Here is a 45435-nt window from a genome sequence, read left to right as displayed (position 1 = left end):
ATCACGAAAATCTAAGACCAAAACACCACCTGACCGCGCACCTCAAAACAAGAAAACCCGCCAAGCAAAAATCGGCGGGTTTGTCAGCGGTCTGAGGGCGGAACCACGGGGTTCCGCCCTTCTTCTTCGGGAAAGTCTGCCGGAACTTTACTTCAGCGATGCGCAGAAGCGCTGGATACGGCTGCAGGCCTCTTCGAGCTTTTCGTTCGAGGTCGCATAGGATACGCGGAAGTTCGGGCCGAGCCCGAAGGACGAGCCATGGACGGTCGCCACCCCTTCGGTCGCCAGCAATTCCATGACGAAATCCTCGTCGTTCTCAATCACCTTGCCCGACGGTGCCGTCTTGCCGATCAGGCCAGCGCAGGACGGGTAGACGTAGAACGCACCTTCTGGCTTCGGGCACACGATGCCGGTCGCCTGGTTGAGCATCGAGACGACGAGATCGCGACGCTCCTCGAAGGCCTTCTTCGACACCTTGACGAAGTCCTGCGGACCGTTCAGGGCCTCGACGGCGGCCCACTGAGCGATCGAGCACGCGCCCGAGGTCTGCTGGCCCTGGATCATGTCCATGGCCTTGATCAGCGGCAGCGGACCAGCTGCATAACCGATACGCCAACCGGTCATGGCGTAGGCCTTGGAGACGCCGTTCATGGTGAGCGTGCGGTCGTAAAGAGCAGGTTCGACCTGGGCTGGCGTGTAATAGACGAAGTCGCCGAAGACGAGATGCTCGTACATGTCGTCCGTCAGCACCCAAACATGCGGATGCTTCAAAAGCACGTCGGTCAGCGCCTTCAGCTCTTCCTTGCTGTAGGCAGCGCCTGACGGGTTGGACGGAGAGTTGAACATGAACCACTTGGTCTTCGGCGTGATCGCCTTGTCCAACTGCTCGGCCGTGAGCTTGAAATTGTTTTCGATCGTCGTCTCGACGAAGACGGGCGTACCGCCGCACAGCGCGATCATCTCCGGATAGGACACCCAGTAAGGCGCAGGTATGACAACTTCATCCCCTGGATTGATCGTTGCCATGAAGGCGTTGAAAAGAATCTGCTTTCCGCCGGTGCCGACGATCACCTGCTCGGGCTTGTAGTCGAGACCGTTCTCCCGCTTGAACTTCTCGGCAATCGCCTTGCGAAGTTCCGGAATGCCGGCAACCGGCGTGTACTTCGTCTCGCCACGGGCGATCGCGGCCACAGCCGCGTCCTTGATGTTCTGCGGCGTGTCGAAGTCGGGCTCGCCGACGGAGAGCGAAATGACGTCTTTCCCCTGCGCTTTGAGCTCCCGGGCCATCTGCGTGACGGCGATGGTCGCGGAAGGCTTGATGCGGGAAAGGGCGTCGGCAAGAAAGGCCATGATCTTCGGTCCTGAAGCTGTTGCGGTTGAGAACTCCGTGCACCGGGGCTCCAGGTCCAAGCTCTATGGCGAATTCGCCCATGTGTTTCAAGCGGAAACGCGTCTCGGGGACAATCTCCACCCTCTTGGCCAGCAAGCCTCCTTTCGTGAAGCGATTATGGTCGCGCTCATTAACGGCGTTGGCGCACTGTCCCGGCGTCTTCTGCCAACCGTTAACGGATCACAATAAGGCCACAATAATTGCGCCGGCGAGCCGTATTTCGGTCGCCAAGCCGTCCACTTGAACGGCTTTTCTCCTCTGGCGAACGACAGCGAGGGACCAACCATGTTTTTCGACGAAGACTCCCGCAATCTCCGGGCCGGGCGAAATGACCGGCATCCGCTAATGATGACCCTCCTGGCCTTGCTGTCTTGTGCGCTCATGCTGACCATCCTGGTGTCGCCGGCACGGGCGGAGACGGTAGTTCCGTCCAACCTGCTCGACTCCAATAGTCTTGCCGACCAGCGCATCCTTATGGGCTTCCTCATGATCGCATTTGCAGCGATGGCGGCTGGCAGCGTAAGCTTCTGGCGCCGTAGTTTCAGCGACATGATCCACGCCGAGGAACTGCGCCGTGGTCGATGATGGAAGCGGCATGGGTCAGCGTTGCCGTCGCGCGGGACGTGGAGAAAAGATCATACTTCTCGCCCTTGCTCTGATAGCCATTGTCGGTTTGGTGCTGGTGGCTGATGGCCTCTATCTTAAAACCAAGGTACTTGCTTCAGAGATGATGCACGAACGTGCCACGGTCCTGCGCCCCCTCGCCGACGAGCGCTGACGCACCCGATGGCGACTGCCGCGGACATCGACCGGCGGGCCCCGACGCCCAGTAAACAGGCAGTGTAGAAAAAATTCGCACAGCCGTTTTATTCCGCATCCAACGACTTCAGCGAGGAAATAGTCTCAGAACGAGATAAAAGCCCCCATATTTTTGGGATTTTTGACCGGGATTGGGCCTTAGACTTGATATTTTAAAGAAACCGAAAATGTCGCGGTACTCTGGTGCAGCAAAACTTTCGCTTGCCAAGATCGGATAAAGCAAGCAATCTTGCGCCGTTCGGGCAGTTAGCGAGCACGGGAAGACCTAATAAATGATGCGGGCCGGAGACGCAAAAAAGTTCCGGGCAGATGGTTGGCGCGCTGCCCTCGTGGTCGCGCGGCATAAAGCCTCTGCGGTAACCGGGACCCTTTCCTCACATTTCGAGAAATGCCTGCCAAATACCCGTAACGGGGTTGTAGCAATGCTGTCCCTTGACCCGGACAGAGAGAAAAGGACCTGACGCATGGCCGAGACTGGCACTGTAAAATTCTTCAATACCGACAAGGGCTTCGGCTTTATCAAGCCGGACAATGGCGGCGCTGATATCTTCGTACACATTTCCGCTGTCCAGGCTTCTGGCCTCTCGGGCCTCACCGAGAACCAGAAAGTATCCTTCGACACGGAACCGGACCGGCGCGGCAAGGGACCGAAGGCCGTCAACCTGCAGATCGCGGGCTGATCCTTTCTTCCCACGCATTTTTGTTTCGCGTATCGGCCCGGCAGAATTGCCGGGTTCTTTTATTCAGCTTCCGTTCAGGCACACCCAGCTACTCATTCGTCCAGGCTTTCCAGAGAGGAAAGCGTCGTCAGTGAGGATGACAGAGGCCATGAACAGGTTTGCACGCTACGCCCTTCTTTCGATTGCAGTCACAACGACGGCGATCTCTGCCGCCTCGCCGGCTTTTGCCGGTGGTGGTTATCGTCACCATCGCCACAATGACGATGCAGCTGTGCTGGGCTTGTTTGGCCTGGCGGCTGGCGTGGTAGCAGGTGCGGCGATCGCCAGTCAGCCCCGCTACGTAGAGCCCGACTATCTTCCGCCCGCGCCTCCCCCGGCCTACTACCCGCCCCGCGGCAACGTCTACGTGACACAGTATCCGCCGGCACCGGTTTCCTATGCGATCGAGCCTTGGACGCCGGAATGGTACGATTACTGCTCGGCTCGCTACCGTAGTTTCTCGCCCGATGACGGCACCTATATCGGCTACGACGGTCGCGCCCACTTCTGCGTGGCAGGCTGACCGTCGAAACGATCTGCTAGAGCCCCTGGAGGAACGGATTGGTCCGCCGTTCCTCTCCTATCCGCCCACCGGGACCGTGTCCGCAGATAAAGCCGACCTCGTCGCCGAGCGGAAACAGTTTCTCCTTGATCGACTGAAGCAGCTGCTGGTGGTTCCCGCCGGGAAGATCCGTGCGGCCGATCGACCCGTTGAACAGAACGTCGCCGACATGGGCGAACTTCTGATCACGATTGAAGTATATGACATGACCCGGCGCATGGCCGGGTGTATGGAAAACCTCGAAGCTATGCGTCCCGAATGAGACCTTGTCTCCTTCGTCGAGAAATCGGTCCGGCCTGCAGTTCCTGACCGCCATCTCCACGCCGAAACGTTTCCCCTGCTCTTCGAGACGATCGAGCAGCGGCACGTCGTCCTTATGCGGACCGATGATTTTCACACCAAGCTTTTCCTTGAGCTCCTCCGCTCCACCGGCGTGATCGATGTGCCCATGAGTGAGCCATATCTCCTTGATCCGGATGCCGTTCTGCTCAAGCGTCGCAACAATGGCATCGACATCGCCGCCCGGATCAACAACCACGCCCTCTTTCGTTTCAGTGTCGAAGAGAATGGTGCAATTCTGCTGAAACGGTGTGACCGGTATGATTCCCGCCTGCAACTGGCCCATGACTACCTCGTATCGGTTCGTGTCGGGCGCCAAGGACGCCGCAGCCCACACATAGGCTAATTTGTTGGCGAAGAAACCCCATCGGCGATCGGGCCGCCAATTCGGGCCTCAGCAGGCGATCCATGCGGCAGGATTGCCAATTGTACGACGAGAAAGAGCGCGACAAGAAGCTTCGTCAGCATCACCGCAAAGAAAACAGGACGAAGTCGCTGGCGCGCGTGTTGTTCTGCCGTCTGTTCCGCCATCGGTCTGCAAATCCTTCTGAAGGTGCTGCGTCGGTAGATAACCGCGCCGGCTTGCGCAAGGCGGACCTCTCCCCAAAAGTGCGTTGCCACACCGATTTTTTGTAGCGTTTTTGACGATCTGCCCTTAGTTCTTGCCCGAAAGACGCAACCGGCCCGGCCGAGCCGCCGCAAAAGTCCCCGCTTATAGGGGATGCGTCCCAGGGAAAGGAAAACGCGCCGTGGCGCCACAGAAGACCGTTCGCAAGGAATTGCCGGAGATCCCGGTCGTCGACGACAAGACGATCGACTTCGACACGATCGAGTCCCTTTTCTTCGCCTATCGCGACTTCATCTCCGACCCCGACGCCATTCTGTCAAAGATCGGTTTTGGGCGAGCTCATCACCGCGTCGTATACTTTGTCAGCCGTCGGCCCGGAATGACGGTCGCCGACCTGCTGGCGATTCTGCAGATCACCAAGCAGAGTCTCGCGCGCGTCCTCAAGGAACTGATCGATTCCGGCTACATCAGGCAGATGGCGGGTCCGGCCGATCGCCGCCAGCGCCGCCTCTATCCCACGCTTGCAGGCCGAGAATTGGCGCTGGCGCTATCCGAGCCGCAGTCGCGACGGATTGCGCAGGCGCTTGAAGGTCTGTCAGGCGACCAGCGTGACGGCGTCCGTCGATTTCTGGAAGGCATGCGCGGCACCCGGACGACAGCTCCGGCGGAGCTCGGGGAGGACTGAGACATGGCAAGCAAGGGGCCGGTGGCCGACGATGCAGCACATCTACTGGTCGTCGACGACGACACCCGCATCCGTGATCTGCTTCAGCGCTACCTGACGGAACAGGGCTTCCGCGTGACCGTCGCCGCCGATGCCGCGGAAGCACGTCGCAAACTGGAAGGTCTGGATTTCGACCTTCTCGTTCTCGACGTGATGATGCCCGGCGAAACGGGCCTGTCCTTGACCAAGAGCCTCGTCGGCGAGCGCACGATCCCGGTGATCCTGCTCACCGCGCGATCCGAGGCGGAGTCGCGCATCGCCGGGCTGGAAGCCGGCGCGGATGACTACCTCGCCAAGCCCTTCGACCCGCGCGAACTCGTTCTGCGCATCAACAACATCCTGAAGCGGAACACGGCAGGCAGCGCGCTGAAGATCGAGCAGGTCATGTTCGGGCCCTATTCCTTCTCCATCGTTCGCAAAGAGTTGAAGAAGGCATCGGAAACGATCAAGTTGACCGAGCGCGAGCAGGAAATCATGCTGCTGTTCGCCACGCGCGCAGGCGAAACCATTCCGCGCCACGAACTGATTGGCGACGAGGCCGAGGTCGGCGAACGGACTATCGACGTGCAGATCAACCGGCTGAGGCGGAAGATCGAGGACGATCCGGCCAACCCCGTATGGCTGCAGACGGTCCGCGGCATCGGCTACCGCCTCAGCATGGACTGACGCCGGCAACCGCGGGAAGCCCGCGAGCAAGGAGCCAAATGGCGATCTTCGATGCCATCAGACGGGACCAGGACAAACCACCAGCCAACGCCTACAAACGGGTGACGCGCTGGATTCGCAGACGGCTGCCGACGGGTTTGTTCGCGCGCTCCCTCCTGATCATCATCGTGCCGATCCTCATCCTGCAGACGGTGGTCGCCTTTGTCTTCATGGAGCGCCATTGGCAGACCGTGACCCAGCGGCTCTCTTCCAGCGTCACGCAGGAGATCGCCGCCATCATCGACATCATCGAGACCTATCCCCACGAAGCCGACTATGGCGAGCTCGTCAGGATCGTCGAGGACAATCTCGGCATGCGGATATCGGTCGAACCTGGCGAGAAACTACCCGCCCCTCGCCCCAAGCCGTTTTTCTCTCTTCTCGATCAGACGCTGACAAGCGAGATCACAAGGCAGATCGGACGTCCATTCTGGATCGATACTGTCGGCAACTCGCGCCTGCTGGAAATCCGTATCCAGCTGGAAGGCGAAATTCTGCGTGTTTTCGTCAACCGCAATCGCGCCTATGCCGCGAACTCCCACATCTTCATCGTCTGGATGGTGGGCACCTCGCTTGTGCTGATCATCATGTCGACGCTTTTCCTGCGCGGTCAGATCCGGCCTATCCTGGCGTTGGCACAGGCTGCGGAAAGCTTCGGCAAGGGTCAGAAGTCGCCGGAGGATTTCAGCCCCCGCGGGGCCGACGAGGTGCGCCGCGCCGGCCTCGCCTTCATCCTGATGCGGGAGCGCATCGAGCGTCAGATGGAACAGCGCACCGCCATGTTGACAGGTGTCAGCCATGACCTGCGGACCATCCTCACCCGTTTCAAGCTGCAGCTGGCGCTGGCAGGCGACAACCCCGAGCTCGACAATCTCAACAATGATGTCGAGGACATGCAGACCATGCTGGAGGGCTACATGGCGTTTGCCCGCGGCGAGGCGGAGGAGGATGTCGGCGAAGTGCTGCTGAGCGACGTTCTCGAAAAGGTCGCCGCCGACTTCACTCTGCACGGCAAGGAGATGACCTGGAAGATCGAGGGTGACGACCGCGTCAAGGTTCGTCCAAATGCGTTCGCGCGCCTGATCGGCAACCTGGCGTCCAACAGCCGCCGATATGCAAAGAGGCTGGAGGTCGATGCACGGCATAGCGCCAAGTGGCTGACGGTCACCTTCGACGACGATGGTCCCGGTATTCCGGAAGAGGTTCGCGACGACGTCTTCAAACCGTTTTACCGCCTCGACGAGGCTCGCAATCTCGATTCCTCGGGGACGGGTCTCGGCCTCGCCATCGCCCGCGACATCGCCCGCAGCCATGGCGGCAACGTCACCCTTGGCGACAGCCCTCTCGGCGGATTGCGAGCAACCGTACGGATACCGGCCTGATCGTCAAATCAGCTTTCGGCCATTGGGCACGGGACGCTCGGTTGCCGCGAGCACGATTGCGCCGCTCTCGTCCTCAAAGCCGAGCGTGAGCACCTCCGATCGGAACGGGCCGATCTGCCGCGGCGGAAAATTGACGACCGCCAAGACCTGCCGTCCGAGCAGCATTTCCGGGGTATAGTGCACGGTGATCTGCGCAGAGGATTTCTTGACGCCGATCTCGGCGCCAAAGTCGATCTTGAGCTTGAAGGCTGGCTTGCGCGCCTCCGGAAAAGGCAGCACCTCGACGATCGTCCCGGTCCGGATATCGACCTTCTCGAAATCGGCGAAGGTGATGGTGTCGCCAGACGCGTCCGAACTCACTTCGCCAGCTCCTCGGCTCGCTTGCGCGCAGCCTCGATCGCACGGTCGAACAGAGGTTGCATCCCATCGTCCGCCATAAGAACAGACAGTGCCGCAGCCGTGGTGCCACCGGGCGACGTCACGTTCTGGCGCAGCCTCGAAGCGTCGTCGGGGGACTGGTGAAGCAATTCACCAGCCCCCGCGACTGTCTCCCGCGCGAGACGCATGGCAAGGTCCGCCTGCAGGCCGGCCTTGCGACCGGCCTCTGCCATGCACTCTACGAGATAGAAGACGTAGGCCGGGCCGCTGCCCGACAACGCGGTCACACCGTCGATATCGGCCTCTGAAGAGAGCCACTCCACCGGACCGGATACCTTCAGGAGCCGGTGCACGTGATCACGCTGACTATCGCTCACCTTCGCGTTGGCATAGGCGCCGGTGATCCCGCGCCCGATCATGGCCGGCGTGTTCGGCATGGCGCGAACCATGCCCGCGCCCCCCAGGTGCCGCTCGAGGGTTGCGATCGTGGTGCCCGCAGCAACGGAGACGACGACGGTGTCCGGACCGACGCATTTGCGAAGTCCCGGCAGAACCGTCTCCATCATCTGCGGCTTTATCGCGAGAAACAGGATAGCTGGCTGCAGACCCCCGGGCACCTCGGTCGTCCAGCTCGATCCTGCATCGGCGATAAGCGACTGCATCTTCTCCGATGGGCCGGGATCGATGACGGTCACGCTGCCGCCGGCAATCCCGCTCTTCAGCCAGCCCGCGAGCATTGCCCCGCCCATATTGCCGGCACCGACGAGAAGGACGTGTTCCGATTTTGAAGACGGCATGCTCAGGCTTCTCCGACCGTCTCGAAGAGGACGGCATCGATCGCGGCCTGCGCTTCGAGTCCCGACCAGACGACGAATTGGAAAGCCTGGTAATAGGCCTCACAGGCATCAATGGCACTGGATAGCAGAACCTCGACCTGACGGTTCGTCGGCTCCGCTCCGCCGGCGAGCAGCAGAGACTGGCGGAAGATCACCACGTCTTCCTGCCGCCAGAGATCGAAATGTCCCATCAACACCTGGCCGTTGACCAGCGAAAGCAGTCGGATGACCTCGTTGACGCGCGTCTCGGGAATGCGAATGTCGAAGGCACATGCAAGGTGCAGGGCCTCGAACTCCTCCATCCACGAAAAAGAAACGTGGTAATCCGCCCAACGCCCCGCGACCGTCATCGCGATCTCGTCTTCCCCGGAGCGTTCGAAGGTCCAGTCGTTGTTCGAGGCCACGAATTCGATCATGTCGACCGGATTGGATTGGCGCTCAAATTCCATCTCGATAAGGCTCATACGGGCACCTTCTTCAGGGAAGCAAAAGAGCTCCGCGGCAAGCTTGCCGACGCTGCTCCACACTCCCAAACCAGACCAGGAATGATTACCTATGGACGTCAGGGTTAAAGCACGCACCCTGCCTGAAACTTGCGACGTCCGTTTCGAATCATCATTTAAAATCAGTGTATCGACGGACTCGTCCAAAGCCAGTCCTCCAAACCGGCCCATCGCTCCGAGAGCTGTGGAAACACCTTCCGATGGCACGCGACCAAGTCGCTCTAAGCGACTCTTCGGATTGGTTTTTTCGTGCTCGTGCGGGATGTGGAAAACGAGGTGTGAAGAGGTCGATTAAAGCTGTGGGCGACTCAAAATGGCACACAAACGAAGAGGGGCGCGAACCTGTCGCGCCCCTCTCTGATTCAATCTCGCCACAATACAGGCTGGTGGCCAATATCTGGCCAGCACGACCTCAGGACTTCGCGGCCAGCTTCGCTTCCAGTTCGGCGATTCGTGCGGCCAGCGCTTCGTTCTCGTCGCGCGCCTTGATCGCCATCTCGCGGACGGCCTCGAATTCCTCGCGCTTGACCACGTCCATGCTGTTGAGCCACCGCTCGGCCTGGGCGTTGAATGCCGTTTCCATCTCCTTGCGCACGCCCTGGGCCGCTCCGGCGGCATCGGTCATGAGCTTGGCGAATTCATCCAAGATGCGGTTCGGTCCGGTGGTCATCCCTAGGCTCCCTTCTCGCGTCGATCCCTCATCGCCGCGACCGTTTCGCGGTTGTCTGTCAGGTAGGGCTTCGACACGGCCGTTGCAAGCACAAAGGCGGGTGAGGCCTTGCCTTAGATTGGACGCGGCAAGATTCCATCTTGACCCGCAACAGCCACGACGCCATTTTCGCCCGAGTAAACGAAAGTACCGCCTTGCAGACAGCCGCCGCCTTCCTTGCCGCCCTGCCCTTTCCGGCAATTGATCCGGTTGCCTTTTCCATTGGTCCGCTTGCTGTACACTGGTACGGCCTAGCCTATGTCGTCGGCATTCTCCTCGGTTGGTGGATCGCGCGGCGTCTGATTGCCCGCCCCGATCTGTGGCCGAATGCCTCACCCCCGCTTACCGCGCAGCAACTCGATGATTTCATCCTGTGGGCTGCGGTCGGCATCGTCCTTGGCGGCCGGCTCGGCTACGTCCTGTTCTACGATCTGACGCCCGTCGCCGCGAACCCGGTGCGGCTGATCGAGGTCTGGAATGGCGGAATGTCGTTCCACGGAGGCTTCATCGGCGCGACGCTCGCGATGATCGTCTTCGCCCGAAAACACGGAATCGCTCTCTGGAGCCTTTTCGATCTTGTGGCGAGTGTCGTCGCGGCCGGTTTGTTCTTTGGCCGCATCGCCAATTTCATCAACAGCGAACTCTGGGGTCGGGTGACCGATGTGCCGTGGGCCTTCGTCTTCCCGACCGGCGGCCCAATGCCTCGACATCCAAGCCAGCTCTACGAAGCGGCGCTTGAAGGTATCGTTATCCTCGTCGTCCTTCAGTTGATGGCACGGTCGGGCACATTCCGCCGCCCCGGACTGGTCACCGGCGTGTTCGCCATCCTTTACCCTTGCGCCCGGATCTTCGTCGAGTTCTTCCGCGAGCCGGATGTACAGCTTGGCTATCTCTTTGGCGGCTGGCTGACCATGGGCATGCTCCTGTCGCTGCCTATGCTCGCCGCCGGCATCTGGGCCCTGCAACGCGCCCTTCGCCAGCAACCCCAACTCTCGGGAGGGCGGCCGTGACGACAGCCCTTGCGGAGAAAATCAAGGCTCTGATCCAGACGAGCGGACCGATCAGCGTGACCGACTACTTTGCGCTGTGCCTCGCCGACCCGCAGCATGGCTACTATCAGACGCGAAATCCCTTTGGCTCCCTCGGCGATTTCGTCACAGCCCCGGAAGTCAGCCAATTGTTCGGCGAGATGATCGGGGTTTTCGTCGTTCATGCCTGGCAGAACCATGGCAAACCGTTGCCCGTCTGCCTCGTCGAGGTTGGCCCCGGCCGGGGGACGATGATGTCGGACATGCTGCGGGTGATAGCGCGTGTAGCACCCGATCTCTTCGAAGGCGCCTCCGTTCACCTGGTGGAGACCAGCGACCGGCTTCAGGATGTCCAGAAGAAGACGCTGGAGAGTTACGGGGACAAGGTCCGCTGGCACAAGGGGTTCGACGAACTCCCGGAGGGTTTCACCCTTCTGGTCGCCAACGAACTCTTCGACGCGATCCCGATCCGCCAGTTTGTGAAGACACCCACCGGGTTCCGGGAACGCATGGTCGGGCTGGATGCGAACGACAATCTCGCCTTCACCGTCGGGGTTGCCACGCTCGACCCCGATTTTCTGAAGGATTTCGAAACGCTTCCCGCCGACGGCGCGATCTTCGAGATCTCGCCGGCCCGGCTGTCCGTCATGCAGGTTATCTGCGAGCGGATTGCGGCGTTCGGCGGAACCTCCCTCGTCATCGATTACGGCCACCTCACCACCGGGTTTGGCGACACGCTGCAGGCCGTTCTCGCACACGAATACGACCCGCCACTCGCCCATCCCGGCATGGCGGATCTCACCAGTCATGTTGATTTCGAGCAACTGGCGCGAGCCGCAACGGCGCTCGGCATGCAGATCAACGGCCTCCTGCCACAGGGCGATTTCCTGAAGGGCCTTGGCCTGCTGGAACGAGCAGCTGCGCTGGCCAAGGAGAAACCGGAGGACACGCAGCACGAGATCGCGCTTGCGGTCGACCGTCTGTCCGGATCGGGCCAGGGCAAGATGGGCGAACTCTTCAAGGTTCTCGCCTTTTCAAGCCCGCCCGTCAAACTGATGCCCTTCAGAAGCGGCAATTGACAGATACCGCCATCCTGCGCACCATCCCGCCGTGTCTGCCGGGGTGGTGCCGCGTCTCCCGGAGTCCGATCCGGAAATCAAGCCCCTCGGGCCACCTCGAACGGAGCGACATTTTGAACGACACACTTCCTCAGCCGATTCAAAGCCCGCTGCTCGCCTCCGATGCGAACGGCATACGTCATGGCTTTTTCACACGCGAGGGCGGCGTTTCCGAGGGCCTCTACGCCGGATTGAACGTAGGGCTTGGATCAAGCGATGATCCTGAGCGGATAAAGGAAAACCGCGCTCGCGTCGCCCGGTGGTTTGCGCTCTCCCCCGACAGGCTGGCGACGGTTCATCAGATCCATTCGCCAGATGTGTACGTTGTGGACCGCGACCTGGACGGTGAGCGACCGAAGGTGGACGCCCTCGTCACCGCCAATCCCGGCATCGTGCTCGGCGTGCTCGCGGCCGACTGCGGGCCAATCCTGTTCATCGATCCCGAAAATCGCGTTATCGGCGCGGCACACGCTGGCTGGAAGGGAGCGCTCGAAGGGGTCCTGGAGAACACCATCGACGCCATGATAGGCCTCGGCGCCGAGCGGCGCGCGATCCGCGCCTGCCTTGGTCCATCGATCACCGTAGACAATTACGAGGTCGGGCCTGAATTCGTCGATCGCTTCGTGACAAGAGACAGAGATTACGAACGGTTCTTCCGTCCGTCCTCGAAGCCGGGCCACGCCATGTTCGACCTTCCCGGCCTGATACTTGCACGCCTGTCCGCAGCTGGCGTCACCGCTGAATCGCTCGGGTTATGCACATATGCCGATCCCGCGCGCTTCTTTTCCTACCGGCGCACGACACATGCCGGAGAACCTGATTACGGACGCCAGATCTCCGCGATCGCAATACTGGAGGACTGAGATGGCACTTCACTTTGAAAGGCGGGAATACGCTGACCGCATGGCAAGGCTGACGGAGACGATGCGCGAGCAGAAACTCGACGTCATGCTCCTCTTCGCCCAGGAAAGCATGTACTGGCTGACGGGATACGACACATTCGGCTACTGCTTCTTCCAGACACTGGTGGTGAAGGCCGACGGCACCATGGCGCTTCTCACGCGCTCGCCGGACCTGCGGCAGGCCCGCCATACTTCGATCATCGACGAAATCGTCGTGTGGATGGACCGCGCCAACGCCGACCCGACGGTCGACCTGAAAAACATGCTGAGCGACATGGATCTGCTTGGCTGCCGGATCGGCGTCGAATACGACACCCACGGCATGACCGGCCGCGTCGCCCGGCTGATCGACAATCAGTTGATGAGCTTCGGTGAACTGATCGATGCCTCCTACCTCGTCAGCGGACTGCGCCTCTTGAAAAGCCCTGCCGAGGTGGCACACGTTCGGCGGGCCGCAGAACTGGCGGATGACGCCTTCGACGCGGCGCTTCATCTCATCCGCGAGGGCGCCGACGAGGCTGATATCCTCGCGGCCATGCAAGGCGCCGTCTTCGCCGGCGGCGGCGACTATCCGGCCAACGAGTTCATCATAGGATCCGCCGAGGACGCCCTTCTCTGCCGCTACAAAGCGGGTCGCAGGAAACTGGAGGCGAAGGACCAGTTGACGCTCGAATGGGCGGGTGCAAGCGCGCACTATCACGCGGTGATGATGCGAACCGTGGCCGTTGGCGATCCCTCGACCCGTCACCGCGAACTCTTCGCCGCCTGCCAGGAAGGCATCGTCGAGATCGAGAAGATCCTGACCCCGGGCAACACCTTTGGCGACGTGTTCGATGTGCACGCCCGCGTGATGGACGCGCGCGGCCTGACGCGGCATCGGTTGAACGCCTGCGGCTACTCGCTCGGGGCGCGCTTCTCGCCGTCCTGGATGGAGCACCAGATGTTCCACGCCGGCAACCCTCAGCCGATCCTTCCCGATATGACGCTGTTCGTCCACATGATCGTGATGGATTCGGAGCGCGGCGTCGCCATGACGCTGGGCCACACCTACCTGACGACGGAGGCGGCGCCGCAGGCCCTTTCGCGCCACCCGCTCGAGCTCGTGACGCGCTGAACTATGATCCACCGACAGGGGGCGTTGACACGCCCCCGCCGGCGCACCCATAACTTGAGGGGCGGAATTCACGACGGGGACGCAAGGAATGAGGCTCAACGGCTATCTGTCCGTTCTTCTCCTCGCGGGCGCGCTCAGCGGCTGCAACACGGCGGAGGGACTGACGCCGCCGGCGGATGTCGGCGACCCTGGCGGCTACGCGCCCCAGAGCAGCGCAACGACCATGACGTCCGCCGATGCTGCGACGTACCAGGCGGCCAATGCCGAACAAGGCTATGTCTCGCCGCCTCAGAACACTCTGGAAGCACAAGCGCAGGCGCTTCAGGCAGGGGCGGCCCAATCGCCCGCACAGTCCCAGCCCCTCGGCGCCGCACAGCCGTCGGTCGCCGCATCCCAGCCTCTGTTGCCTGCCACGTCGCAACCAATGCCGCCGCAACCTGCGGCACAGCAGGCACCATCCGGGCAGGTCGCCGCCCTGCCCGCCACCTCCGCCAATACGATCCGCTTCCTGCCGATCATCGGCGCCCCGGTTCAGGCCGTCACCCCCCTGTCGCGGCAGCTGGGGGCGGAAGCGCGCGCGAAGGGCCTGACGATCAAGGGGGCCAGCGATCCCGCCAGCCGGCACATCCTGAAAGGGTATTTCTCCGCCTTTTCCGACGGTGGCAAGGTCAACGTCGTCTATGTCTGGGATATCCTCGACGGCAACGGAACGCGGCTGCATCGCCTGCAGGGACAGGAGAGCGTTCCCGGCAGCGGCGCCGAACCATGGGCCGCGGTGCCGGCCTCGCTGATGCAGCAGATCGGCTCTCGGACCATCAACGACTATGTCGCGTGGAAGGCCGCCCAGCCCGGCTGAACGGGCTTTGGTCACATTCTTTTCATGAAAAAGTTCGACGACCCCGCCTAACCTCTTGCAATCGGGGGGCTAGGCGGTAAAAGCGCCCCAACAGCACGACAACAGGCGGACCAACATGAAGGTTTTCGCAGGTAATTCCAATCGGCAGCTCGCCGAAGCAATCTGCAATTATCTCAACGTACCACTCGGAAAAGCCAGCGTCAGGCGGTTCGCCGACCAGGAAATCTTCGTTGAAATTCAGGAAAATGTGCGTGGCGAGGACGTTTTCGTCGTCCAGTCCACCGCCTTCCCGGCCAACGATCACCTGATGGAGCTCCTGATCATGATCGATGCCATGCGCCGCTCCTCGGCGCGGCGCATCACGGCGGTCCTTCCGTACTTCGGGTATGCCCGCCAGGACCGCAAGCCGGGTCCGCGCACACCGATCTCCGCCAAGCTTGTCGCCAACCTGATTACCGAGGCCGGTGCACATCGTGTCCTGACGCTCGACCTGCACGCCGGCCAGATCCAGGGTTTCTTCGATATCCCGACGGACAACCTCTACGCCGTTCCGCTCCTTGCTCGCGACGTGAAGGAACGCTACGACACCCGCAATGTCATGGTCGTCTCGCCTGACGTCGGCGGCGTGGTTCGCGCCCGCTCGCTGGCCAAGCGCCTCGACTGTCTTCTGGCCATCGTCGACAAGCGTCGCGATCGTCCGGGCGAGTCCGAGGTGATGAACGTTATCGGCGATGTCACCGGCAAGGATTGCATACTTATCGACGACATCGTCGATTCTGGCGGCACGCTTTGCAACGCGGCGGAAGCGCTTCTCAAGCACGGCGCCACCAGCGTAACGGCCTATATCACCCACGGTGTGCTGTCTGGTGGGGCCGTTTCGCGCGTCACCTCTTCCAAGCTGCGCGAACTCGTCATTACCGATTCGATCCAGCCGACGACAGCGGTCCAGTCGGCCCACAACATCCGCGTCCTGACGACTGCGAACCTGCTGGGCGAGGCGATCAACCGCACGAGTGCCGAAGAGTCCGTATCGAGCCTGTTCGACTGAGAAAATGGCGCGCGCGCCGGCATCGGTTCCGGCGCGACTAAACCTTTAGCCTTACAGCCTTAACACTCCCGAAATCAATTTTCCCGAAACTCCCCGGCATATTGCGCCTGGAGGAGTTTATTGATGTTCAAAGGCAATTCGGCACCGAGCCAGATCAAAGGCATATTATCGGTCAAGGCAAAATTCGCGGCGCTCGTGATCGGCGCCACTCTCGTCTCCTGCTCGGCCGTCGGCATCCTAAGCTACCAGATCGGCAAGAATGGATTGATCGAAGCGAGCAAACTTCGTCTCGACACGATCTCTGCAAACCAGTCGAAATCGCTCCTCGCCTACAATCAGCGCATCGAGCAGACGCTGTCGGAACTGTCGCAGAACACCGCGATCGGTGAGACCACCGACTCGGCCGGCAACCTCATCAAGATCGAGGAAGCCAGCGTCCGCGAAGCCTTCCAGGACCCGGCAAAGAGCGTGGAGGATCGCGCCGCCTTCGACGGATCGGGCTTGAAGCTGCTCTACGGCGTTCGCCACAGCGCGATCCACGGCACGCTCTCCAGCGCCCGCAAGAACGCCAATGTGAGCGACATCTACGTTCTCGATGTCAACGGACAGATCGTCTACACCGTGACCAAGGGCGATGAGTTCATTACGAACGTTGCCGATCCGCAGAACGCTTCCCTGAAGGTCCTTTACGATCAGGTCGAGGCAGGTGCACTCGATCAGCTTCACAGTTCGGGTTTCGTCGACTTCAAGGCGCAGGATGGCGATGTCTCCGCCTTCGTTGCCAAGCCGCTCGCCGTCTCAGTCTGGGGCGACGTCGTGAAGCGCGGCACTGTCGTGGTGCGCGTCTCCGCCAACAAGCTCGCGTCCATCCTCGCACCCGAAGGACTGGGCCAGACCATCAGCGACGCCTTCCTTCTCGCCGCTGACGGCTCGGTTCGCGGCGGCACGGTGTCGAGCGGCAGCGTCATCGCCCCCGAACTCGTGGAAGCGGCAAAGACGCAGCAGAAGGGATCGGTCTTCGCGACAGCCGGCGATCACTCCAACTTCTATTCCTACCTGCCGATCACCCTGTTCGGTCAGCCCCACCTGCTGGTGATCGGCCAGGACGAAGCCCAGGTACTGGCCTCCGCCAACGATCTCGCCCGCTGGGCATTCCTGGCGACGCTGGCCGTCCTCGCTGCCATGGGCGCGGTCGGCTTGCTCGTGTCCGCCAGCCTCACCCGTCCGCTCACGGAACTTGCCGCCCTGATGAACCGCCTCAACGAGGGTGACAAGTCGATTGAGATCAAGGCCGTTTCGCGCGGCGACGAGATCGGCGTGATGGCGCGCGCGCTGGAATCCTTCCGTCAGAGCGCTCTCGACAAGGAGCGTATGGAAGAGGAATCGGAACGCCGCACATACGAAATCGACGAGGAGCGCCAGCAGCGCGAGGCCGAGAAGGCCCGCAGCGCTGCCGAACTGGAAGAAGCGGTATCCGCTCTTGCCACCGGCCTCAAGAATTTGGCGGCAGGCCGCCTCAACCTGCGCATCGACACGCCTTTCGTGCCGTCGCTGGATCACCTGCGCGTCGACTTCAACCAGTCTGTCGATCAGCTTGAGACAACGATCCGCTCAATCACCGCGAGCGCCGACACGATCCGTGGCGGTTCCGGTGACCTGAAATCGGCTTCGGAAAATCTTGCTCACCGCACGGAACGCCAGGCAGCCTCGCTCGAGGAAGCGGCCGCTGCCCTTGGCGAGATGACCGGCTCGGTCAACGACACCCTGAAGCGCTGCCAGACCGCGGTCCGCGTCGCCGCCGATGCGCTTGACGGCGCCAAGACCTCGTCAACGGTCGTCAGCGAGGCGATCGTCGCGATGGAGCGCATCGAAAGCTCGTCCTCGAAAATCCGCCAGATCATCGACGTCATCGACCAGATCGCCTTCCAGACCAACCTGCTGGCTTTGAACGCCGGCGTCGAGGCCGCCCGTGCCGGAGAGGCAGGCAAGGGCTTCGCCGTCGTCGCTCAGGAAGTCCGCGAGCTGGCCCAGAAGTCGTCGGGTGCCGCCCGCGACATCTCGCAGCTCATCAATACCTCGACCGCAGACGTTGAGGGCGGCGTGGCGCTCGTTCTGAAGACCGGCGAGAGCCTCAGCCAGATCGAGACCAACATCGTCGCGATCAACGACCACATCGGCGCGATCGCCGACGCCTCGCGCGACCAGTCGACACGTCTGTCGGAGATCAACTCCTCCGTCAACGACCTCGACCAGGTCACCCAGCAGAACGCCGCGATGGTCGAGGAAACGACGGCTGCCGCCTTTGCGCTCGCAAGCGAGGCCGACGGTCTCACCCAGCAGGTCAGCCACTTCGCGATCCAGCGCGCTCCGACAAGCACAGGTAGGCAGCGTCAGGCGGCCTGATCCACATCAGACCAGAAACCTAAAAGCCCGACAGGTAAGACTGCCGGGCTTTTTTATGCGTCGGATCAGGCACATCTCATCGATCCGGCAACGGGCAAGCTTCCCCTCCCCCGAATAGTCTCGACCGAGTGAGAAAGCGCCTCTCCCGGCCGTTGTCGAGCGAGAACATGCCTCCCCGTCCCGGTACCACGTCGATGATCAGTTGCGTGTGCTGCCAGACCTCGAACTGTGACCGGTTGATGTAGAAGGGAACGTCACCGATGTCGCCGAGCTTGATGTCGGTCTCGCCCACCCGGTAGTCCGCCAAAGGATAACACATCGGCGACGACCCATCGCAGCAACCTCCCGACTGATGAAAGAGAATATCCGGATGGTCTCGTCGGATTTCGGCGATGAATTCCAGCGCAGCGTCGGTTGCGATCACGCGCGCGATCGAACTGCTCGTCATTCCTGCCCTCCCTCGAAAAGGTGTCCGGCGGCGATCGGGGCCGCCGCCGGACGTCCGGGTGTTAGCTTGGCGGCTACCCGGACATTTCGTGAAGACGTTGGCTCAGAAGAAACCGAGCGCCTTGGGGCTGTAGGAGACCAGCATGTTCTTGGTCTGCTGGTAGTGGTCGAGCATCATCTTGTGCGTTTCGCGGCCGATACCCGACTGCTTGTAGCCGCCGAACGCCGCATGGGCGGGATAGGCGTGGTAGCAATTGGTCCAGACACGTCCGGCATGGATGTTACGACCGAACTGGTAACAGGTGTTCGCATCACGGCTCCACACGCCGGCGCCGAGGCCGTAGAGCGTGTCGTTGGCGATCGCGAGCGCCTCTTCCTCGTCTCGGAACGTCGTGACGGAGACAACAGGGCCGAAAATCTCCTCCTGGAAGATCCGCATCTTGTTGTGACCCTTGAAGACGGTCGGCTTGACGTAATAGCCGCCCGCCAGATCGCCGGAGAGTTCGTTGCGGTAGCCGCCGGTCAGCACTTCCGCGCCTTCCTGCTTGCCGATGTCGATATAGGAGAGAATCTTCTCCAACTGCTCGTTGGACGCCTGGGCGCCGATCATGGTGGACATGTCGAGCGGATTGCCTTGGCGCACCGCCTCGACCCGCTTCACCGCCTTTGCCATGAAACGGTCGTAGATCTTCTCGTGCACCAACGCGCGGCTCGGGCATGTGCAGACCTCACCTTGATTGAGCGCGAACATCGCAAAGCCCTCGAGCGCCTTGTCGAGATAGTCATCGTCCTCGCGCATAACATCTTCGAAGAAAATGTTCGGCGACTTGCCGCCAAGTTCGAGCGTCACCGGGATCAGGTTCTGCGAGGCATATTGCATGATCAGCCGGCCGGTCGAGGTCTCGCCTGTGAAGGCGATCTTGGCGATCCGCGGGCTGCAGGCGAGAGGTTTGCCGGCCTCGAGACCAAAGCCGTTGACGATGTTAAGAACGCCCGGTGGCAGGAGATCGGCAATCAGTTCGGCCAGCACGAGGATTGAGGCCGGCGTCTGTTCTGCCGGCTTCAGGACGACGCAGTTGCCTGCGGCAAGTGCCGGCGCCACTTTCCAGGCCGCCATCAGGATCGGAAAGTTCCATGGAATGATCTGCCCGACAACGCCGAGCGGCTCGTGGAAGTGATAGGCGATCGTATCGTGGTCCACTTCGCCGATCGTGCCTTCCTGTGCCCGCACGCAGGCGGCGAAGTAACGGAAATGGTCGATCGCAAGCGGAATATCGGCTGCCATGGTTTCGCGCCACGGCTTGCCGTTGTCCCACGTCTCGGCCCGCGCCAGAAGCTCGAGATTGGCCTCCATCCGGTCGGCGATCTTCAAGAGGATGTTCGAGCGCTCGGTGGTCGAGGTGCGGCCCCACTTGTCCTTCGCCGCGTGGGCGGCATCCAGCGCCAGATTGATGTCGGCCTCGTCCGAACGTGCAACCTCGCAAAGCTTGCCGCCAGTGACCGGCGTCGTATTGTCGAAGTAGCGACCATTGATCGGGTCGCGCCATTCACCGCCAATGAAATTGCCGTAACGGAGCTTGAACGGCGTGTTCGCAACCGGTTGAACCTGGATATTCATCTGTCATCCTCCCTGTGAAAGGCCCTCCTCGGGCCGATGGGACGATGATTGTCGGAGCGACGCCGAGAGGATAGACCGCCCGGGGGCTATTGCAGCGCACACTGTTTCAGTTCTGCGACATATGTCGCAGCGCTACTGCAAGGAAAGCCGTTTCAGCTTCCGGTGCATCGTCGCGCGGCTGATACCAAGCGTCTGGGCTGCCAGAGAGACATTGCCGTTGCTGCGGGAAAGCGCCCGCCGCAGCGCTGCCCGTTCCGCCTCCTCGAGATCGGCGCAAACCTCACGTCGGTCTTCATTGAGCGCATCGGCTGCCGGCATGCCGCTCCGTATCTGTGCATCGTCGAGCCGAAGCGCCACCCGCGCCGCCTTGGTCGCGCCGAGGATCATGTCGTCCTGGTCGACGGCGAGCAGTGCCACCGATGAGATCGGACCCGATGGAACCATGACGATGCGGGCGCCGGGAAAGGCACTGCGAAACAGCGTCGTCTCCAGCTTGCCTGCGACGTCGCGCACGGCGTGCGAAAGCATCGCGAGCGTCATGTCGGTCACGTCGTCGCGGCAGGTGGAGATGTCGATTGCGCCGGCGACCTGGCCCAGATGATCGCGGATCGGCGCCGTGACGCAACTCAGCGAGATGTTTGAAGACAGGAAATGCTGATCGCGGTGGATCATAACGCTGCGTTCGTCGGCAAGCGCCGTCCCGATACCGTTCGTGCCGACGCTCGCCTCGCTCCAGAGGTTGCGTTGCCACAGACCGAGTTTCTTGAATTCGACGTCATTGCCGGCCGCCCCTCGCCGATCGACGATCACGCCGTGCCGGTCGGACAACACGATGCAGCAACCGGAGCGGCCGACCGTCTGGTAAAGGCGGTCGAACTCGTCAGCACAGGCATGAATGAGCGGCTCCATGCTTTCGCGTGACGAAGTATATGCATCTGCGTCCACCTGCACCGGATCCCGAGGCGCGTCCGGCATTAGGCGATGAACATCGAGGCACCGGATCCACGACGCCGCGATCGGCGAACTGATCGCCGCGGATGGCCGCGAGGCGGTCGCATAGACAAGATCGGAATGTCGCACGGACTGGCGCATCGGCTCCTCCCAAAGCTTGGGCCCATCATGCTCTTCACCGATCCATGTTTCAATGGCGTGTGGCAACCTCAAGTCCGCATGATACTTGGGCGGCCGGTCTGTCGCAAAACTGCGACAGTCGGGACGACAATCAGGCAGCGGCCGGCTTCTTTGCGTCTTCGCGATCGGTGACCTGCTGATCCATCGGCAGTTCGATCTCCGGGCCGTTCACCTCGATCTCGATGTCGGCGCGCGGCGATGGTCGTCCATAATAGAACCCCTGCACCTGCTGACATCCCTCATCGAGCAAAAAAGTCATGTGTTCCGCGTTCTCCACCCCTTCGGCGAGAACGGGAATATCAAGGCTGGCGGCGAGAATGAGCGTCGACCTGACGATGGCCGCCGAATGACGATTGGTGGCAACGCCGTCGATGAAGCTGCGATCGATCTTGATCTTGTCGAACGGAAAGAGCTGCAATGTCGAGAGCGAGGAATACCCCGTGCCGTAGTCGTCCATCGCAATTCTCACTCCCGCGTCCTTCAACTGACGGATCGTCTGCAGAGCGCGTTGCTGATCCTGGATGATCCCGGACTCCGTGATTTCGAGTTCCAGGCGCAGGGGATCCAGACCGGTCGTCTGCAGAATCTCCTGGACGCGCTGCGGAAACTTCGCGTCCGCAAGCTGCGCCGGTGCCACGTTCACCGCGACCGACAAGGGATTGCCCCATGCCGCCGCCTCGCGGCAGGCCTCCTCGAGAACCCAGTCGCCGATCTGGTTGATGAGCCCGGTTTTCTCGGCGATCGGAATGAAATCCGCTGGCGAGATGCGACCGCGCTGCGGGTGGTTCCAACGCAGCAGGACCTCGAAGCCGATCACCTTGCCGCTCGCCGTCTCGTTCTGCCTTTGATAATAGAGCTCGAACTGTCGCTGCTGCAGCGCCGTTCGCAGATCCATGGCCAGCGCGTTGCGCTCGCGCGCGGCACTGTCCATCGAGATATCGTAGAAGCAGATGTTGTTGGAACCAGTCGACTTCGCGCGATACATGGCAACGTCCGACTGAGCGAGCAGATCGTCAATGGTCGTCGCCGAATCCGGATAGATCGATATGCCGACGCTCGATCCGACGAGGAATATCTGCTCCTTCCACTCGATGGGGCGGCTGATCTGGTCGATCAGCCGCTTGGAAAAATGCATCGCGTCGGACCGGGTGAAGTAGCGCGTCTTGATGGCCACGAACTCGTCACCGCCCACCCGGGCAAGGAACTCGTCATCATTGAGAACGCCGGACATGCGCTCGGAAATTGCCCGAAGGACGTGGTCGCCGGCCGCATGACCGTGCACGTCGTTAATCTCCTTGAAACGATCGAGATCGAAAGACAGGATTGCGATCTTGGGCGACCGGCCTGCCGGCATCTCCAGCGCCTCCCCCAGATGCTCCATCAGCGACACCCTGTTCGGGAGACCGGTCAGGGCGTCATGCATTGAGAGATGACGATACCGCTCGGCGCTCGCCCGGGTCGACTGCATGTCGATGAAATAGGAAGCTGCCCCAAGGGCGAGGATCATCATCATGATTGCGACCACGACCACGATAAGGACGCCCTCCGGAACGACATTCGCCGGAACGACCGCGTCTGCCATCGGCACGATCGTCAGGCCTGCCATGCCGATGAAATGCGTCGATGCGATCGCCAGGATCATGGCGGCGGCGCCGCCGTATTTGCAGAAACGCGTCACCGGCCGGCCGATGCGGTTGGTCGCCACAGCGCCGAGAAACGCACCGGCAATCAGGGACGCGAGGACGAAGTTGGCATCCCATTGCTTGAGACCCTGCACTTCATAGGCGTCCATGCCTGTATAATGCATCGCGGCGATGCCGAGCCCCATGATGACGCCACCGGCCTCGATCAGCGCACCGCGCTGCTGGACCGTGCTGATAAGGAAACCGGCCGACGTCACGGCGATTGCGATGGCAAGCGACGAAAGGGTTCCGACGGGTTCGTAACCTACAACGACGCCGGCCTTGTAGCCCATCATAGCGACGAAATGCGTGGTCCAGATCGTCGCGCCTCCAATGATCCCGCCGAGTGCCAGCCAACTGAACCGTGTCGCCTTTCGGGTATGTCGTGCCCGCGCGAACAGACGCATGGTCAGAAGCGATCCGGTCAGGCAAACCAGGACTGCGGCGACGGTGAACACAGGGTTATGGTCGACAACAATGCAGGAAAGGACAGTCAGCATGAAATGAACTCGGCAAATTCGGACGCACCCTTCCTAACAAAAAGCAATTTCCAAACGATTGGGATATGTAGTTACCGATCCTTGAATATACGGAGGTCGGTGCACCGACCGAAACACCCCGCAGCGCCTTGCATTTTCATGCTTCGTGGTCTATAGCGCCCCGGTCCGCGCAGACACCCTTGGAGGCAACGCGGATGAGGTCTGCCGGAAACGGCACCTCCAGCTTCGAAAAATTGCCTTTTGCAGGCACTTTCAAGCTCTCCAAATAACCTCGAAAGGAAATGCCATGAGCCACTCTTCATACGAGCTCAAGGCCGAGGCGCGCGAACGGGTCGGTAAGGGGTCCTCCCGTGAACTTCGCCGCAAAGGTCTCATTCCTGCTGTCATCTATGGTGACAAGCAGCCCCCCGTCTCCATTGTGCTGAACACGAATGAGCTGACAAAGCGCATTCATGCCGGCGGTTTCAAGACCACCGTCGCAACGATCGAAGTCGACGGCAAGAAGGTTTCGGTCCTGCCCAAGGACTACCAGCTTGATCCGGTTCGTGACTTCCTCCTGCACGTGGACTTCCTGCGCGTTTCAGCCGACAGCAAGGTCGTCGTTGCCGTTCCGGTTCACTTCATCAACGAAGAAAAGTCCGGCATCAAGATCGGCGGCGTTCTGAACATCGTTCGTCACGATGTCGAACTGCACTGCCCGGCCAACGACATCCCGGAATTCATCACGGTCGACCTCGCTGGTCACAAGATCGGCGACAGCCTCCACATCTCGCATGTGAAGCTGCCGAAGGGCGTGACCCCGGTCATCACCGACCGCGACTTCACGATCGCAACGATCGTGGCGCCGGCCGGTGGCGTTTCGGAAGAAACCGAAACCGAAGCCTGATAGGCCGCTCGAAATACGAGATCGACCCGCAAACAGGAAATCCCGCCTCCACCGAGGCGGGGTTTTTTATAGTGCGAAATCTTGCACTCCGGCATCACCCCTTTGTTAATCCTGTCGCTTCAGCCGCGTTTAAGCTTTCTCTGACACCCTCGCCTCTTGATCAAAATCATAAGGGGAAAAGGGTTTGAATTCCGCATGGGGACATCCGGAGCAGCGGGAGGCCGCCGCACCATGACACATTCAGTCGAGAACCGGTTCCTCGCGATCGTCGCGACGGCGGTTTTCGTGCTCGTCGTTCCCCTATTCGTCCTTTTCCTGACGCTGTCCACCGAACGGGCCGGACGCGAGCTCGAGGATCACGTCGACGTACTCCTGGCGGCCAATGCCCAGGCGCTTGGAAAGCCGATGTGGGACTTCGACGAGGAAAGCGTCCGGCGCATCGCCACGACCGTTATCTCCGGCGGAGCCATCAGCAAGGTTCAGATCAGGGATACAGCCGGAGCCCTCAGCGTCGCGCTGCCCGCCATGCCCGAATGGCCCAAGGGTGGGCTGCGGTCCAAATCGCAGCCGATCGTGTACGAAACGGTCGAAGGCCCCAAGGTCGTCGGCTCGATCACGGTCTATTTCAGCCGCCGGAGTTTCCTGTCGAGCCTGCGCGAAGCCGAGGCGGCCATCGTCGCGATCTTCCTGATCACCGTTCTTGCCGTCATCGGTGCCGCCGTCGTCGGCAACCGAATGATGATCGTGAAGCCGCTTCTGAAGCTGACGGCCGCCATCGAGGCGACCCGTCGCCTTGGCTCGCGTCACCACGTCGACTGGCATTCGAACGATGAAATGGGCCGCCTGGCGCAGAGCTTCAATGCCATGCAGATCAAGCTCGAGCAGGAAGAGCGTGAGTTGAAGCTCGCGCATCGGCGCTCGAACGAAATCTACAACATGACGCCGGCCATGCTGTTCTCGATCGACGACGACGATCGCATCACCGGCGTTTCCGACCACTGGCTGCTTGCCACCGGCTATAGCCGCGAGGATGTACTTGGAACGCGGTTCTCGGACCGCATTGCCGCCGATGCCCGTGAAAAATACCTCAGCCGCAAGCGGGAACGCCAGATCGGCGAGTGCATCTGGGAGTGCACCACCAAATTCATCTGCGCCGATGGGCGCGTGATGGATGTCCTGATCATCGAAAGCTCGAAGAGCGTCGAAGATGAGGCCGAGGCCCTTTCCCTCAGCGTCATGACGGACATCACCGCTCTCAAGCAGTCCGAGGCAAGAAACCACCGTCAGGCGATCACCGATCACCTGACAGGGCTCATGAACCGCCAGGGCTTCGAAAGCGCGCTGGACGAGAAGATCGCCGAGGCGGACGCGGCGCACACGCAACTCGCCTGCCTGTTCATCGACCTCGACCGCTTCAAGTGGATCAACGACAATCTGGGACATCAGGCCGGCGACTCGGTGCTAAAAATGTTCGTCGCCATGCTTGAACCGCTTCTACCGCAGGGATCCGTTGCGGCGAGACTCGGTGGCGACGAGTTCGCGATCTTGCTGCTCTCCGGCGACGCAGAGCGCACCGCGCTGGACGTTAGCCGGCGCATCTGCGCAATCTTCGACGCACCCTTCCTATTGCAGGGCACGGCCGCGCGCCTCAGCGCCAGCATCGGCATCGCGCTCTATCCCGCCCATGCCGGCAATGCGGCCGAACTGCTGCAGAAGTCTGACCTTGCGATGTACAGCAAGAAGCGGGGCGGCAAGAATGGTGCGCGCGTCTACGACCCGCAGCTTCAGGACAGCACCCGCCAGCGCGCCGAGATCGAGAGCTTCATCGAGGCAGGCCTCGAAAACGACTGGTTCGAGGCCTTCCTCCAGCCGATCGTCGATCTGACGGACGGAACCGTCATGGGCTACGAGTCGCTGATGCGGCTAAACCATCCGCAAAAGGGCCTTCTCCCGCCCGGCGACATCATCAATGTCGCCGAGGAAACCGGTTCGATCGTCGACATTGGCAATCGCATCCTCGAAAAAGCGCTCGACAACCTCGTGATGCTGACCGAAGCCACCGGTGACGACCGCACCTATCTTGCCGTCAACTATTCGCCCCTGCAGTTCGAGCCCGGCCTGCCGATGCGGCTGGCCGCCCTGACGGCGCGACGCAACATTCGGCCCGAGCGCATCGTCATCGAAATCACGGAAGCCATGCTGTTGCGCGACAATCCGCTCGTGCACACGATCCTCGAGGAGTTCAAGCAGTTCGGCTGCCGCATCGCGCTTGACGACTTCGGCACAGGCTATTCGTCGCTGAGTTACCTCAACCGTTTCCCGGTCGATATCATCAAGATCGACCAGAGCTTCATTCGCTCGCTCACAGACGGACAGCCTGAGAAACGCAAGAAGAGCCACCTCCTCGCGGAAGGCATTACTGACATCGCCCACCGCATGGGCTGCTCGGTCGTCGCCGAAGGCATCGAGTCCGGCGCCCAATGGGAAATCGTCCGCGACTTCGGTTGCGACTACGGCCAGGGCTATCTCTTCGCGCGTCCGCAGCGGGTCGAGGATCTGATCGAACAACACCAGTGGCAACAGGAGAAGTCGACCTACGTTGCCTAATGCGGCGGCCGCCCCGCCCGAGAACCAGGAGAAGACAACATGAGAATGCTTTCTGTGCTGCTTCTGCTTGCCGCCGCTCCCGCTGCGGAGGCACAAACCGTCAAGTTCACCACGGAGGAATATCCGCCCTACAACTATCGCGAAGGGGATGGCTATGGGGGCGCCGGCTACGAACAGGTCGTCGAGATGATGAAGACGGTTGGTGTCGACTATACCGTGGAACTTATGCCCTGGGCCCGGGCCCTCGCGCTCGCCGAATCCGAGCATGATCACTGTGTCTTCACAACGGCCCACATTCCCGAACGCGACGCGCGCTTCAAATGGGTGGAACCACTGGCGATCGATCGCAACTTCATGATCTCGAAATCCGGGACAAACGTTGAGGCGAAGAACGTCGAGGAAGCGCGCCAGTACATTGTCGGCACACAACGCAACGATTACACGCAGGATCTTCTCCAACGCAACGGTTTCCCGAAGATCGACCTTGCGGCCGATCTCGATCTGACGCTGAAAAAACTGCTGGCTGGTCGCATCGACATGATGCCGATCTCCGAGAAGTACTACACCAAGCTCAAGGCGGAAGGTAATCCGGTGGAGGCGGAATTCGTGTTCTCCAAGCAGACCTTCTCGATCGCCTGCAACATCGATTTCCCCGCCGACCTGCAGAAGAAAATGCAGGACGCGCTATCAGAGCTGATCGCCAATGGCACGCAGGCTCGCATCCTGGAAGCCCACGGTCTCGGCGGCCTGGGGGAGACGACGGCGGAGTTGCAGTAAGAAACGGGTTGACAAGTCCCGCGTTTGACGATGGTGGATCACCAGAGACAAGCACGGGACTGACGTCACATGTTCATCATCGCCGGCCTCGGCAATCCGGGCGCAAAATACGAAAACAACCGCCATAATATCGGCTTCATGGCCGTCGATGCCATCCATCGCCGCCATCCGTTCGGCCTGTGGTCGAAGAAGTTCAAGGCGGAGATTTCCGAGGGGGAACTCGGCGGTGAAAAGGTGCTGCTGATCAAGCCCCAGACCTTCATGAACCTATCAGGCGAATCCGTCGGCGAAGCGATGCGCTTCTACAAGCTGACGCCGGCGCAGATCATCGTGATCCACGATGAACTCGACCTGCCAGCAGGCCGGGCCCGGATGAAGACCGGCGGCGGCCATGGCGGCCATAACGGCCTCAAATCCATGGATGCCCACTGCGGCAAGGACTATCGCCGTCTCCGGCTCGGGATCGGCCACCCCGGCGACAAGGACCGTGTCCATGGTCACGTTCTCGGCGATTTCGCCAAAGTCGACCGCGATTGGCTCGATCCGCTGCTCGACGCCATCGCCGACAATGCCGACATGATGATGCTGGCCGATGAATCGAAGTTCATGAACAAACTGGCGCTGGCGACCGGCGGCAAGGCCGAAGAGGAAAAGGCAAAGCCGGCGAAACCACCCAAGCCTGCCGGCCAGTCGCATATCCGCCAGGCGCGGGGCGGCGCGGCACCGAAAATGCCGGCGAGCGGACCGATGGCCGACATGCTCAAGCGGATGTTCGGCGAGAAAAAGGATTGAGTCCTACTCTTCGGGCTCGGTCGTGAACATCAGCGGGAAGCCCGCCTCCTTGGCGAGGTCGGTCGCTTCCTTGGCTTTGGTCTCGGCGATATCCCGGGCACAGACCACGACGACCGCCGATCCGAACCGGTGCGCCGTCATCATCACCCTGTGACCGGTCTCCTCGCTCATCCGGAACACCGCCTTCAGCACGATGGTGACGAACTCGCGTGGTGTGTAGTCGTCGTTGAGCAGGATGACCTTGTAGAGCTTGGGACGCTCCAGCTTCGGCTTCGACACCGTCTTCGGCGCCAGCACCGTGTCCTTGTCTGCCATGGCGAACTCCCGGATCGGTTGGATACGCTTCGCGGACGGTCAACACTTGACCGTCCCTCTCCTATACCCCATACGCGTGGTCAACGAAAATCCATCCCGAGCAGGTATTCAGAGCCATGGGCTTCAAATGCGGTATCGTCGGGCTTCCGAATGTCGGCAAGTCCACTCTCTTCAACGCGCTGACCAAGACGGCAGCCGCCCAGGCGGCAAACTATCCTTTCTGCACGATCGAGCCGAACACCGGTGAAGTGGCCGTTCCCGATCCGCGCATGAAGAAGCTCGCCGACATCGCCGGCTCCAAGGAGATCATCCCGACCCGCATCTCCTTCGTCGACATCGCCGGCCTCGTGCGCGGCGCGTCGAAGGGCGAAGGTCTCGGCAATAAGTTCCTCGCGAATATCCGCGAAGTCGACGCCGTCGTCCACGTCCTGCGCTGCTTCGAAGACGACGACATCACCCATGTCGAGGGCAAGATCGACCCCGTCGGCGACGCCGACACCATCGAGACCGAACTGATGCTCGCCGACCTGGAAAGCCTGGAACGCCGCGTCGAGCAGACCCGCAAGCGCGCCACCGGCAAGGACAAGGAAGCGACCGCCCAGCTGCCGATCATGGAACAGGTGGTCAAGCTCCTGCAGGAAGGCAAGCCCGCCCGTCTCCTGCTGAAGACGCTCGCCCCGGAAGAGATCGAAATCCTAAAGGGCCTGAACCTCCTGACCTCGCATCCGGTCCTCTACGTCTGCAACGTGGCAGAGGCCGATGCCGCGACCGGCAACAAGCACACCGAAGCCGTCGCCAAGATGGCGGCGGAACAGGGTGCGGAATGCGTCATCATCTCGGCCGCGATCGAAGCCGAAGTCGCGCAGTTGCCGGAAGACGAAGCGACCGAGTTCCTCTCGGCCCTTGGCCTCGACGAGGCCGGCCTCGACCGCCTGATCCGCGCCGGCTACCACCTGCTGGATCTCATCACCTATTTCACCGTCGGCCCCAAGGAATGCCGCGCCTGGACCATCGTCCGCGGCACCAAGGCGCCCCAGGCCGCCGGTGTGATCCATACCGATTTCGAACGCGGCTTCATCCGCGCCTTCACCATCTCCTATGACGACTACATCGCCTACAAGGGCGAAGTCGGCGCCAAGGAAGCCGGCAAGGGCCGCGACGAAGGCAAGGAATACGTCGTCCACGACGGCGACGTCATCCACTTCCGCTTCAACACCTGACGGCAATCCATTCGTTCAAAAAGAAAAAGCCGCGACATCGATCGCGGCTTTCGACGTTTTGGGACGTTGTCCTTCAGGCCTTGGTCACCGGGCACGTGGAGATACCGAGGATCGAATAAAGCGGGCAGGTCGACAGCAGACCGGTCGCCAGCGGCACGATGCCGATCAGCGCCAGATAGCGCCACGATGCATCCGGATAGATGAAGAACAGCGACAGCAGCACGAGTCCGGCGACAATCCGCAGGACGCGGTCGATCGATCCGACATTCTTGGCAAACATGAAAGTCCCTCCGGCTTTGTTGTCCATGCGCCGACACTACGCCGCGTTACCTTCCGTGTCGGTGACTAAGTCACGCTTTCACGCAGTTTGCGGTCCAGCCATCCGGCGCAATTCGTTGCGGTCGAGAAGGCGAACCTGGCCTCGCTCGCTGGTGACCAACCCTTGCGAAACCAGCGCTTCTATCCGCCGTGACACAACCTCGCGGGCGGAGCCGATAACGGCAGCCAACTCCTGGTGCGTCGCCGCGACGATACCGTTATCGTCAGCGCGCTCGACCAGTGCCTTCGCAAGTCTCTGCTCGACCTTCACGAAAGCGACCTGTTCCAGCACGAACATCATGTCCGTAAGGCGCGCACCGAACGCCTTGAAGACGAAGCCGCGAAATGTCGCCGACCGCGCCATCAGCCGGTCGAACAGGTCGGGAGCGAGCATCACGGCGACGATGTCGATTTCGGCAATGGCCTCCCCGGAATAGCGCGTACCGCCCATTACGCCGAGTGTCGTCTGGATGCAGGTCTCCCCCGGCGTAACCGAGTAAAGCAGCAGTTCCCGACCGTTGCGTCCGGTCAGATACACGCCGATCCGGCCGGACAGGATGATCACGAAGGCTTTGGCCTCATCGCCCGCCCCGAAGAGGACGGTCTTTGCGGGCACGAACTGCGGTTTCACTGCGGCCAGCATGTCTCGGGCTTCGGGCTCGATGCCGTTGAGAAAGGTCGCTTGGTCGAGCCACCCGCTCATGTCACCTCCTTGAATTTCAGAACGTCCCCCGCCATGGTACCGGCACAGTAATGCGGGCGGAGAAAATGACGAGACTTTATTTCGAGGATTTTGAACCGGGCCGGAGCTTTCCGCTCGGGCCGAAAACGGTTGATGCTGCCGAGATTGTTGCTTTCGCCACGGAGTTCGATCCGCAGCCGATGCATCTCTCCGAAGAGGCCGGCAAGGCGAGCATTCTCGGCGGTCTATCTGCCTCCGGCTGGCACACGAGCGCCATGCTGATGCGCATGATGATCGACGCCTATCTGCTGTCCTCGGTCTCGGAGGGCGCACCCGGCATCGACGTTATGGAGTGGAAAAAGCCCGTGCTGGCCGGTGATACGCTGTCAGGGCGGTCGACAGTCACGGCCGCGCGTACCCTCCGCTCGCGTCCGCAGATCGGCATCGCCACCTTCCGCCACGAACTGGAAAACCAGCGCGGCGAACGGGTTCTTGTCTCGGAAAACTCGATCATGTTCCGCCGTCGCGATATCGAGGGGGGCACCGCATGAAGTTGCTCGAACTCTCCCCGCCTGGTCATCCGTTGAAGACCGGCAGCAAGGAATTCACCGCCGAATCGATCATCCGCTTCGCCGAAAAATTCGACCCCCAGCCCTTCCACACCGACGCGGAAGCCGCAAAGGGTTACGTCTTCGGCGGCCTCTGCGCGTCCGGCTGGCACACCTGCGCCGAATGGATGCGCTGCTTCATCGATTTCTGGCGCCTCGAGACGGCGCGGCTGATCGCGGAGGGCGTGGTCCCTCCGAAGCTCGGCCCCTCCCCCGGTTTCAGCGAGTTGCAATGGCTGAAACCAGTGTTTGCCGGCGATGTCGTCAGCTACTCCCTGACCGGCATCGACAGCCGTCCGCTCGCCTCTCGTCCTGGCCTCATCCTCAACACCGGCCTCGCCGAAGGGGTCAACCAGAATGGCGAGCCGGTTCTGCGGTTCAAAAGCAAGATCATCGAGTTCGAATAGGAAACGACTATGACGGTCCACGATTTCACCGCCTTCGACATCACCGGCAAGGAACGGCAGCTCTCCGAATTCACCGGCAAGGTCCTCTTGATCGTCAACACCGCGAGCGCCTGCGGCTTCACGCCACAATACGAGGGCCTCCAGCAACTGCAGGAGAAATATGCCGATGACCTCGTCGTGCTCGCCTTTCCCTGCAACCAGTTCGGCGCGCAGGAAAGTGGCACCAACGCGGAGATCGCCTCCTTCTGCGACCTGCGCTTCCGCGTCACGTTTCCGCTGTTCTCCAAGATCGAGGTCAACGGCAACGATGCCCACCCGCTCTACAAATACCTGACCCACGAGGTGCCGGGCATTCTCGGCACCGAGGCGATCAAGTGGAACTTCACCAAGTTCCTGATCGGCCGCGACGGCGTGCCGATTGCGAGGTATGCCCCAACCACCAAACCGGAAGCGATCGCGCCGGATATCGAGAAAGCGATGTAGCGTTCATGGCCCACGGGTTCACAGCCTTCTCGACCGGTATTCGCGGACTCCACGCCGTGGCGGCGGAAAGCGATCACGTCTTTCCGAGGCATACCCACGACGAGTTCGGCATCGGCGTCATACTTGACGGTGGTCAACTCTCGGCATCCGGACGCGGTCAGGTCGAGGCCGGTCCTGGAAACGTTATCACCGTCAATCCGGGCGAGGTTCATGATGGCATTCCGGCGGGCGGCAAGAGCCGTCGCTGGACGATGTTCTATCTGACACCGGAATGTCTGCACGACTTTGCCGCCGGCTTCACACACCTCACCGCGCCAGCTCTCGAATTCGAGGCCCCGGTGTTCAGGAACGGGCAACTGGCTGATCGTTTCCTGTGCGCCTGGCGCACGATCAGGACGACCGATGCGGCTGGGCCGCTCGCTTGGGAAGAGGCACTTTTGGACCTGCTGGCCGAAGCGATGGCCCCACCTCGCGCACATCTCGATCGTCACGATCAACGGGGCATTGCCCACGCCCGGCAGATGATCGACGACGACCCAACCTCGACGCCGACACTCGCATCTCTCGCGGCGGAGACTGGCCTCAGCCGTTTCCAGACGCTGAGAGCCTTTGCGAAGGTAACCGGATTGACGCCGCACGCCTATCTCCTGCAACGGCGCCTTCTCCTGGCGCGTCGCCTGATCGCCTCGGGCGTACCGCTGGCGGCAACCGCCGCCGAGAGCGGCTTCGCAGACCAGAGCCACCTGACTCGCGCCTTCCGCCGTCACTACGGTCTGACGCCGGCAGCCTTTCGGCAGGCGACAACTGCAATCCCGTTCAAGACGCAGGAGCGGCACTAGTTGTATCTCTCCTTCCAAATGGAACCGGAGACACCCATGACCCTCGAATTCCTCGTGACCGCCTTTATCGTCGTCGCCACGCCCGGCACCGGCGCAATCTACACCATCGCCATGGGACTGATGCGCGGACGCAGCATGTCGATCGTCGCCGCCTTTGGCTGCACCCTCGGCATCGTGCCCCACATGGCCGCCGCGATCCTCGGCCTCGCCGCCGTGCTGAGCAGCAGCGAAAAGGCCTTCATGATCCTCAAGCTCGCCGGGATCATCTACCTCATCTATATGGCGATCGACATGCTGCGTGCCGGCGGCGGAGGCGGGCTGGGAAAGCCGGATACACGTCAGTCCGGCACCAGTATCGTCATGCAGGCAATCCTAATCAACCTGCTCAACCCGAAGCTATCGCTGTTCTTCCTCGCCTTCCTGCCGCAGTTCGTCGATCCGTCAGCGGAAGGCGCCGTCTCTTTGATGATCGCCGACAGCCTCGTCTTCATGCTGATGACCTTCGTGGTCTTCGCCATCTACGGCCTCTTCGCCGCATCGCTTCGGGATCGTGTCGTCGAGCGTCCGAACGTACTCGCCTGGATCAGACGTGTCTTCGCGGCCGCGCTCCTGGCGATGGCTGCGAAGCTCGCTCTGGCATGAGCGTCACAGGTATCCGTCAGGGGGATGCCGCGGCCAACTCCGACGGGACAGACGGCAGCCGCTCCGCGTGATCCGCTGTTGCCCGCAGCATGCTTGCCTCGATCTGCCGCGCCAGTCCGATCTCGCGCACGATCTCGGCCACCTTCTCGAACTGCTGCTTGAGCGGATTTGTCTTGCGCCAGACCATGCCGATCCTCCGGAATGGCCGGGGTTCGGCGAGGCGGGCGACGGAAATCTCCGCCGACCGCGCCTCGATAGAAACGGCCATTTCCGGAATCAGCGTCACGCCGATGCCGGCACTGACCATCTGCACCAGCGTGGAGAGCGAACTGCCCTCCATCAGATCGCGTGGCGTGGAGGAACTGATGTTGCACACCGCGAGCGCCTGGTCGCGGAAGCAATGGCCCTCTTCCAGCAAGAGCAGCCGCATTTCGTGCAGCCTGTCGGAACTCGGCACAGGCCTGTCGGCATCTTCGAGCGAGCGCACCAGCACGAATTCCTCGTCGAACAGCGGCACCTCTTCGAGCGCAGGTTCCGACACCGGCAGCGCCACGATTGCCGCATCGAGCCGCGCGTCCAGCAGGTCCTCGATCAGCCTCTGCGTAATCGCCTCGCGCGGGCGCGGGTCGAGACCCGGATAGCGGCGGGTGAGCGTGGCGATCACCTCAGGCAACAGATAAGGCGCGACCGTCGGGATGATTCCGAGCCGCAGCCGCCCGGCAAGCGGCCCGTGAGCAGCCCGCGCCAGATCCTCGAGCTCGTCCACGGAACGCAGGATGGCCCGCACCCGCTCGGCGAACTCGTTGCCGAGTGTCGTCAGCCGGATGGTCCGCCCACCCCGCTCCACCAGTGGCGCGCCGATGAGGTCCTCCAACTCGCGGATCTGTACCGAAAGCGCCGGCTGAGAGATGGCGCAGGCCTCCGCCGCCCGGCCGAAATGGCCCGATCGCGCGAGCGCATCGAAGTAGCGCAGATGCCGCATCGACAAACCTATCATAACCTGAGCATATCGGACCCTTTAGATTATACAATTGGAATTTATGGAACAGGCTTGCTAACCGTTGAAATCACGGAAGGAAGACGCTCGCTGTCACACAACGCGCTTACCTTCTCCTCGATCTTCAAACCTGAAAAAATCCGTCGGAGGATAAAATGGACGCAAGTACGAAACCGGCTGGCAAATGTCCCGTCATGCATGGTGGCAACACCGCCACTGGTAGCTCGGTCATGGCCTGGTGGCCCAATGCGCTGAACCTCGACATCCTGCACCAGCACGATACCAAGACCAATCCGCTGACCGGCTTCAACTATCGTGAAGCAGTCAAGACGCTCGATGTTGCTGCCCTGAAGGCTGACATGAGGGCGCTCCTGAAGGACAGCCAGGATTGGTGGCCGGCCGACTGGGGCCATTACGGCGGCCTGATGATCCGTCTCGCCTGGCACTCAGCCGGCTCCTATCGCCTGGCCGATGGTCGCGGCGGCGGCGGCACCGGCAATATCCGCTTCGCCCCGCTCAACTCCTGGCCGGACAATGCCAGCCTCGACAAGGCCCGCCGCCTGCTCTGGCCGCTGAAGAAGAAGTACGGCAACAAGATTTCCTGGGCCGACCTGATCATTCTCGCCGGCACCATTGCCTACGAGGACATGGGCCTGAAGACCTTCGGCTTTGCCTTCGGTCGCACCGACATCTGGGGTCCGGAGAAGGACGTCTACTGGGGTGCCGAAAAGGAATGGCTGGCGCCGTCCGACAACCGCTACGAAGACGTCACCAAGCCCGACACGATGGAAAACCCGCTCGCCGCCGTGCAGATGGGCCTCATCTACGTCAACCCGGAAGGCGTGAACGGCCGGCCCGATCCGCTGGCCACCGCCGCCCAGGTGCGTGAGACCTTCGCCCGCATGGCGATGAACGATGAGGAAACCGCAGCCCTCACGGCCGGCGGCCACACCGTCGGCAAGGCCCATGGCAACGGCGATGCCGGCGCGCTGAGCGCCGAGCCGGAGGCAGGCAATGTCGAGAACCAGGGCTTCGGCTGGATGAACCCGAACCAGAACGGCAAGGCAAGCCTCGCCGTCACCTCGGGCATCGAAGGTGCCTGGACCGCCAACCCGACCGTCTTCGACATGGGCTATTTCGAGCTGCTGTTCGGCTATGAGTGGGAACTGACCCGCAGCCCGGCCGGCGCGCAGCAGTGGCAGCCGATCGGCATCAAGGAAGAGCATATGCCGGTCGACGCGTCCGATCCGTCGGTCCGCCGCATGCCAATGATGACCGACGCCGACATGGCCATGAAGGTCGACCCGGCCTACCGCGCCATCTGCGAAAAGTTCATGGCCGATCCGGAATACTTCAAGGATACCTTCGCCCGCGCCTGGTTCAAGCTGACCCATCGCGACATGGGGCCGCGCGTCCGCTACATCGGACACGACGCACCGACCGAAGACCTGGTCTGGCAGGATCCGATCCCGGCTGGCCCGACCAACTACGACATCGGTGCCGTCAAGGCGAAGATCGCCGCCTCGGGTCTCTCGATCTCCGAGATGGTCTCGACGGCGTGGGACAGCGCCCGCACCTACCGCCAGTCCGACATGCGTGGCGGTGCGAACGGCGCCCGCATCCGGCTTGCTCCGCAGCGGGACTGGGAAGGAAACGAGCCCGCCCGTCTCGGCAAGGTCCTGTCGGTGCTGGAGCTCATCGCCGAGGAATTCGGAGCCAGCGTTGCTGACGTCATCGTGCTCGCCGGCAATGTCGGCATCGAAAAGGCAGCCAAGGCGGCCGGCTATACGATCGAGGTGCCCTTCGCCGCGGGTCGTGGTGATGCGACGGCCGAGCAGACGGATGCCGCAAGCTTTGCACCGCTCGAGCCGCTGGCCGACGGTTTCCGCAACTGGCTGAAGAAGGACTATGTGGTCAGCCCCGAGGAAATGCTCCTCGACCGCGCCCAGCTGATGGGCCTGACGGGTCCGGAAATGACGGTCCTGCTTGGCGGCATGCGGGTGCTTGGCACCAATTTCGGCGGAACCCGCCATGGCGTCTTCACAGACCGCGAAGGCCAGCTGACGAATGACTTCTTCGTCACGCTGACCGACATGGGCTACAGCTGGAAGCCGACCGGCAAGAACAGCTATGATATCTGCGATCGGAAGACCGGGGCGGCGAAGTATACCGCCACCCGTGTCGATCTGGTTTTCGGGTCGAACTCAGTCCTGCGCTCTTACGCGGAAGTCTACGCCCAGGACGACAACGCCGAAAAGTTCGTCAAGGACTTCGTTGCCGCCTGGACGAAGGTCATGAACGCCGATCGCTTCGACCTGGCCTGATATCGAACGCGTCTGCGTCGACAATCAACGGTGTGAAGCCCTCCCCGCCCGGCGTGGGGAGGGCTTTTTCGTTCGCGACTTTGGCGGCCGTCGGACGATCAGAGGGAGGAACATTTGCCTATCGGGTCCGTTGATAACGGGAGCCCAACGAGGAGTAGACAGATGTCCGAATACGCAAAGAACAACGACACGACGAAGAAGGAAACCGACGAGGATCCGGGCGTGATCACCGCAAGCCCGGACGCCCACCGTCGGGAAAAAGCCGGCGCGGACAAGCGGGATGACAAGCCGGCGCAAAAGCCGGCGACTGATCAAACCAAGGACCGCTAACGTCCACCGAAACAAAAAACGCCGGCGTCTACGCCGGCGTTTTTTTGTGAACGCGATCGCCAGATGGGCTTCAGTGCCCCGAAAACTCCACCAGCGTGCGTACCTCGACGCCCATCGCTTCGAGCTTCTTTCGTCCGCCAAGATCCGGAAGATCGATCACGAAGCAGGCGGACACCACGTCGGCGCCGATCTGCCGGAGAAGCTGCACAGCTCCGACGGCGGTGCCACCGGTGGCGATCAGGTCGTCGACAAGGATAACCTTCTCGCCCGGTTGCACCGCATCGATGTGCATCTCCATCTCGTCCACTCCGTATTCCAGGCTGTAGGCGATCCGCACCGTTTCGTGCGGCAGCTTGCCCTTCTTGCGGATTGGCACGAAACCGGCCGACAGCTGATGCGCGACCGCGCCACCCAGGATAAAGCCACGCGCCTCCATGCCGGCGATCTTGTCGATCTTCAGACCCGCATAAGGCTGCACGAGTTCATCAACGGCGCGACGAAACGCCCGCGGATTGCCGAGCAGCGTGGTGATGTCGCGGAAGATGATCCCCGGTTTTGGATAGTCCGGGATCGAACGGATGGCGGAGGCGAGCTCCAGGGCAATATTGCTCATGTTCTGTCTCTGGGAGAGTTCGGAAAAGTTGGGCAACACTAGCAACAGCGCCCGCTGCGACCAACAAAAAAGGCGGCCGAAGCCGCCTTTTCCAATGGGCTTGGAAAACCTCAGTGTTCCTTGTTCGCGTAAACTGACTTCTTCGTCAGATAGACGAGCGCGGTGAAGATCGCCAGGAACACCATGACCATGAAGCCGGTGCGCTTGCGTTCTTCCAGATGCGGCTCCGCTGCCCACATGAGGAACGCGGCTACGTCCTTCGCGTACTGGTCGAGCGTCTGCGGCGTGCCGTCGTCGTAGGTCACCTGATCGTCGCTGATCGGCTGTGCCATAGCGAGCGCCGCGGCATTCGCGAAATAAGGATTGAAGTGCGTACCCTCGGCAACGGTGACACCTTCCGGCGGCTCCTGGTAACCAGTAAGCAGCGAGTAGATGTAATCCGGCCCGCCTTCCTGGTACTGCGTGAAGATATCGAACACGAAGGTCGGGAAACCACGGGTCACGCCGCGCGCCTTGGCGATCAGCGAGAAGTCCGGCGGAGCAGCGCCGTTGTTGGCGGCGGCAGCCGCTTCCTTGTTCGGGAACGGCGACGGGAAATGATCTGATGGCACGGCGGTGCGGGTAAACATCTCGCCATCACCGTTCGGACCGTCCTCGACTTCGTACTCGGCGGCAAACGCCTTCACCTGCTCCTCCGAGTAGCCAAGGTCTTCCAGCGTACGGAAAGACACGAGGTTCATCGAGTGACAGGCCGAGCAGACTTCCTTGTACACCTTCAGGCCACGCTGGAGCTGACCCTTGTCGTATTTGCCAAACGGGCCGGCGAACGACCATTCGACATTTTTCGGCTTCAGGATCGGATAGTGACCGACCTGGGCCGCATGATGGACGGCTTCGGCGAGGTCTCCCTCGCTTTCTGCCGCCGTGGCGACGGCACCGAAGGTTCCGATCGAGGCGATCAGCGCGATGCTTGCAACAAGCTTTTTCATTGTATCAGTCCTTCTCTCGCGCTCAGGCCTGGGCTGCGGCAGACTTGCCGTTCTTTTCGAGAACCGCCTCGGTGATCGAGTTCGGAATGCGCCGTGGCGTTTCGAACAGACCAAGCAGCGGCATGATCACGAGGAAGAAGCCGAAGTAGTAGAGCGTGCCGACCTGCGACATGACCACATACAGGCCTTCCGCCGGCATCGCGCCGAGATAGCCGAGCATGATGGCGTTTGCCACGAAGATCCAGAAGAACAGCTTGTACCACGGACGATAGACGGCGGAGCGAACCTTCGACGTGTCGAGCCAGGGCAGGAAGAACAGGATGATGATCGAACCGAACATCACCAGAACGCCGCCAAGCTTGGAGTCGATCGGGCCGACGTTGAAGGTGATGGCGCGCAGCATCGCGTAGAACGGCAGGTAGTACCATTCCGGAACGATGTGAGCCGGGGTCTTCAGTGCGTCAGCCGGAATGTAGTTGTCCGGATGGCCGAGGTAGTTCGGCATGTAGAAGACGAACCAGGCATAGACGATCAGGAAGAGCGAGATGCCGAACGCATCCTTGAGGGTCGCGTAAGGCGTGAACGGAACGGTGTCCGTCTTCGACTTCACTTCAACGCCGGTCGGGTTGGTCTGGCCGGTGACATGCAGCGCCCAGATGTGCAGCACCACGACGCCGGCAATCATGAACGGCAACAGGTAGTGCAGCGAGAAGAAGCGGTTCAGCGTCGGCTGGTCGACGGCAAAGCCACCGAGCAGGAATTGCTGGATCCATTCGCCGACCCACGGGAAAGCCGAGAAGAAGCCGGTGATAACGGTCGCACCCCAGAAGGACATCTGACCCCAGGGCAGCACGTAGCCCATGAAGCCGGTCGCCATCATCAGGAGGTAGATGACCACGCCGAGAATCCAGAGGATCTCGCGAGGCGCCTTGTAGGAACCGTAGTAGAGACCGCGCGCGATGTGGAGATAGACCGCGATGAAGAAGAACGAGGCACCGTTGGCGTGCATGTAGCGCAGCAGCCAGCCGTGGTTCACGTCGCGCATGATCTTTTCGACCGAGTTGAACGCGACTGTCGTTTCGGCGGCATAGTGCATGGCCAGCACAACGCCGGTCAGGATCTGCACGACCAGCATCACCATCAGCATGGCGCCGAAGGTATAGGCATAATTCAGGTTCCGGGGGACCGGATAGGCGACGAAGCTGTCGTACATCATCCGCGGCAGCGGCAGACGCGAATCGATCCACTTCTCCAGACCGGTGGACGGCTGATAGCTAGAATGACCACTCATATTTCAGTATCCCCTCAACCGATCTTGATCACAGAGTCGGAAACGAAGCCATAGGTCGGAATGTGCAGGTTTTCCGGCGCCGGGCCTTTGCGAATACGGCCCGCTGTATCGTAGTGCGAGCCGTGGCAGGGACAGAACCATCCGCCGAAATCACCGGCCTGGCCGAGCGGGACGCAGCCGAGATGGGTGCAAGAGCCGATCATGACGATCCAGTTTTCCTTGCCGTCGCCGGCCGAACGGGCGATATCCGTCGCTTCCGCGGTACCGTCGATATTGGCATTGCGCGCGATCGGGTCCTTCAGGTCGGCGAGCGGAACGGCCTTGCCTTCCTCGACTTCCTTCTCGGTACGGTTACGGATGAAGATCGGCTTGCCGCGCCACTTCACCGTCAGCGACATGCCCGGCTCCAGTGCTGAGACATCCACCTCGATCGAGGCGAGTGCCAGCGTCGAGGCGTCTGGCCGCATCTGGTCGATGAACGGCCAGGCAACCGACACGGCGCCCACGGCACCGGCCATACCCGTCGTCAGGTAAAGAAAATCGCGGCGAGTAGGCTCGCCCATGCTGTCGCTGTTGTCGTGTTCGCTCACGGTCAGACCATCCTCTTCGCAAATGTTTGCGATCACCGCATTTGCCCAAATGGCGACGAATCCCCCCTGCGCCATGAAGCAGACACAGATTCCCCGTCAATTTGGCGCGTTCTAAGCTTGATAGCGAAATATGTCCAGCCTTGACAGGGGGATGGGGGCAGTTTGTCGCGGAATTTATTGACCGCTTTGAAGAAGTCGGCATCGCCCTTCTTCGAGGTCCGCATGATGCTGGTATCGCTGGGATTCGCTACGATATTTGCCTAGCAGGATGACGTGTTTTCGCCATTCTTACTACCGATGTTGCATTGCACACAGGTCTGCGGCATGGTCCGCGACCGTCAACACGCCGCTCAACGGAACGTCCTGCATGAAAACCACCCTCGCCAGTGCCGTGTGCACGATCGTCACGCTTGCGATCGTGGCAATGAGTCTTCGCTACCTCACAGATTTCTGGCCGCTGTCCTTCATCTATACGCTTCAAAGCCACGCCGGTATCGCAGCGATGTCGGGAGCCCTGGTCGCGATTATGCTCGGCGCACGCCGCTACGGCACCATACTCCTGCTGGCGGCAGCGGCACTGACGGTCCACTCCGTCTGGATGTCGCGTGAATTTCTGCCGGCCGCGCGCGACGTGGCGGCGGGAGCGCCGACGGTGCGGCTGATGTCCTTCAATATCCTCAGCAGCAACCACGCCAATGCCGGCCGCATTGCCGAGGAGATCCTGTCGTCTAAGGCCGATATCGTCTACCTGTTCGAGGCAGCTCCCATACTGTCGCAACTCTCCGCCTTGTCGGAGAAGTATCCCTACCGCATTGGCTGTGGCGAGGTGACCCGCGGATGCGACCTCACGGTCCTGTCACGCCTGCCGATGAAGAAACGCGGTGCCTGGGGTCTCTCGGACCTGCGCGGCGAACGTTTCGCCGTGGCCGAAATCGACGTCGGAGGCAGGACCGTGCACTTCGCGGCCATCCATCTCACCAAACCCTACTACGACGATTACCACAGCACCGAGCTCGAGGTGGCTGGCACCTACTTCGCCCGCCACCCCGGAACCTGGGTGGTGGCCGGCGATTTCAATTCCGGCGTCATCGCGCCCGACATGCAGCATTTCCTGCGCACTTTCGGCATGACGACGGCAGGCACGGAACCCGCCACATGGCCGGTCGCCGCCGGCCGCTGGGGCGTGGCCCTCGACCATGTTTTCGTTTCTCCGGACGTCGCTCCGCTGAACCTTGAACGGATGGAAGACAACTACGGCTCCAACCACTTCGGCCTGATCGCCGACCTCGCCTTCCCCGCGGAGTAAACGGTCAAGTCACTCCGCATCGTCGACGGCAATGAATCCGCCTGACTGCCTGGCCCAGAGTTCCGAGTAGAGTCCGCCACTCTCGACCAGCTCCGCATGCGTGCCCTGCTCGATGATCCGCCCCTTGTCCATCACCACCAGCCGGTCGAGCGCGGCGATCGTCGAAAGCCGGTGGGCGATGGCGAGTACCGTCTTGCCCTGCATCAGTTTCTCAAGGTTGGACTGGATCGCCGCCTCGACCTCGGAATCCAGCGCCGATGTCGCCTCGTCGAGCACGAGGATCGGCGCGTCCTTGAGCATGACCCGCGCAATCGCGATCCTCTGGCGCTGGCCGCCGGAGAGCTTCACGCCCCGTTCGCCGACATGGGCGTCGAACCCCTTGCGCCCGCGCTGATCCTCCAGCCTTTCGATGAAGTCGAGCGCCTCCGCCCGCTCCGCCGCCTTGATCAATTGCTCTTCGGTCGCGTTCTCGCTGCCGAACAGGATGTTGTCCCTGATCGAGCGATGCAGCAGCGCGGTATCCTGCGTCACGACACCGATCGAGCAGCGGAGGCTCTCCTGCGTGACCGACGACACGTCCTGCCCGTCGACTAGGATACGGCCGCCCTCCACGTCGTAGAAACGCAGCAGCAGGTTCACGAGCGTCGACTTGCCGGCCCCGGAGCGCCCGACAATGCCGACCTTCTCGCCCGGAGCGATGGTGAGGGACAGGTGGTCGATCACGCCGGACTGCCGGCCATAATGAAACGACACATCCTCGAACCGGATTTCCGGACGGCTGATCTTGAGCGCGACCGCATCCGGCTTATCGGTGAGTCCGATCGGTTTCGAGATCAGCTCCGCCGAATTCTGGATCGTGCCGATATTGCGCATGATGCCGTTGAGCTGCGTCATCATCCGGGCGAGCAGCATGTTGAGTCTCAGCACCAGACCGAGCGTGAAGGCAACGCTGCCAGCGCTGATCTGCCCGGAAAGCCACAGGTCGATGGAGAGTGCTGCCACCGCCGTGATCATCAGGCCGGACAGCGCCGCCTGCGAGGCCCGCACCCCTGTGATCAGTCGCGCGAACGGCCGCAGCGTATCCTGGAAACGGTCGAAGCCTTGGCGGATGAAATGGTCGTTTCGATCCTCACGCCCGAACAGTTTAAGCGTCTGGATATTGCTGAAACTGTCGACCAGCCGCCCGTTGACCATCGACGCCGCCTCGGCCGACTCCCGCGCATGATGCCGGATGCGAGGCACGAAGTAGCGGGCAAGCAGGCTGAAAATCACGACCCAGAGCCCGATGATCGCCGCAAGCCGCCAGTCGAGCTGGCCGACGAGTGCCATGGTCGATGCCGTATAGATCACCATGAACCAGACGACCTGCAGGATCGAGGTCAGGAGATCGCCCGTCGACTGTCCAGCCGCCCAGACCTTGGTAACGATGCGACCCGAAAAATCGTTCTGGAAAAAGCTCAGCGACTGTCGTGCCACATGCGCATAGGCCTGCCATCGCACGAGGTTAAAGAAATTGAGAACGATCGCCTGCTCCTCGACCAAAGCGCCGACCGTCACAACGATGAAGCGGCCGAGCAGAACGACCAGCATCATGCCGAGCAATTCAAGTCCATGTGCCTCTAGGAGGCCAGACCAACCCGCCTCGCGCGGCACGGTATCAAGCAGGTCGACCAGCCGCCCGACGAACCAGAACAGCGCCGCCTCGAGAATGGCAACCGCGCCACCGAAGACGGCCATGACCGCAAACGCGCCCTTGGCCTGGCTGACATAGTGCCAGATGAACGCCGACGTCTTCTCCGGCGGCCGCACATCACCGCGCTTGGAGAAGGGATCGACCCAGGTTTCAAAGAGGCGGATGATGGGGGCGAAGATCATGGAAGGCGATATAGGCGGTTTCCGACGAAAGGCAAAGGACCCCGCCCCTCACCCCTACCTCGAAAACCGCGTGAGATAGATCCCGAACAGGATCAGCGCCACGCCGGCCGGCTGACCGATGTGGAAGGTGGCGGTGCCACGCAGATAATCGATCATCAGTCCCGCGATCATCTGCCCGCCGATGATCAGCAGCGCCGAGCGGTTCGCCCCGATGCGGGGAAAGACGTAGGAGCTGATCGCCACGAACACCGCGCCAATGATCCCGCCCGTGAACGCCCACGACGGCGTCGCGCCGAGAAGCGGAATTCCCTCGCGGTGCAAAAGCAGGATGTAGACAGTCAGCAGCGCGAAGCCAATGAAGTGGTTCCAGAACGAGGCGCTGAAGGCACCACGGTCCATGGTGAGCCGTCCGTTGATCGACCGGCTCATCCCGACAGCGGCGCCGCCGGCGAGCGCGATGAGAACCGAGGTCAGCATCAGGCACCTCCCGAATAGATGATCAGCGCGCTGCCGCCGATCACGCAGGCGGCCGCGAGCAAGTCATATCGGTTGACCGCCCGCTTCGGCGTGCCGAACAGTCCGCCCATATCGGAGATGAGGCCGAACAGAATCTGCCCGACCAGAAGCAGCGACAGTCCGCCGGCGAGCGCCAGTTCCGAATTGACCGCGATGGAGGACAGGGCAACGGCAAAGGCGCCCGGCGCGCCGCCGAGATAGGACCAGAGCGGCGGTTTCTCGCCGCTGAGACCTGCCGGGCGGCGACCGCGCGCCAACATCACGTTGACCCGAAGCAGCACGAAGGCGGCAACGGCGCCGACGCCGTGCACGACCCACGAGGCGGTAAACGGGGTCGTGTGGGCCGCCAGTCCGCTGTTGATCGTGACCATACCAGCGAGCAGCACGCCAGCCAGCCCCGCCCACAGCCAATCGATATAATGTCTCATGCCGCCTCACTTGCACTGCCGCAAGGATTCGCGGACCGATGGCCCCGCATAGGCAAGCAGCGGACACATGCCAATCGAAATCTGTCGGTCCTGTATATAGAAAAACTGAAGCGTCCACG

General features: G+C 61.6%; 49 protein-coding genes. 28 read left to right on the top strand and 21 right to left on the bottom strand.

All coding sequences use genetic code 11. From position 1 onward, the window contains the following. Window positions 1-147: 147 nt before the first annotated feature. Window positions 148-1350: a pyridoxal phosphate-dependent aminotransferase gene (locus J5J10_RS04565; protein ID WP_211929011.1), complete on the bottom strand. Its 1203-nt coding sequence runs from the start codon at window positions 1348-1350 to the stop codon at window positions 148-150. Window positions 1351-1675: 325 nt separating this feature from the next. On the opposite strand from J5J10_RS04565, the gene J5J10_RS04560 reads away from it, so the two are divergent. From J5J10_RS04560 to J5J10_RS04545, 4 genes are all read left to right on the top strand, one after another. Further along, complete coding sequence (locus tag J5J10_RS04560) at window positions 1676-1975, top strand: hypothetical protein (RefSeq protein WP_211929010.1); 300 nt, start codon at window positions 1676-1678, stop codon at window positions 1973-1975. Next, on the top strand, window positions 1965-2168 hold the full coding sequence (locus J5J10_RS04555) for a hypothetical protein (protein WP_211929009.1): 204 nt from the start codon (window positions 1965-1967) through the stop codon (window positions 2166-2168). Before J5J10_RS04560 ends, J5J10_RS04555 begins: the two co-directional genes overlap by 11 nt. Before the next feature lie 505 nt (window positions 2169-2673). After that, window positions 2674-2889 carry a cold-shock protein gene (locus tag J5J10_RS04550; protein ID WP_128442587.1) on the top strand — a complete coding sequence of 72 codons (216 nt, stop codon included), beginning with the start codon at window positions 2674-2676 and terminating at the stop codon, window positions 2887-2889. A 148-nt stretch (window positions 2890-3037) separates the two neighbouring features. After that, window positions 3038-3451: a BA14K family protein gene (locus tag J5J10_RS04545; protein WP_208551604.1), complete on the top strand. Its 414-nt coding sequence runs from the start codon at window positions 3038-3040 to the stop codon at window positions 3449-3451. A 16-nt stretch (window positions 3452-3467) separates the two neighbouring features. On the opposite strand, the gene J5J10_RS04540 is transcribed toward J5J10_RS04545, so the two are convergent. Then, window positions 3468-4115 carry an MBL fold metallo-hydrolase gene (locus J5J10_RS04540; RefSeq protein WP_211929008.1) on the bottom strand — a complete coding sequence of 216 codons (648 nt, stop codon included), beginning with the start codon at window positions 4113-4115 and terminating at the stop codon, window positions 3468-3470. A gap of 140 nt (window positions 4116-4255) precedes the next feature. Between J5J10_RS04540 and J5J10_RS04535 the strand changes: the two genes are divergently transcribed. From J5J10_RS04535 to J5J10_RS04520, 4 genes are all read left to right on the top strand, one after another. Further along, a complete protein-coding gene (locus J5J10_RS04535) occupies window positions 4256-4465 on the top strand; it encodes a hypothetical protein (RefSeq protein WP_211929007.1) in 210 nt (69 codons plus the stop codon). Between the two features lie 113 nt (window positions 4466-4578). Continuing rightward, window positions 4579-5082, top strand: a complete 504-nt coding sequence (locus tag J5J10_RS04530; protein WP_349252036.1) for a MarR family transcriptional regulator — start codon at window positions 4579-4581, stop codon at window positions 5080-5082. A 3-nt stretch (window positions 5083-5085) separates the two neighbouring features. Beyond that, window positions 5086-5787, top strand: a complete 702-nt coding sequence (locus J5J10_RS04525; protein WP_211929006.1) for a response regulator — start codon at window positions 5086-5088, stop codon at window positions 5785-5787. Window positions 5788-5825: 38 nt separating this feature from the next. Continuing rightward, on the top strand, window positions 5826-7208 hold the full coding sequence (locus tag J5J10_RS04520; protein WP_211929005.1) for an ATP-binding protein: 1383 nt from the start codon (window positions 5826-5828) through the stop codon (window positions 7206-7208). A gap of 3 nt (window positions 7209-7211) precedes the next feature. Here the strand turns inward: J5J10_RS04520 and J5J10_RS04515 are convergent, their stop codons facing one another. From J5J10_RS04515 to J5J10_RS04500, 4 genes are all read right to left on the bottom strand, one after another. Continuing rightward, window positions 7212-7568: a tRNA-binding protein gene (locus tag J5J10_RS04515; protein ID WP_211929004.1), complete on the bottom strand. Its 357-nt coding sequence runs from the start codon at window positions 7566-7568 to the stop codon at window positions 7212-7214. Continuing rightward, window positions 7565-8383, bottom strand: a complete 819-nt coding sequence (gene proC / locus J5J10_RS04510; protein ID WP_211929003.1) for a pyrroline-5-carboxylate reductase — start codon at window positions 8381-8383, stop codon at window positions 7565-7567. The genes J5J10_RS04515 and proC overlap by 4 nt, the downstream gene beginning before the upstream one ends. A gap of 2 nt (window positions 8384-8385) precedes the next feature. Next, window positions 8386-8886 carry a YbjN domain-containing protein gene (locus J5J10_RS04505; protein WP_208551611.1) on the bottom strand — a complete coding sequence of 167 codons (501 nt, stop codon included), beginning with the start codon at window positions 8884-8886 and terminating at the stop codon, window positions 8386-8388. 451 nt (window positions 8887-9337) lie between these two features. After that, window positions 9338-9595 carry an accessory factor UbiK family protein gene (locus J5J10_RS04500; protein ID WP_208551612.1) on the bottom strand — a complete coding sequence of 86 codons (258 nt, stop codon included), beginning with the start codon at window positions 9593-9595 and terminating at the stop codon, window positions 9338-9340. A gap of 194 nt (window positions 9596-9789) precedes the next feature. On the opposite strand from J5J10_RS04500, the gene lgt reads away from it, so the two are divergent. From lgt to J5J10_RS04465, 7 genes are all read left to right on the top strand, one after another. Beyond that, window positions 9790-10644, top strand: a complete 855-nt coding sequence (gene lgt / locus J5J10_RS04495) for a prolipoprotein diacylglyceryl transferase (RefSeq protein ID WP_211931133.1) — start codon at window positions 9790-9792, stop codon at window positions 10642-10644. Next, entirely contained in the window at window positions 10641-11741 is a 1101-nt protein-coding gene (locus J5J10_RS04490; protein WP_211929002.1) for a class I SAM-dependent methyltransferase, read from the top strand. The genes lgt and J5J10_RS04490 overlap by 4 nt, the downstream gene beginning before the upstream one ends. Before the next feature lie 113 nt (window positions 11742-11854). After that, window positions 11855-12643: a peptidoglycan editing factor PgeF gene (gene pgeF / locus J5J10_RS04485; protein WP_211929001.1), complete on the top strand. Its 789-nt coding sequence runs from the start codon at window positions 11855-11857 to the stop codon at window positions 12641-12643. Window position 12644: 1 nt separating this feature from the next. Further along, window positions 12645-13796, top strand: coding sequence for a Xaa-Pro peptidase family protein (locus tag J5J10_RS04480; protein WP_211929000.1), 1152 nt, complete (start codon window positions 12645-12647; stop codon window positions 13794-13796). 88 nt (window positions 13797-13884) lie between these two features. Further along, window positions 13885-14652 (top strand): hypothetical protein, encoded by a 768-nt coding sequence (locus J5J10_RS04475; protein ID WP_211928999.1) that lies wholly within the window; start codon window positions 13885-13887, stop codon window positions 14650-14652. 115 nt (window positions 14653-14767) lie between these two features. Then, on the top strand, window positions 14768-15700 hold the full coding sequence (locus tag J5J10_RS04470; protein WP_208551617.1) for a ribose-phosphate pyrophosphokinase: 933 nt from the start codon (window positions 14768-14770) through the stop codon (window positions 15698-15700). Between the two features lie 123 nt (window positions 15701-15823). Continuing rightward, entirely contained in the window at window positions 15824-18103 is a 2280-nt protein-coding gene (locus J5J10_RS04465) for a methyl-accepting chemotaxis protein (protein ID WP_211928998.1), read from the top strand. 76 nt (window positions 18104-18179) lie between these two features. On the opposite strand, the gene J5J10_RS04460 is transcribed toward J5J10_RS04465, so the two are convergent. From J5J10_RS04460 to J5J10_RS04445, 4 genes are all read right to left on the bottom strand, one after another. After that, window positions 18180-18551 carry a DUF779 domain-containing protein gene (locus J5J10_RS04460; protein ID WP_211928997.1) on the bottom strand — a complete coding sequence of 124 codons (372 nt, stop codon included), beginning with the start codon at window positions 18549-18551 and terminating at the stop codon, window positions 18180-18182. A 102-nt stretch (window positions 18552-18653) separates the two neighbouring features. Next, window positions 18654-20168, bottom strand: a complete 1515-nt coding sequence (adh, locus tag J5J10_RS04455) for an aldehyde dehydrogenase (protein WP_211928996.1) — start codon at window positions 20166-20168, stop codon at window positions 18654-18656. 132 nt (window positions 20169-20300) lie between these two features. Then, the gene (locus J5J10_RS04450; protein WP_211928995.1) at window positions 20301-21260 is read right to left on the bottom strand and encodes a helix-turn-helix domain-containing protein; all 960 of its coding nucleotides are present in this window, start codon (window positions 21258-21260) and stop codon (window positions 20301-20303) included. A gap of 130 nt (window positions 21261-21390) precedes the next feature. After that, entirely contained in the window at window positions 21391-23481 is a 2091-nt protein-coding gene (locus J5J10_RS04445) for a bifunctional diguanylate cyclase/phosphodiesterase (protein WP_211928994.1), read from the bottom strand. 286 nt (window positions 23482-23767) lie between these two features. Between J5J10_RS04445 and J5J10_RS04440 the strand changes: the two genes are divergently transcribed. From J5J10_RS04440 to pth, 4 genes are all read left to right on the top strand, one after another. Next, window positions 23768-24367: a 50S ribosomal protein L25/general stress protein Ctc gene (locus tag J5J10_RS04440; RefSeq protein ID WP_208551624.1), complete on the top strand. Its 600-nt coding sequence runs from the start codon at window positions 23768-23770 to the stop codon at window positions 24365-24367. A 231-nt stretch (window positions 24368-24598) separates the two neighbouring features. Beyond that, the gene (locus tag J5J10_RS04435; protein WP_211928993.1) at window positions 24599-26974 is read left to right on the top strand and encodes an EAL domain-containing protein; all 2376 of its coding nucleotides are present in this window, start codon (window positions 24599-24601) and stop codon (window positions 26972-26974) included. Window positions 26975-27013: 39 nt separating this feature from the next. Continuing rightward, a complete protein-coding gene (locus J5J10_RS04430; RefSeq protein WP_211928992.1) occupies window positions 27014-27751 on the top strand; it encodes a transporter substrate-binding domain-containing protein in 738 nt (245 codons plus the stop codon). A 69-nt stretch (window positions 27752-27820) separates the two neighbouring features. Continuing rightward, window positions 27821-28543, top strand: coding sequence for an aminoacyl-tRNA hydrolase (gene pth, locus J5J10_RS04425; protein WP_211928991.1), 723 nt, complete (start codon window positions 27821-27823; stop codon window positions 28541-28543). Window positions 28544-28546: 3 nt separating this feature from the next. Here the strand turns inward: pth and clpS are convergent, their stop codons facing one another. Further along, window positions 28547-28858 (bottom strand): ATP-dependent Clp protease adapter ClpS, encoded by a 312-nt coding sequence (clpS, locus tag J5J10_RS04420; protein ID WP_208551629.1) that lies wholly within the window; start codon window positions 28856-28858, stop codon window positions 28547-28549. Between the two features lie 116 nt (window positions 28859-28974). Between clpS and ychF the strand changes: the two genes are divergently transcribed. Beyond that, window positions 28975-30078, top strand: coding sequence for a redox-regulated ATPase YchF (ychF, locus tag J5J10_RS04415; protein ID WP_208551630.1), 1104 nt, complete (start codon window positions 28975-28977; stop codon window positions 30076-30078). Between the two features lie 73 nt (window positions 30079-30151). Here the strand turns inward: ychF and J5J10_RS04410 are convergent, their stop codons facing one another. Together J5J10_RS04410 and J5J10_RS04405 are read right to left on the bottom strand one after the other, a co-directional pair. Then, window positions 30152-30358 (bottom strand): DUF2892 domain-containing protein, encoded by a 207-nt coding sequence (locus tag J5J10_RS04410; protein ID WP_211928990.1) that lies wholly within the window; start codon window positions 30356-30358, stop codon window positions 30152-30154. Window positions 30359-30436: 78 nt separating this feature from the next. Beyond that, window positions 30437-31099 carry a Crp/Fnr family transcriptional regulator gene (locus J5J10_RS04405; RefSeq protein WP_211928989.1) on the bottom strand — a complete coding sequence of 221 codons (663 nt, stop codon included), beginning with the start codon at window positions 31097-31099 and terminating at the stop codon, window positions 30437-30439. 50 nt (window positions 31100-31149) lie between these two features. Here J5J10_RS04405 and J5J10_RS04400 point away from each other — a divergent pair, with 50 nt between their 5' ends. Genes J5J10_RS04400 through J5J10_RS04380 form a run of 5 tightly spaced genes read left to right on the top strand, consistent with a single transcriptional unit; the run spans window position 31150 to window position 34057 of the window. Next, window positions 31150-31629 (top strand): MaoC family dehydratase, encoded by a 480-nt coding sequence (locus J5J10_RS04400; protein WP_208551634.1) that lies wholly within the window; start codon window positions 31150-31152, stop codon window positions 31627-31629. After that, complete coding sequence (locus tag J5J10_RS04395; protein ID WP_208551636.1) at window positions 31626-32093, top strand: MaoC family dehydratase; 468 nt, start codon at window positions 31626-31628, stop codon at window positions 32091-32093. The genes J5J10_RS04400 and J5J10_RS04395 overlap by 4 nt, the downstream gene beginning before the upstream one ends. A gap of 9 nt (window positions 32094-32102) precedes the next feature. Continuing rightward, entirely contained in the window at window positions 32103-32576 is a 474-nt protein-coding gene (locus J5J10_RS04390) for a glutathione peroxidase (RefSeq protein ID WP_208551637.1), read from the top strand. 5 nt (window positions 32577-32581) lie between these two features. After that, window positions 32582-33415, top strand: coding sequence for an AraC family transcriptional regulator (locus tag J5J10_RS04385; RefSeq protein ID WP_211928988.1), 834 nt, complete (start codon window positions 32582-32584; stop codon window positions 33413-33415). 36 nt (window positions 33416-33451) lie between these two features. Next, window positions 33452-34057, top strand: a complete 606-nt coding sequence (locus J5J10_RS04380; RefSeq protein WP_211928987.1) for a LysE family translocator — start codon at window positions 33452-33454, stop codon at window positions 34055-34057. 16 nt (window positions 34058-34073) lie between these two features. Here the strand turns inward: J5J10_RS04380 and J5J10_RS04375 are convergent, their stop codons facing one another. Further along, on the bottom strand, window positions 34074-35054 hold the full coding sequence (locus J5J10_RS04375; RefSeq protein WP_211928986.1) for a hydrogen peroxide-inducible genes activator: 981 nt from the start codon (window positions 35052-35054) through the stop codon (window positions 34074-34076). Between the two features lie 155 nt (window positions 35055-35209). On the opposite strand from J5J10_RS04375, the gene katG reads away from it, so the two are divergent. Both katG and J5J10_RS04365 read left to right on the top strand, forming a co-directional pair. Further along, on the top strand, window positions 35210-37378 hold the full coding sequence (katG, locus tag J5J10_RS04370; protein WP_211928985.1) for a catalase/peroxidase HPI: 2169 nt from the start codon (window positions 35210-35212) through the stop codon (window positions 37376-37378). A 162-nt stretch (window positions 37379-37540) separates the two neighbouring features. Beyond that, complete coding sequence (locus tag J5J10_RS04365) at window positions 37541-37708, top strand: hypothetical protein (RefSeq protein WP_208551643.1); 168 nt, start codon at window positions 37541-37543, stop codon at window positions 37706-37708. A 70-nt stretch (window positions 37709-37778) separates the two neighbouring features. On the opposite strand, the gene J5J10_RS04360 is transcribed toward J5J10_RS04365, so the two are convergent. The 4 genes from J5J10_RS04360 to petA form a co-directional block, all read right to left on the bottom strand. After that, window positions 37779-38321 carry an adenine phosphoribosyltransferase gene (locus J5J10_RS04360; protein WP_208551646.1) on the bottom strand — a complete coding sequence of 181 codons (543 nt, stop codon included), beginning with the start codon at window positions 38319-38321 and terminating at the stop codon, window positions 37779-37781. 110 nt (window positions 38322-38431) lie between these two features. Beyond that, a complete protein-coding gene (locus J5J10_RS04355; protein ID WP_208551649.1) occupies window positions 38432-39310 on the bottom strand; it encodes a cytochrome c1 in 879 nt (292 codons plus the stop codon). 22 nt (window positions 39311-39332) lie between these two features. Beyond that, a complete protein-coding gene (locus tag J5J10_RS04350; RefSeq protein WP_208551651.1) occupies window positions 39333-40601 on the bottom strand; it encodes a cytochrome b N-terminal domain-containing protein in 1269 nt (422 codons plus the stop codon). Between the two features lie 14 nt (window positions 40602-40615). Further along, window positions 40616-41191 (bottom strand): ubiquinol-cytochrome c reductase iron-sulfur subunit, encoded by a 576-nt coding sequence (petA, locus tag J5J10_RS04345; protein WP_208551653.1) that lies wholly within the window; start codon window positions 41189-41191, stop codon window positions 40616-40618. A 367-nt stretch (window positions 41192-41558) separates the two neighbouring features. Between petA and J5J10_RS04340 the strand changes: the two genes are divergently transcribed. Beyond that, entirely contained in the window at window positions 41559-42497 is a 939-nt protein-coding gene (locus J5J10_RS04340; RefSeq protein WP_211928984.1) for an endonuclease/exonuclease/phosphatase family protein, read from the top strand. 9 nt (window positions 42498-42506) lie between these two features. Here the strand turns inward: J5J10_RS04340 and J5J10_RS04335 are convergent, their stop codons facing one another. The 3 genes from J5J10_RS04335 to J5J10_RS04325 are packed head-to-tail and all read right to left on the bottom strand — an operon-like array spanning window position 42507 to window position 45316. Then, on the bottom strand, window positions 42507-44369 hold the full coding sequence (locus J5J10_RS04335) for an ABC transporter ATP-binding protein (RefSeq protein WP_349252086.1): 1863 nt from the start codon (window positions 44367-44369) through the stop codon (window positions 42507-42509). 57 nt (window positions 44370-44426) lie between these two features. Beyond that, a complete protein-coding gene (locus J5J10_RS04330; protein WP_211928982.1) occupies window positions 44427-44849 on the bottom strand; it encodes a DMT family transporter in 423 nt (140 codons plus the stop codon). Beyond that, window positions 44849-45316 carry a DMT family transporter gene (locus J5J10_RS04325; RefSeq protein WP_211928981.1) on the bottom strand — a complete coding sequence of 156 codons (468 nt, stop codon included), beginning with the start codon at window positions 45314-45316 and terminating at the stop codon, window positions 44849-44851. Before J5J10_RS04325 ends, J5J10_RS04330 begins: the two co-directional genes overlap by 1 nt. Between the last annotated feature and the right edge of the window lie 119 nt (window positions 45317-45435).

Origin of the sequence: Ciceribacter sp. L1K23 (genome assembly GCF_018122705.1) — a bacterium.
Lineage (GTDB): Bacteria > Pseudomonadota > Alphaproteobacteria > Rhizobiales > Rhizobiaceae > Allorhizobium.
The sequence above is the reverse complement of the archived record's forward strand: the minus strand, read 5'-3'. Positions and strand labels throughout refer to the sequence as shown.

Bases quoted from the DNA above. Each gene is read 5' to 3' on its own strand.
- J5J10_RS04465 (WP_211928998.1), top strand. From the start codon at position 15,824: ATGTTCAAAGGCAATTCGGCACCGAGCCAGATCAAAGGCATATTATCG.
- J5J10_RS04480 (WP_211929000.1), top strand. From the start codon at position 12,645: ATGGCACTTCACTTTGAAAGGCGGGAATACGCTGACCGCATGGCAAGG.
- J5J10_RS04400 (WP_208551634.1), top strand. From the start codon at position 31,150: ATGCGGGCGGAGAAAATGACGAGACTTTATTTCGAGGATTTTGAACCG.
- proC (WP_211929003.1), bottom strand. From the start codon at position 8,383: ATGCCGTCTTCAAAATCGGAACACGTCCTTCTCGTCGGTGCCGGCAAT.
- pth (WP_211928991.1), top strand. From the start codon at position 27,821: ATGTTCATCATCGCCGGCCTCGGCAATCCGGGCGCAAAATACGAAAAC.
- J5J10_RS04505 (WP_208551611.1), bottom strand. From the start codon at position 8,886: ATGAGCCTTATCGAGATGGAATTTGAGCGCCAATCCAATCCGGTCGAC.
- J5J10_RS04325 (WP_211928981.1), bottom strand. From the start codon at position 45,316: ATGAGACATTATATCGATTGGCTGTGGGCGGGGCTGGCTGGCGTGCTG.
- J5J10_RS04540 (WP_211929008.1), bottom strand. From the start codon at position 4,115: ATGGGCCAGTTGCAGGCGGGAATCATACCGGTCACACCGTTTCAGCAG.
- J5J10_RS04365 (WP_208551643.1), top strand. From the start codon at position 37,541: ATGTCCGAATACGCAAAGAACAACGACACGACGAAGAAGGAAACCGAC.
- J5J10_RS04565 (WP_211929011.1), bottom strand. From the start codon at position 1,350: ATGGCCTTTCTTGCCGACGCCCTTTCCCGCATCAAGCCTTCCGCGACC.
- J5J10_RS04525 (WP_211929006.1), top strand. From the start codon at position 5,086: ATGGCAAGCAAGGGGCCGGTGGCCGACGATGCAGCACATCTACTGGTC.
- J5J10_RS04430 (WP_211928992.1), top strand. From the start codon at position 27,014: ATGAGAATGCTTTCTGTGCTGCTTCTGCTTGCCGCCGCTCCCGCTGCG.
- J5J10_RS04350 (WP_208551651.1), bottom strand. From the start codon at position 40,601: ATGAGTGGTCATTCTAGCTATCAGCCGTCCACCGGTCTGGAGAAGTGG.
- J5J10_RS04475 (WP_211928999.1), top strand. From the start codon at position 13,885: ATGAGGCTCAACGGCTATCTGTCCGTTCTTCTCCTCGCGGGCGCGCTC.
- J5J10_RS04330 (WP_211928982.1), bottom strand. From the start codon at position 44,849: ATGCTGACCTCGGTTCTCATCGCGCTCGCCGGCGGCGCCGCTGTCGGG.
- J5J10_RS04450 (WP_211928995.1), bottom strand. From the start codon at position 21,260: ATGCGCCAGTCCGTGCGACATTCCGATCTTGTCTATGCGACCGCCTCG.
- J5J10_RS04470 (WP_208551617.1), top strand. From the start codon at position 14,768: ATGAAGGTTTTCGCAGGTAATTCCAATCGGCAGCTCGCCGAAGCAATC.
- J5J10_RS04380 (WP_211928987.1), top strand. From the start codon at position 33,452: ATGACCCTCGAATTCCTCGTGACCGCCTTTATCGTCGTCGCCACGCCC.
- clpS (WP_208551629.1), bottom strand. From the start codon at position 28,858: ATGGCAGACAAGGACACGGTGCTGGCGCCGAAGACGGTGTCGAAGCCG.
- J5J10_RS04390 (WP_208551637.1), top strand. From the start codon at position 32,103: ATGACGGTCCACGATTTCACCGCCTTCGACATCACCGGCAAGGAACGG.
- J5J10_RS04445 (WP_211928994.1), bottom strand. From the start codon at position 23,481: ATGCTGACTGTCCTTTCCTGCATTGTTGTCGACCATAACCCTGTGTTC.
- J5J10_RS04405 (WP_211928989.1), bottom strand. From the start codon at position 31,099: ATGAGCGGGTGGCTCGACCAAGCGACCTTTCTCAACGGCATCGAGCCC.
- J5J10_RS04545 (WP_208551604.1), top strand. From the start codon at position 3,038: ATGAACAGGTTTGCACGCTACGCCCTTCTTTCGATTGCAGTCACAACG.
- ychF (WP_208551630.1), top strand. From the start codon at position 28,975: ATGGGCTTCAAATGCGGTATCGTCGGGCTTCCGAATGTCGGCAAGTCC.
- J5J10_RS04520 (WP_211929005.1), top strand. From the start codon at position 5,826: ATGGCGATCTTCGATGCCATCAGACGGGACCAGGACAAACCACCAGCC.
- J5J10_RS04460 (WP_211928997.1), bottom strand. From the start codon at position 18,551: ATGACGAGCAGTTCGATCGCGCGCGTGATCGCAACCGACGCTGCGCTG.
- J5J10_RS04375 (WP_211928986.1), bottom strand. From the start codon at position 35,054: ATGATAGGTTTGTCGATGCGGCATCTGCGCTACTTCGATGCGCTCGCG.
- J5J10_RS04500 (WP_208551612.1), bottom strand. From the start codon at position 9,595: ATGACCACCGGACCGAACCGCATCTTGGATGAATTCGCCAAGCTCATG.
- J5J10_RS04410 (WP_211928990.1), bottom strand. From the start codon at position 30,358: ATGTTTGCCAAGAATGTCGGATCGATCGACCGCGTCCTGCGGATTGTC.
- J5J10_RS04440 (WP_208551624.1), top strand. From the start codon at position 23,768: ATGAGCCACTCTTCATACGAGCTCAAGGCCGAGGCGCGCGAACGGGTC.
- J5J10_RS04560 (WP_211929010.1), top strand. From the start codon at position 1,676: ATGTTTTTCGACGAAGACTCCCGCAATCTCCGGGCCGGGCGAAATGAC.
- katG (WP_211928985.1), top strand. From the start codon at position 35,210: ATGGACGCAAGTACGAAACCGGCTGGCAAATGTCCCGTCATGCATGGT.
- J5J10_RS04340 (WP_211928984.1), top strand. From the start codon at position 41,559: ATGAAAACCACCCTCGCCAGTGCCGTGTGCACGATCGTCACGCTTGCG.
- J5J10_RS04385 (WP_211928988.1), top strand. From the start codon at position 32,582: ATGGCCCACGGGTTCACAGCCTTCTCGACCGGTATTCGCGGACTCCAC.
- J5J10_RS04355 (WP_208551649.1), bottom strand. From the start codon at position 39,310: ATGAAAAAGCTTGTTGCAAGCATCGCGCTGATCGCCTCGATCGGAACC.
- J5J10_RS04395 (WP_208551636.1), top strand. From the start codon at position 31,626: ATGAAGTTGCTCGAACTCTCCCCGCCTGGTCATCCGTTGAAGACCGGC.
- J5J10_RS04435 (WP_211928993.1), top strand. From the start codon at position 24,599: ATGACACATTCAGTCGAGAACCGGTTCCTCGCGATCGTCGCGACGGCG.
- adh (WP_211928996.1), bottom strand. From the start codon at position 20,168: ATGAATATCCAGGTTCAACCGGTTGCGAACACGCCGTTCAAGCTCCGT.
- J5J10_RS04550 (WP_128442587.1), top strand. From the start codon at position 2,674: ATGGCCGAGACTGGCACTGTAAAATTCTTCAATACCGACAAGGGCTTC.
- J5J10_RS04360 (WP_208551646.1), bottom strand. From the start codon at position 38,321: ATGAGCAATATTGCCCTGGAGCTCGCCTCCGCCATCCGTTCGATCCCG.